The organism is Herbaspirillum sp. NPDC101396 (assembly GCF_044767365.1).
Taxonomy (GTDB): Bacteria; Pseudomonadota; Gammaproteobacteria; order Burkholderiales; family Burkholderiaceae_D; genus Herbaspirillum.
Map to the genome: position 1 here is coordinate 343,930 of NZ_JBIWNT010000005.1, position 57,671 is coordinate 401,600.

44 protein-coding genes and 1 other RNA gene (2 of these 45 only partly in view) are annotated in these 57,671 nt (G+C 60.7%); 20 read left to right on the plus strand and 25 right to left on the minus strand.

Annotation, left to right across the window (positions count from 1 at the left end; all coding sequences use genetic code 11):
* The 4 genes in view from ACIROY_RS18970 to mraZ are tightly spaced (at most 12 nt apart) and all read right to left on the minus strand, a layout consistent with a single transcriptional unit that may run on beyond the window.
* Window positions 1–352, minus strand: the beginning of a protein-coding gene (locus ACIROY_RS18970) for a peptidoglycan D,D-transpeptidase FtsI family protein (RefSeq protein WP_402275646.1). The gene continues 1,430 nt to the left of window position 1, outside the view; 352 of the gene's 1,782 nt are visible here — the first part of the coding sequence; it begins with the start codon at window positions 350–352; the stop codon falls past the left edge of the window.
* The gene (gene ftsL, locus ACIROY_RS18975) at window positions 349–621 is read right to left on the minus strand and encodes a cell division protein FtsL (protein WP_402343246.1); all 273 of its coding nucleotides are present in this window, start codon (window positions 619–621) and stop codon (window positions 349–351) included. The genes ACIROY_RS18970 and ftsL overlap by 4 nt, the downstream gene beginning before the upstream one ends.
* A complete protein-coding gene (gene rsmH / locus ACIROY_RS18980) occupies window positions 618–1,577 on the minus strand; it encodes a 16S rRNA (cytosine(1402)-N(4))-methyltransferase RsmH (RefSeq protein WP_402275652.1) in 960 nt (319 codons plus the stop codon). The genes ftsL and rsmH overlap by 4 nt, the downstream gene beginning before the upstream one ends.
* A gap of 12 nt (window positions 1,578–1,589) precedes the next feature.
* Window positions 1,590–2,018 carry a division/cell wall cluster transcriptional repressor MraZ gene (gene mraZ, locus ACIROY_RS18985; RefSeq protein ID WP_116435752.1) on the minus strand — a complete coding sequence of 143 codons (429 nt, stop codon included), beginning with the start codon at window positions 2,016–2,018 and terminating at the stop codon, window positions 1,590–1,592.
* Window positions 2,019–2,270: 252 nt separating this feature from the next.
* Between mraZ and ACIROY_RS18990 the strand changes: the two genes are divergently transcribed.
* The gene (locus tag ACIROY_RS18990) at window positions 2,271–2,570 is read left to right on the plus strand and encodes a hypothetical protein (RefSeq protein ID WP_402343249.1); all 300 of its coding nucleotides are present in this window, start codon (window positions 2,271–2,273) and stop codon (window positions 2,568–2,570) included.
* 101 nt (window positions 2,571–2,671) lie between these two features.
* A complete protein-coding gene (locus ACIROY_RS18995; protein WP_007880659.1) occupies window positions 2,672–2,956 on the plus strand; it encodes an HU family DNA-binding protein in 285 nt (94 codons plus the stop codon).
* Between the two features lie 182 nt (window positions 2,957–3,138).
* Here the strand turns inward: ACIROY_RS18995 and ACIROY_RS19000 are convergent, their stop codons facing one another.
* The 5 genes from ACIROY_RS19000 to ACIROY_RS19020 all read right to left on the minus strand — a co-directional run bounded on the left by ACIROY_RS19000 (window position 3,139) and on the right by ACIROY_RS19020 (window position 8,794).
* On the minus strand, window positions 3,139–3,918 hold the full coding sequence (locus ACIROY_RS19000; protein ID WP_402343252.1) for a 2-keto-4-pentenoate hydratase: 780 nt from the start codon (window positions 3,916–3,918) through the stop codon (window positions 3,139–3,141).
* Window positions 3,919–4,009: 91 nt separating this feature from the next.
* Window positions 4,010–5,923, minus strand: coding sequence for a TRAP transporter large permease subunit (locus ACIROY_RS19005; protein WP_402343254.1), 1,914 nt, complete (start codon window positions 5,921–5,923; stop codon window positions 4,010–4,012).
* A gap of 37 nt (window positions 5,924–5,960) precedes the next feature.
* Window positions 5,961–6,992: a TRAP transporter substrate-binding protein gene (locus ACIROY_RS19010; protein WP_402275664.1), complete on the minus strand. Its 1,032-nt coding sequence runs from the start codon at window positions 6,990–6,992 to the stop codon at window positions 5,961–5,963.
* 83 nt (window positions 6,993–7,075) lie between these two features.
* Complete coding sequence (locus tag ACIROY_RS19015) at window positions 7,076–7,954, minus strand: SMP-30/gluconolactonase/LRE family protein (protein ID WP_402343257.1); 879 nt, start codon at window positions 7,952–7,954, stop codon at window positions 7,076–7,078.
* A gap of 12 nt (window positions 7,955–7,966) precedes the next feature.
* Window positions 7,967–8,794, minus strand: a complete 828-nt coding sequence (locus ACIROY_RS19020) for an NAD-dependent epimerase/dehydratase family protein (protein ID WP_402343260.1) — start codon at window positions 8,792–8,794, stop codon at window positions 7,967–7,969.
* A gap of 580 nt (window positions 8,795–9,374) precedes the next feature.
* Here ACIROY_RS19020 and ACIROY_RS19025 point away from each other — a divergent pair.
* Both ACIROY_RS19025 and ACIROY_RS19030 read left to right on the plus strand, forming a co-directional pair.
* Window positions 9,375–9,848, plus strand: a complete 474-nt coding sequence (locus ACIROY_RS19025) for a DUF1348 family protein (RefSeq protein ID WP_402275671.1) — start codon at window positions 9,375–9,377, stop codon at window positions 9,846–9,848.
* Window positions 9,848–10,411 (plus strand): TetR/AcrR family transcriptional regulator, encoded by a 564-nt coding sequence (locus ACIROY_RS19030; RefSeq protein WP_402343263.1) that lies wholly within the window; start codon window positions 9,848–9,850, stop codon window positions 10,409–10,411. The genes ACIROY_RS19025 and ACIROY_RS19030 overlap by 1 nt, the downstream gene beginning before the upstream one ends.
* A gap of 11 nt (window positions 10,412–10,422) precedes the next feature.
* Here ACIROY_RS19030 and ACIROY_RS19035 read toward each other — a convergent pair whose 3' ends face one another.
* On the minus strand, window positions 10,423–11,565 hold the full coding sequence (locus tag ACIROY_RS19035) for an enoyl-CoA hydratase/isomerase family protein (RefSeq protein WP_402343266.1): 1,143 nt from the start codon (window positions 11,563–11,565) through the stop codon (window positions 10,423–10,425).
* A gap of 86 nt (window positions 11,566–11,651) precedes the next feature.
* Window positions 11,652–11,984, minus strand: an RNA gene (rnpB, locus tag ACIROY_RS19040) — RNase P RNA component class A.
* A gap of 181 nt (window positions 11,985–12,165) precedes the next feature.
* On the opposite strand from rnpB, the gene ACIROY_RS19045 reads away from it, so the two are divergent.
* The 4 genes from ACIROY_RS19045 (at window position 12,166) to ACIROY_RS19060 (ending at window position 16,622) form a co-directional block, all read left to right on the plus strand.
* Entirely contained in the window at window positions 12,166–13,350 is a 1,185-nt protein-coding gene (locus ACIROY_RS19045; RefSeq protein ID WP_402275680.1) for a branched-chain amino acid ABC transporter substrate-binding protein, read from the plus strand.
* Window positions 13,351–13,538: 188 nt separating this feature from the next.
* Complete coding sequence (locus tag ACIROY_RS19050; protein ID WP_402343271.1) at window positions 13,539–14,807, plus strand: D-amino acid dehydrogenase; 1,269 nt, start codon at window positions 13,539–13,541, stop codon at window positions 14,805–14,807.
* A gap of 98 nt (window positions 14,808–14,905) precedes the next feature.
* On the plus strand, window positions 14,906–15,661 hold the full coding sequence (locus ACIROY_RS19055) for an HpcH/HpaI aldolase/citrate lyase family protein (RefSeq protein WP_402275686.1): 756 nt from the start codon (window positions 14,906–14,908) through the stop codon (window positions 15,659–15,661).
* A gap of 283 nt (window positions 15,662–15,944) precedes the next feature.
* A complete protein-coding gene (locus tag ACIROY_RS19060; protein ID WP_402275688.1) occupies window positions 15,945–16,622 on the plus strand; it encodes a hypothetical protein in 678 nt (225 codons plus the stop codon).
* Window positions 16,623–16,647: 25 nt separating this feature from the next.
* Here ACIROY_RS19060 and ACIROY_RS19065 read toward each other — a convergent pair whose 3' ends face one another.
* From ACIROY_RS19065 to ACIROY_RS19075, 3 genes are all read right to left on the minus strand, one after another.
* Window positions 16,648–17,655, minus strand: coding sequence for an aldo/keto reductase (locus tag ACIROY_RS19065; protein WP_402275690.1), 1,008 nt, complete (start codon window positions 17,653–17,655; stop codon window positions 16,648–16,650).
* 86 nt (window positions 17,656–17,741) lie between these two features.
* Window positions 17,742–18,746 carry an AraC family transcriptional regulator N-terminal domain-containing protein gene (locus ACIROY_RS19070; protein WP_402275693.1) on the minus strand — a complete coding sequence of 335 codons (1,005 nt, stop codon included), beginning with the start codon at window positions 18,744–18,746 and terminating at the stop codon, window positions 17,742–17,744.
* A gap of 774 nt (window positions 18,747–19,520) precedes the next feature.
* Window positions 19,521–20,540 (minus strand): LysR family transcriptional regulator, encoded by a 1,020-nt coding sequence (locus ACIROY_RS19075; RefSeq protein ID WP_402343274.1) that lies wholly within the window; start codon window positions 20,538–20,540, stop codon window positions 19,521–19,523.
* Window positions 20,541–20,882: 342 nt separating this feature from the next.
* Here ACIROY_RS19075 and ACIROY_RS19080 point away from each other — a divergent pair, with 342 nt between their 5' ends.
* The 11 genes from ACIROY_RS19080 to ACIROY_RS19130 all read left to right on the plus strand — a co-directional run bounded on the left by ACIROY_RS19080 (window position 20,883) and on the right by ACIROY_RS19130 (window position 36,731).
* Window positions 20,883–21,725: an alpha/beta hydrolase gene (locus tag ACIROY_RS19080; RefSeq protein WP_402275698.1), complete on the plus strand. Its 843-nt coding sequence runs from the start codon at window positions 20,883–20,885 to the stop codon at window positions 21,723–21,725.
* An 11-nt stretch (window positions 21,726–21,736) separates the two neighbouring features.
* On the plus strand, window positions 21,737–22,951 hold the full coding sequence (locus tag ACIROY_RS19085) for an efflux RND transporter periplasmic adaptor subunit (RefSeq protein WP_402343277.1): 1,215 nt from the start codon (window positions 21,737–21,739) through the stop codon (window positions 22,949–22,951).
* Between the two features lie 63 nt (window positions 22,952–23,014).
* Window positions 23,015–26,239: an efflux RND transporter permease subunit gene (locus ACIROY_RS19090; RefSeq protein ID WP_402275703.1), complete on the plus strand. Its 3,225-nt coding sequence runs from the start codon at window positions 23,015–23,017 to the stop codon at window positions 26,237–26,239.
* A 29-nt stretch (window positions 26,240–26,268) separates the two neighbouring features.
* The gene (locus ACIROY_RS19095; RefSeq protein ID WP_402343280.1) at window positions 26,269–27,813 is read left to right on the plus strand and encodes an efflux transporter outer membrane subunit; all 1,545 of its coding nucleotides are present in this window, start codon (window positions 26,269–26,271) and stop codon (window positions 27,811–27,813) included.
* A 244-nt stretch (window positions 27,814–28,057) separates the two neighbouring features.
* Window positions 28,058–28,561, plus strand: a complete 504-nt coding sequence (locus ACIROY_RS19100; protein ID WP_402343283.1) for a DUF1993 family protein — start codon at window positions 28,058–28,060, stop codon at window positions 28,559–28,561.
* Window positions 28,562–28,685: 124 nt separating this feature from the next.
* Window positions 28,686–31,007, plus strand: coding sequence for a type VI secretion system Vgr family protein (locus tag ACIROY_RS19105; protein WP_402343286.1), 2,322 nt, complete (start codon window positions 28,686–28,688; stop codon window positions 31,005–31,007).
* Between the two features lie 17 nt (window positions 31,008–31,024).
* A complete protein-coding gene (locus tag ACIROY_RS19110) occupies window positions 31,025–33,271 on the plus strand; it encodes a hypothetical protein (protein ID WP_402343289.1) in 2,247 nt (748 codons plus the stop codon).
* 1 nt (window position 33,272) lies between these two features.
* A complete protein-coding gene (locus tag ACIROY_RS19115; protein WP_402275715.1) occupies window positions 33,273–33,884 on the plus strand; it encodes a hypothetical protein in 612 nt (203 codons plus the stop codon).
* A gap of 615 nt (window positions 33,885–34,499) precedes the next feature.
* On the plus strand, window positions 34,500–35,273 hold the full coding sequence (locus ACIROY_RS19120; protein WP_402343291.1) for a hypothetical protein: 774 nt from the start codon (window positions 34,500–34,502) through the stop codon (window positions 35,271–35,273).
* A 207-nt stretch (window positions 35,274–35,480) separates the two neighbouring features.
* Window positions 35,481–36,092 (plus strand): superoxide dismutase, encoded by a 612-nt coding sequence (locus tag ACIROY_RS19125; protein ID WP_402343294.1) that lies wholly within the window; start codon window positions 35,481–35,483, stop codon window positions 36,090–36,092.
* Between the two features lie 24 nt (window positions 36,093–36,116).
* On the plus strand, window positions 36,117–36,731 hold the full coding sequence (locus tag ACIROY_RS19130; RefSeq protein ID WP_402343297.1) for a DUF2325 domain-containing protein: 615 nt from the start codon (window positions 36,117–36,119) through the stop codon (window positions 36,729–36,731).
* Here the strand turns inward: ACIROY_RS19130 and ACIROY_RS19135 are convergent.
* The 6 genes from ACIROY_RS19135 to ACIROY_RS19160 form a co-directional block, all read right to left on the minus strand.
* Complete coding sequence (locus tag ACIROY_RS19135; protein WP_402343300.1) at window positions 36,728–38,236, minus strand: SulP family inorganic anion transporter; 1,509 nt, start codon at window positions 38,234–38,236, stop codon at window positions 36,728–36,730. The genes ACIROY_RS19130 and ACIROY_RS19135 overlap by 4 nt on opposite strands.
* A gap of 281 nt (window positions 38,237–38,517) precedes the next feature.
* Window positions 38,518–40,152: a methyl-accepting chemotaxis protein gene (locus ACIROY_RS19140; RefSeq protein WP_402343303.1), complete on the minus strand. Its 1,635-nt coding sequence runs from the start codon at window positions 40,150–40,152 to the stop codon at window positions 38,518–38,520.
* 28 nt (window positions 40,153–40,180) lie between these two features.
* A complete protein-coding gene (locus ACIROY_RS19145; protein WP_402343306.1) occupies window positions 40,181–41,185 on the minus strand; it encodes a M14 family metallopeptidase in 1,005 nt (334 codons plus the stop codon).
* Window positions 41,186–41,293: 108 nt separating this feature from the next.
* A complete protein-coding gene (locus ACIROY_RS19150) occupies window positions 41,294–42,640 on the minus strand; it encodes an MFS transporter (protein WP_402343309.1) in 1,347 nt (448 codons plus the stop codon).
* Between the two features lie 269 nt (window positions 42,641–42,909).
* Complete coding sequence (locus tag ACIROY_RS19155) at window positions 42,910–43,824, minus strand: LysR family transcriptional regulator (RefSeq protein WP_402343312.1); 915 nt, start codon at window positions 43,822–43,824, stop codon at window positions 42,910–42,912.
* Window positions 43,825–43,949: 125 nt separating this feature from the next.
* Entirely contained in the window at window positions 43,950–45,590 is a 1,641-nt protein-coding gene (locus ACIROY_RS19160; protein WP_402343315.1) for a GAF and HD-GYP domain-containing protein, read from the minus strand.
* A gap of 427 nt (window positions 45,591–46,017) precedes the next feature.
* Between ACIROY_RS19160 and ACIROY_RS19165 the strand changes: the two genes are divergently transcribed.
* Entirely contained in the window at window positions 46,018–46,791 is a 774-nt protein-coding gene (locus ACIROY_RS19165; RefSeq protein ID WP_402343318.1) for a 3',5'-cyclic-nucleotide phosphodiesterase, read from the plus strand.
* Between the two features lie 49 nt (window positions 46,792–46,840).
* Here the strand turns inward: ACIROY_RS19165 and ACIROY_RS19170 are convergent, their stop codons facing one another.
* The 5 genes from ACIROY_RS19170 to ACIROY_RS19190 all read right to left on the minus strand — a co-directional run.
* On the minus strand, window positions 46,841–47,593 hold the full coding sequence (locus tag ACIROY_RS19170) for a FecR domain-containing protein (protein ID WP_402343321.1): 753 nt from the start codon (window positions 47,591–47,593) through the stop codon (window positions 46,841–46,843).
* Window positions 47,594–47,613: 20 nt separating this feature from the next.
* Entirely contained in the window at window positions 47,614–52,152 is a 4,539-nt protein-coding gene (locus ACIROY_RS19175; RefSeq protein ID WP_402343324.1) for a beta strand repeat-containing protein, read from the minus strand.
* Window position 52,153: 1 nt separating this feature from the next.
* Window positions 52,154–53,761 carry a ShlB/FhaC/HecB family hemolysin secretion/activation protein gene (locus tag ACIROY_RS19180; protein WP_402343327.1) on the minus strand — a complete coding sequence of 536 codons (1,608 nt, stop codon included), beginning with the start codon at window positions 53,759–53,761 and terminating at the stop codon, window positions 52,154–52,156.
* 543 nt (window positions 53,762–54,304) lie between these two features.
* Window positions 54,305–56,488 (minus strand): CHASE2 domain-containing protein, encoded by a 2,184-nt coding sequence (locus tag ACIROY_RS19185; RefSeq protein ID WP_402343619.1) that lies wholly within the window; start codon window positions 56,486–56,488, stop codon window positions 54,305–54,307.
* Between the two features lie 310 nt (window positions 56,489–56,798).
* Window positions 56,799–57,671, minus strand: the 3' portion of a protein-coding gene (locus tag ACIROY_RS19190; RefSeq protein WP_402275750.1) for an Hsp70 family protein. 378 nt of this gene lie beyond the right edge of the window; only the last 873 of its 1,251 coding nucleotides appear in the window; the start codon falls outside the window, past its right edge — the gene reads right to left on this strand; its stop codon occupies window positions 56,799–56,801.

Below are 57,671 nucleotides of genomic sequence, written 5' to 3' on the forward strand. Positions count from 1 at the left end.
CCTTGGGCGCTTCCTGAACGTCGTCGGGAATCGCCCAGATCGCCTTGACCGGCACCGACGACGCCAGCACCTGGCCGTTGCGGTCAGTGATCTTGCCACGCGTGGCCGGCAATTCAAGCGTACGCGCGTAGCGCGACGCGCCCTGCTTCTGCAGGAAATCGGTGGACATGCCCTGCAGCCACAAGGCACGGCCGGCCAGGGTCAGGAACGCCATGAACAGCACGAACAGCACCACGCGCGAACGCCAGGCCGGCATCTTGACCTGCAAGACCGGGCTGGCAGAAAAGGCAACGCCGCGCGAGGCGGCGACGCGCCCTCCGGCGACGTTGGTGCGTGGCGGCATGCGGGTCATTTGTCCCTCACCGTCAGATACTGCGTTCGCTCGGGAGTGAGCGACACCATATTAAGATCGCGCCGCGCCAGCGCTTCGATGCGGGAATTCTTGCCCAGCGTGGATTGGTCGAGCTGCAGTTGCGCCCAATCGATGTCGAGCTGGCGCGCGGAAGATTGCGCGCGTTCCAGTTCGATGAACAGGCGGCGCGCCTGGTATTGGGCGTTGACCAGCGACAGCGCGCACAGCACCAGCATGGCGGTGACCACGAAACTCAGGCGGCCGGTCATGATCCTGCCTCGACAGTACGTTCGAGCGTACGCATCACGGCGGAGCGGGCGCGTGGGTTGCCGGCGACTTCGGCGTCGCTCGGCTTGATGCGCGGATGGAGTTTTGCCAGGGGTTGCGGCAGGTCGACCGCACGAATCGGCAGGCGGCGGTCAGGCTGCGGCACATGGGCTTTGGATGCCATGAACTGCTTGACGATGCGATCTTCCAACGAGTGAAAGCTGATCACAACCAATCTCCCATACTGCGCCATCTGCCGAAATGCTTTTTCCAGTCCTATCTCGAGTTCTTCAAGCTCTTGATTGACGAAAATCCGTATAGCCTGAAAGGTACGAGTGGCCGGGTCTTTGCCTTTCTCGCGGGTTTTGACGGCTTGTGCCACGAGCGCGGCAAGCTGTCGTGTGGTTGAAATTGGCTCGACTGCCCGGCGAGCAACAATCGTCTTTGCAATCTGAAGAGCAAACCGTTCTTCCCCATATTCTCGTATCACCTTTGCTATCGTCTGTTCGTCCGCCGTTGCCAGCCACTCCGCTGCAGACACGCCGCGCGTGGTATCCATGCGCATGTCCAGCGGGCCATCGAACCTGAAACTGAAACCCCGCGCCGCGTCGTCCACCTGCGGCGAAGAAATACCCAAATCCATCAGCACGCCGTCGACCTGCGTCACGCCGTGCTGCGCCAACGCCTCATCGAGCGTCGCAAAACTGTCGTGCACGATCGCGAAACGCGGATCGGCAATGGTCTGCGCCGTGGCGATCGCCATCGGATCCTTGTCGAACGCGATCAGTCGTCCGCGCGCACTCAGTCGCTCAAGGATCTTGCGGCTGTGGCCGCCGCGGCCGAAAGTGCCGTCCAGATAAACGCCGTCGGCGCGCACACCTTCGATCGCCAGGGCATCTACCGCTTCATCCAACAACACCGTACGGTGCTGCAAATCGGGCACCGATTGCAAAGTCATCGCGTCGTGCCGTCAGAAGGAAAAGTTGCTCAACACGTCCGGCATGCCCGCTGCAACAGCTTCCGATTCGTTCTCGGCCAGCTTGGCGGCATCCCAGATTTCAAAATGGCTACCCATACCCAGCAACATGACGTCGCGTTCGAGGCCCACCGCCGAGCGCAATTCCGGCGCGATCAGGATGCGGCCGGCCGAGTCGAGTTCAACGTCGAAGGCATTGCCGAGGAAAATCCGTTGCCAGGCGCGGGCCGACATCGGCCAGGCGGCGATCTGTTCACGGTGGCTTTCCCAGGTCGGACGCGGGAAAAACAGCAGGCAGCCGTGCGGATGGCGCGTCAGCGTGACCCGCCCTTCGCACTGAACCGCCAGGGCGTCACGGTGCCTGGCCGGAATAGACATCCGTCCTTTGGCATCGAGATTGATTGATGACGCGCCCTGAAACACTGTGTTTGACCCTCTTTGCTGTCGCTGTTGGCATGCTTGAAACCAGCGTTCCGATGCAAGGAATTCGAAAATACCCCACAAAAAAACACTTTTTCACACTGCCGCCCACTTTAGAGGATGCACTAATACAGGTCAAGCGATATTCAGGGGTGAAAACAGGGATTTTTTTAATAAAGTCAAAGACTTAGCGCACTTACTTAAAATGCATCTAAAAGCGCTTTTTCGTCCAAAATGAAGGACTTAGGAAATTAATTGAATGTTCCACTTGAGATATACACATGTGTTTATCTCAAATTCCGTATGGGTTCTGGAGGGGAGGCCGGTCTGAAAACAAGCGAACGGCTAAGGAAGGGATTTTGCAGGCAATCAAAAAACATCAACACAGGCGAGCACGAAAACCTGACCGGAACATCATCGGAATTTTCCGGCTGCCGCAGTATGCCTCAAAAAACCAGGCGAGAAAAAATTCGCGGCGACAAAAAACAGAAATGCAAACGCGAAAAAACATCCAGTGCGCATCGCGTTTCTTTCAATCCTGTGAAATTCACATGAAATAGATCATCACAATTCAATTAAACATCAGATGGGGCTTGCGGAGTAGGCGCATTCCAATGCTAAAATCTCGGCACCTTAACAGTGAAAGGAATTTTAAAGTGAACAAATCCGAATTGGTCGATGCAATCGCTGCTGATACTGAAATCTCGAAGGCTGCTGCACAACGTGCCCTGGACTCCGTCGTTGAAAACATCATCAAGGCAGTTACCAAGGGCGACACAGTGCAACTGGTCGGTTTCGGTTCTTTCTCCACAGGCAAGCGCGCTGCTCGTACCGGCCGTAACCCACAAACTGGCGAAGAGATCAAGATCGCTGCTGCAACTACAGTGAAGTTCTCCGCTGGTAAGTCGTTCAAAGAAGCAGTGAACAAGAAGAAGAAATAATTGTTCGATTTGAATGCTGTGAACCTGGAGTTCACGGCATTCAAATACATTGTTTTTCGCCGCGATCCTGCACGTCGGATCGCCGGTTTTCCCCTCCTGCAGTCCCCTCCCCCCATATATCAAGACCAAGCAGTCACGTTCAGCCAGCCAAGCCGACCTGCTGCCTGCGCTTTTGCCTACCCTTATGCCTGCGCGAATGAGATGTCGACCTTGCCGATGTTTTGCAGCAGGGCATTGACGCTGCTGCCCTTGTCGGCAAACAGCAAGCCCGTACATGACCCCGTGGTCACGAATTGACCCGCCCTGATCCCGCCGCAACGCTCGCACAGATGATTGACCAGCCACGTCACCAGCGGCCAGATATCGACCACCGGATTGCCGCCAACGGTTCTGGCGACCTCCAGGCCATTGAAATACAGTTCGGCATGCTGGATGCTCTGGTCAATCTGGCCGAGGTCGCTACGGCCCGGACCGTAAATGAACGCGCAATTACTGAGCGCGTCGGCCAGCCCCGCCAACGGGTTGGCGGCCGGATATTCGGTATAGCGCGACGACACCAGCTCAATCGCCGGATGCACCGTGGCCACCGCCGCCACCACTTCTTCTTCGCTGTACGGTGTGCTGCGCGGCGGCAGGTCCTGCTTCATGCGCAGCGCGATCTCAACTTCGATGCCGCGTGCGCCGGCGGTCAGCAGGTCAAAGAAATGATAGGGCGCAGCGAAGATGAACTGTGCCGGCATCGGTGCGCAGCTCGGTTGTGCGCCCGGCGCCTTGGCGCCGACCTTCCAGCCGCCGACCTCGCCCAGCGCTGCGGACACCTGGTCTTGGATGGCATAGGCTTCGGCGGCGTCGGCCGGAACGTACTCGTCGGGCAAGCGCGCCAGCGCCACTTCATGATTGCGCGCGGCCAGCAACAATGCGGCCGCGGCCTTGATTTTCTGCGAGTCTTTTTGCTTGTCCATAACGTACTTGATGATGAAAGCGCGTCCGCAAGCGGACGCCACTGGTTGAAAATCCTTGAAAATTTTTCAGGCGCGCATCTCCGTCAAGCCGTCAGGAGAACCCGAACCGGCGCGGCAGCCACAGACTCAGGTCCGGCCAGACGATGATCACCACCAGCGTGACCAGCAGGATCGCCAGATACTTCAGATAGGGTTTTACCACGTCCTGCAGGCGCACTTGCGCGATCGCGCACGTCGCATACATGCCCAGCCCGAACGGCGGCGAGAACAGACCGATACCCATCGAAATCACCAGGATGATGGCGAAGTGCAGCGGATTATAGCCAAGCTGCACCGCAATCGGCGTCAGCAGCGGCCCGAAGATGATCAGCGCCGGCGCACCTTCCAGCACGGCGCCGAACAGGATCAGCGCCAGCACTGAAATCAGGATGAACATCCAGCTGCCGTAGTCGTGCGCCAGGCTCACCATCAGCTCGGCCAGCGCATGCGGGATCTGCTCTACCGTCAAGGCATACGCCACGCTGCTGGCTGCGGCCACGATGAACAGCACCATGCCCGACATCGAGGCGGCGTCGACGAACAGCTTGACCAGCACCTTGCGGTTGAGTTCGCGGAACGCCAGCCAGCCGACCACGATGGCGTAAACCACGGCGAATGAAGAAATCTCGGTCGAGGTCGCGACCCCGGAGGCGACGCCCTTGCCGATCATCACGATCATGATCAGCCCGACCAGCGCACCACCGATCAGCTTGCCCAGCGGGCGCGGCTTGATGAACACCACGCTGACGTCGACCTTGCGGCCGGTGTAATACGCCATGATGCACAGCGCGATGGCCATCGCCAGCGCCGGCAGGATCCCGGCCAGGAACAGCCCGCCGATCGACAGGTTGGCGACGAAACCGAGGATGATCATGTTGATGCAGGGCGGGATGGTTTCCGCCATGATGGCCGAGGCCGCCAGCAAGCCGGCGGCTTCATTCGGATTCTGCTTGGTCTGGCGCACCGCCGGCATCAGGATGCCGCCCACCGCCGCGACATCGGCCAGCTTGGAACCCGACACGCCCGAGAAGAACGCCATCGCCGTCACCATGATCAGGTTCAGGCCGCCGCGCAGGCGGCCGAACATGCGCAGCAGCAGCTCGATCAGGCGCGACGACATGCCGTTGCATTCCATGACCATCCCGGCCAGGATGAAGAACGGTACCGCCAGCATGACGAAGTGATCGGTGCCGGCCGCAACCTGCTGGGCGAACACCATCACCGACAAGCTCGGCTCCAGCAGGAAGAACATGAGCGCGCCGAAGGTCAGTGCAAACGCGATCGGCACGCCCGCCACCAGACAGAAAAGGAAGCCGAACAACAAGACGTGCATCGGCCGCAGCGCGTGATCCGGCCAGAATGTCTGCAGCGCCAGCACGCCGCCGACCACGACCGCGCCGATCAGACCCGACACCAGCGCATGTCGACCAAATTTCTTCAGCGCGTGCGTCATGGCGAACACCGACAACAGCAGGCTCCCGACCAGCACCGGCAAGACGAAGATCGTCTGCGGCAGACCCGATGGCGTGGTCTGGTCGTTGGAGATTTCCAGCAGCAGCCAGGTCGTATAGGCCAGCGACATGGAGACGAAGGCGATCACCCAATCGCACAGCCTCAGCACATACGGCAGCCAGGTTTTCGGGAAAACCCCGCGCAGGCTGTCGATGCCGACGTGACGGCTACGGCCGAGCACGCTGGCGGCGCCGAAGAACACCAGTGTGATCATCAGCGCGCGCGCCACTTCTTCCGACCACTCCAGCGGATCGTGCAAGGCGTAGCGCCAGATCACAGAAAAGAACACCACCAGCACGTCGACCGCCAGCACCGCTGCCGAAGCCAGTTCCAGCGCGCGTTGCAGGCGCGGATAGTCGACTACATCGTTGGGCGAAGCATGCAGCGATTGAATCGCATTTTCGACTGCTGCAGCTTCTTCGGGTGACGCCGGCGGCGCGGTGATCGTTTTCATCATGGCTTCCTTGGGTTTCCTTCCGTTGCGCGCGGTATCAGCCGCGCGCCGCAACGATCTCGTCGACCACCGGCTTGACCGCCGGATATTGCGCGGTGAACTCGCCCCACAGCGGCGCGACGTCCTTGCGCAGCGCTTCGCGATCGACCGTAGAGACGGTCAGGCCCAGTCCCTTGAGTTTTTCGAAAGCATCGCGCTCCATGTCGGCGGCGCGCTGACGCTGATAGTTGGTCGCCTCGGTGGCGGCGTCCAGGAAAGCCTTTTGCAGATCTGCCGGAATCCGCGCGAACGAGCGCTTGCTGATCACCGGCGTCTGCGGGTTGTAGATGTGCTGGGTCAGCGCGCAATACTTGGCGACCTCGAAGAACTTGCCCGCCAGCGCAGTCGGCGCATCATGCTCGAACCCGTCGACCACGCCGGTCTGCAGCGACGTGTAGATTTCGCCGAACGGAATCGGCGTCGGCACCGCGCCCATGTAGCGCAAGGTGCTGATGAAATTCTTCACCGGCAGTACGCGCAGCTTGATGCCCTTCAACTCCGCCACGCTGCGCACCGGATTCTTGGTGAACACATTGCGCGCGCCCAGCGAGTAGGCCCAGCCCAGCACCTGCACGCCGACGCGGTCGTACATCATCTTGCTCAAAATGGCGCCGGCCTTGCCGTCCAGCGCGCGGCCGGAATGGTCGAGGTTGGCGAACAGGTAGCCCATGTCCAACACGCCGATCTCCGGCACCGTGGTGGACCAGATCGACGAGCCGGAGATCATCATGTCAACGCTGCCGATGCGCACCTGATTGACCACGTCGGACTCCTTGCCGAGCTGATCGCTGGGGAAATAATTGACCACGATCTTGTTGCCGACGGCGGTCTTCAGATTCTGCGCGAAGCGGCTGTACCAGACATAGTGGGCCGAGTTGGCGTCGAGCGGCAAGGTCGACGACATGCGCAGCGTGACCAGCGGTTTCTCTTGTGCGAAGGCGAGATTGCCGGACAGGCCGGCTGCTGCTGCACCGCCGATGGCCAAGCCGGTCTTGAGGAATTGTCGTTTGGATGCGTTGGTCGTGTTCATCATGTCTCCTGTAGTTTTATATGGGTCTACTTTTGGTGCGTCTGATGCCTGTCCTTTGCTGCCCGCTGCGATGTCTGGTGGCGCTATCCTTTCGCAAACGGTGTGTCGCGCATGCCGGCGACACCCGGATTCAGAGTCCAGATACGTCCGGCACCTTCGTCGCCTTGCGGCGCACCGAGGCTGATGCTGGTCACGATCATGGTCTTCATGTCGGCGCCGCCGAAGGCGCACATGGATGGCTTCTTGGCGGGCAGTTCGATCGTGCGATCCAGCCTGCCGTCCGGCGTGAAGCGCAACAGGCAGCCGGCATCGTTGGCGCAAGTCCAGTAACAGCCGTCGACATCCATCGCGGCCCCGTCCGGACGGCCTCGGTGTTGATTGAGGTCGGCGAATACGCGTCGGCGCGACGGCACGCCGCTGTCGAGGTCATAGTCGAACGCCCAGATCAGGCGGCTCGTCGGATGCGAATCGGACAGGTACATGGTCTTGCCGTCGGGCGACCAGGCCAGCCCGTTTTGCACAATCAGGCCGTCCACCACCGGCGCCGACAAACCCGCGCCGTCATAGCGATACAGCTTGCCGTCAGCACGCGCCAGCGACATGTCGAGACACATCACGCCGCTCCAGAAGCGGCCCTGGCGATCGCAACGACCGTCATTGAAGCGCTGGTCGGCTTGCAGTCCTGCCGGCTGCGCCAGCTTGCTCAGTCGCGTATGGCCGTCGTCCTGCAATTGCACGCTGAAAATACCGGTGTGCATGCCGGCGATCAGGCCGCCGTCGCCGTCCGGCGCGATGCACGCGACCATTTCCGGCAACTGCCATTCTTGGTAAGTACCGTCGGCGGTCTGACGGCTGATCAGCTTGCGCGGAATGTCGACCCAGTACCAGGCCGATTGGGCTGCGTACCAGAACGGGCTTTCGGCGACGTCGTAGCGCTGATCGTTGAGCGGGAAAACTTGCATGATGTATGTTTTCTATTCGTATTGCGGACCGGCCAGGATAAACGGCCCGCCCTGGAAATTGCCGGCGTCGTCGGCTGCCGGCCAGGTGCCGCTGAAAGGGAAGCGTCCGGCGAATGCATCGGCGCTGTCCTGCGCCACGAAACCGAGATGACCGGCCTTGCTGTTGTCCCACCAGTCGATGCGGTTGTCGGAGACGCCATAGACGATAGTGTGGCCGACGCGCGGCGAGAACAGCGCGCACCGCACCAGTTCGACGAAGTCCTCGTAGCTCAGGAAGGTCGCCAGCATGCGTGCGTTGCGCGGCTCCGGAAAGCAAGAGCCGATGCGCAGGCACACCGTCTCCACACCAAAGCGATCGAAGTAATAGCGCGACAGCGATTCGCCGAAACACTTGGTCAGTCCGTACAGACCATCGGGCCGCAGCGGACTGTCGGCGTCGATGCGCTCGGTGGTGGGGTAGTAACCGACCGCGTGGCTGGAGCTGGCGTAAATCACACGGCGGATGCCACGCTTGTGCACGCCTTCGTAGAGGTTGTAGGTGCCCTGGATATTGGCGTGCATCAGTTGTTCGAACGGCGCTTCCAGCGAACGTCCGCCGAAGTGCAGCACGGCGTCGACGCCCTCCAGCATGTCGTACACGGCGGCCTTGTCAGCCAGGTCGCAGGTTACGATTTCTTCGCCGGGCCCTGCGCCGCCGAGATCGCCGATGTCGGACAGCCGCGCCACATCGGTCCAGGGTTTCAGCCGCTCACGCAGCACCTGGCCGAGATTGCCGGCGGCGCCGGTCAGCAGCAGGCGCTTAAAGGGTCGTACCTGATCTTGCAAATTGCTCATGGTCATGAATCGTCGCTGGTTGAACTACCGACGCCAAGCAGACGACGCGACACCACCCGGATGGAATCCGCGCATGGCAAGTCGATGCCGGCTCAGCAAAGAAGGAACAACAACTTCAGCGCGCCGTCATCGCGGCGCGCGCAATATCAGGGTCAGGTACTGGGCAGCGCAAGCAAGTTGAAAGCAGTCATGGAGTGTCTCCGGCAGATCGTTATTTTTAATTGACAGTCATCGTACAACATGAAAATTTTGAACGCAAGGAGATTTATGACGCTATTTTTTTCATCATCGTCATAGTCGTTTTAACAGGATAGATCGCCTTGAAAGCCTTGCTGCGACTTCCCCTGAGAAAAAGAATGACTTGCCTTAATGTCATCTGATGACTGATAACAATTTTTGCTCATACGCCTTCCTGGGGGACAGTCAAAGTACACAGTTCATCGCTGCCGGATGAAGCACAGTTGGGGGTGGCTCCAATCGGGGTGATTCGACTTGCTTCCGTATTGAGGCCGCACTAGACTTTGTTTACCGATCGGTACAAATCCTTCATCCGCAGTTCAACTTCCCATCAGACACAGGTGCTCACATGACGACATCCCGCCCTCCGCTTCCACCTTTCACACGCGACACCGCGATCCAGAAAGTCCGCGCCGCCGAAGACGGCTGGAACACCCGCAACGCCGAAAAAGTCTCGCTGGCCTATACCGAAGACAGCCGCTGGCGCAACCGCGCCGACTTCGTCCAGGGCCGCGCCGCCATCGTCGCCTTCCTCAACAAAAAGTGGGTGCGCGAGCAGCAATACCGCCTGATCAAGGAATTGTGGGCGTTCGAGGGCAACCGCATCGCCGTGCGTTTCGCCTACGAATGGCACGACGATTCGGGCAACTGGTTCCGCTCTTACGGCAATGAAAACTGGGAGTTCGACGAACACGGCCTGATGCGCGCGCGCCATGCCTCGATCAACGACCTGCCGATCAAGGAAAGCGACCGCAAATTCCACTGGGATCAATCGGCGCCGCGCCCGGCCGATCATCCCAGCCTGAGCGACCTCGGCCTGTAATGGCGGCAGGTACGCAACGCGATGAACTGATTCCGGTGCTGGCGGAGATTTTCCGTGCCTATGGCTATGAAGGCGCCAGCCTGGCGCGCATCACCGAAGGCACCGGTCTCGGCAAGGGCAGCCTGTACAACCTGTTCCCGGGCGGCAAAGATGAGATGGTCAACGCGGTGCTGAGCCACATCGACGGCTGGTTCCAGCGCGAGGTATACGTCCCCTTGCGCGAGAACGCCGACGCCATGGCCGGCATCGATCGCATGTTCAATGAAGTGAAACGATATTTTCTGTCGGGCAGAAAGGTATGCCTGGTGGGCGTCTTTGCACTGGTCAACGTGCGTGACCGTTTCGCCGACAAGGTGAAGAGTTACTTTGTGGATTGGGCGGCGGCCCTGCATGTGGCCCTGCAACGCAGCGGCTATGAGCCCAATGAAGCCGCTGCCCTTACAGAGGAAATCCTGGCCGGAATTCAGGGCGCATTGGTGCTGGCGCGGGCGGTCGATGATCCGCAGATTTTCGTGCGCACGCTCGATCGCCTGCAGCAGCGGCTGCAGGCGTCTACGGTGTAATCAGAGATTGATCAGACCAGGTCGGCCAGCGGATGCTCGCTCGCCGGCCACGGATCGGCGAAGAAACCGTCCACCCATTGCGGCGTGGCGTCGGCCAGGCGGGCAGGATTCCACTTCGGCTTCTGGTCCTTTTCGATGATCAGCGCGCGGATGCCTTCGACAAAATCGGGGCGCGTCGCGCAATGCAGCGTCACCACGAATTCCAGGCGGAACACTTCGGCCAGCGACATGTGGCGCACGCGCCGTTGCAGCGCCAGCGCCAGCGCAGCCGAGCCGGGCGCGCCGGCCGTCAGCGTAGCGATGGCTTTTTGCAGCCACGGGTTGTCGCTCTTGTTCGCCAGGATGGCATCGACGATATCGGGCACGGTCTGGCCGCTGCACAGTGTATTAATCAGATCGAAATTGTCGCGCAAGGCCGAAGGTGCGAACGTCACATCGGCGGCGACGTCGCGCTCGGCTTGCTGCAGTACGCGACCGAGAACGGCGGCGTCATCGCCGTCGCCCCAGTTCTGCAGCAGCAGGGCGTCGATGACTTTTTGCTTGTCGGCGTGGGCGACGCGGTAATCGGCCAGCCCGGTGAATTTGGCGTCTTCCGCGTTCATCAGCGCGCCGGTCAGCGCCAGGAACGCGCCCAGCTTGCCCGGCGTGCGGCTCAGGAACCAGCTGCCGCCGACATCGGGATACAGGCCAATGGTGATTTCCGGCATGGCCAGGCGCGAGCGCTCGGTGACCACGCGGTGGCTGCAGCCGGCCATCAGGCCGATGCCGCCGCCCATGACGATGCCATGGCCCCAGCACAGGATCGGCTTGGGATAGGTATGGATTTCGTAGTCGAGACGATATTCGTGCTCGAAGAATTCTGCGGCGTACCGATTGCCGCGAATGTCGTCGCGCGCCGGCGAGGCATGATGCTCGCGCATGCTGGTGTAGATCTTCTGCAGGTCGCCGCCGGCGCAAAAAGCTTTTTCCCCCTGCGCCTGCAACAGCACCATCGCAATCTCGGGATCCCTGGCCCACTGGCGCAACTGCGGCGTCAGCAGATGCACCATGTCGAGCGACAGCGCATTCAAGGTTTTTTCGGAAGCCAGCGTGGCGACGCCGATACGGCGGCCATTCTGCGTGGCCAGTTCTTCAAACAAAACCGGTTGGCTCATGGGGATCCTGATGTCTCTGAAATCGTTTTGTGCGACCTCGCCCGCCTCGTGAGCCGGGAGATCGATCTTCTCTATTTCTATGAATTCAATGAAGCAAGCCGATAGGCCGGATTCTGTTACGACGGTTGCCCGTTATGACAGCCATTCCTCTAGGCCCCGGATTGCTCCGGCGCTCAAGCTCTCTACCCGCACGCTCCGCGAGCAACATCAACGCGTGCCTATTTGAGATTGCTCCGAGTGGAGGTTACCGCGTTTCACCGTAACTTAATACGCTCGTCTCTGTGGCCCTGTTCCTCGCCTTATACCGGCTTGCGCCGGCTTTCAGCGGACGGCCGTTAACCGTCACCCTGCTCTATGGAGTCCGGACCTTCCTCCCGCCATCGCATTACACGATGACCAGCGGCTGTCTGGCTTGCTTCGGGCGTCATTGTACCTCAGGCATCCATCCGGCTGCGCAGGCTTGCCCTGCGGCATCAAAGCACGTCCGCGGAAACAACAATTCGCAGAATTGTTGGTAAATATCCGGCACAAGCCTTCAATGCCGGTGGCTTGTTGCCGATAATCGATACTGGATCTCACGCTTCCGGGGGAGCATCGTATATGGCCAGTCCTTCATTCTTTCCCCTCACTTATTTTTTTCAGCGCCGGCGCTTCTTCGCGGCCCTGCTGATGGCCTGCGTTTGCTGCCTGCCCCCAGCCTCCTACGCCGCCGAAACGCCGCGACTGGTCCAGATCGGCTTTGCCGGACCGCTATCCGGCAGTTCCGCGTCGATGGGCCAGAGCCAGGCGCATGCCGTGGAGCTTGCACTGGCCGAAATCAATGCGCGCGGCATCGCCGTGGGCGGTCGACCGATCCTGCTCAAATTGCTCACGCAAGACGACCGGGGCGACATCCACACGGCGGCGCTGGTAGCCAATTACCTGGTCAGATCCGAGGTCGTCGCCGTCATCGGCCATTGGAATACCGGCGCCAGCATACCGGCCGCCAACATCTATCATGCGGCCGGCATTCCTCAGATCGCACCGGGTTCGACCGGCAGGCGTTATACGCAAAACGGCTACGCCGACAGCTTTCGCATCGTCGGCCATGACGACGACGGCGGCCGTTACGCCAGCGCCTTCGCCTTGCAGCAGCTCAGGGCCAGGCGCATCGCGGTAATTAACGACGACACCGGCTTCGGCACCATGCTGGCGAGCCAGTTCATGCAAGGCTTGCAAGACAAAGGCACGGCCGTCGTGGCGCAACAGAGCATCAGCAGCAAGACCTCCGACTTCAATGCTGCGCTGGCTGCAGCGCGCAACGCGGACGCCGACCTGATTTTCTTCGGCGGCCTCGGACCGCAAGCCGCGGCGCTCAAGCTGGCGATGCGGCGCGCCGGTGTCAACGCCACGCTGCTGGCCGCCGACGGCATCGTCAGTCCGACCTTCCTGAGGCTGGCGGGCGCCGACGGCGAGGGAACATTCGGCCTCGCACCCGGCCAGGCCCAGGAAAAAATGACAGGCTGGAAGAAATTCCAGGACAAATTCATCGCGGCCTACGGCGGCCCCATCGAACTGTTCGCACCATTCGCCTACGACGCTGCTTACGCCATTGTCGCCGCCATCCAGCAGGCCGACTCGCTGGAACCGGCGCGCATTGCCGCCACCCTGCACCAGCTGAAATACAAGGGCCTGACCGGTACGATTGCGTTCGACGCCGAAGGCAACCTGCTCAATCCGGCTTATACGATTTACCAGGTGCGCAGCGGCAAATGGATGCCCGTGCAGGCCTTCGGCGGCAAGTAACCTGCTGACGGGACAGCGCCGACAATGCCGATTCGGCATACGACAGGAAAACTGAAATTGCGTATAGTTGGCGCTATCCATCATCACCATCGGCGACCGCCATCCTGGCCGCATCTTTGCCCGCGCAAGCCGGAAAGTTGACAGCGGAAATTCCGCGCCAGGAATGTCCCGCCCAACAGGAACCAGCAATGCACATTTGCGTACTCGGCGCCGGCGTCATCGGCGTCACCTCAGCGTATCGTCTGCTCGAAGACGGCCACCAGGTCACCTTGCTGGATGGACGTGCGCAAGCCGGCGCCGGCACCAGCCTCGGCAACGGCGCCCAGCTGAGCTATTCCTATGTCGCGCCGCTGGCCGACCCGTCGGTGTGGACGCATTGGCCGCATTACCTGTTCAGCGCCGATTCGCCACTGACACTGAAACCGAAACTCGATCCTGCGCAATGGCGCTGGCTGATCAAATTCCTCGCCGCCAGCAATGCCGCACGGGTGCAGCGCACCACCATCGAACTGCTGCAACTGGCGTTCTACAGCCGCGACGAGATGACGCATATCCTGCAGGCGACGCCGGTCGAGTTCAGCCACCGCACCGCCGGCAAGCTGGTGATGTACACGGATCCGGCCGGACTGGCGTCGGCGCGCAAGCAGATCGCCTTCCAGGCGCAACACGGCTGCCAGCAGGAAGTGATCGACGCCGCACGCTGCCTTGAAATCGAACCTGCGCTGGGCAAGGCGCGCCGCAACTGGGCCGGCGGCGTCTATACGCCGAGCGAAGAAGCCGGCGACTGCGCGCAGTTTTGCCAGGCGCTGGTCGAGCGCATGCAGGCCAATCCGAACTTCCGCTTCCTGCCGTCCACCACGGTCACGGGCGTAACGATGCGCGACGGCGCCATGGCATCGGTGCGCACCGGTTCGAGTGCCATCGATGCCGACACATTCGTGCTGGCGCTGGGCGCCGACAGCGCCGACTTCGCGCGCCGGGCCGGCTTCAGCTTGCCGCTGTATCCGCTCAAGGGTTACAGCATCACCGTGCCGCTCGACGACGCGATGTCGCAAGCCGCCGCGCCGCAAGTGTCGATCACCGACATCTCGCGCAAGATCGTCTACGCGCGCCTGGGCAACCGCCTGCGCGTGGCCGGCCGCGTCGAACTGGTCGGCATGGACACCGGCATTCCGCAACGCGCCGTCGAGGAGCTGAGCAACGGCGCCGACGAACTGTTCCCGGGCAGCATCAACGCCGCCAACGCCGCACGCTTGTCGCCGTGGGCCGGCTTCCGTCCCGCCACGCCGAGCGGCGTGCCGGTCATCGGCGCATCCCCGGTCAGGAATCTCTATCTGAATATCGGCCAGGGTGCGCTCGGCTGGACGCTGGCATGCGGCAGCGCGGCCTTGCTGGCGGCGCAGATCGCTGGACGCAAGACGGCGATCGACGACGCGCCGTTCCGCTACACGAGATAAGCGTTAACGCCGCTGTCCGGCGATTTATGCAGAGCCCTGCGTGATCGGTGGAATCCGCATACCATATCCGAACCAACCAATAACATATGGAGACCGGAATGCGGCAAAACCCCCTGCGCACCTTGTTCGCGCAAAAGAAACTGGCCCTCAACGGCTGGGCGTCCATCGGCAATTCTTTCCTCGCCGAAGTGGTCGCCGATTGCGGTTATGACGCCGTCACCGTCGACTTGCAACACGGCCTGTTCTCGATCGAATCGGCGGTGCCGATGCTGCAGGCGATCTCCACCACCAACGCCGCGCCGCTGGTGCGCTGCTCCGAAAACGGCCTGGGTGAAATCAACAAGTTGCTCGACGCCGGCGCCTATGGCGTGATCTGCCCGCTGATCAACAGCAAGGAAGACGCCGAACGTTTCGTACGCGCCTGTCATTACTCGCCACGCGGCGGACGCAGCTATGGACCGGCGCGCGGTGTGCTGTACGGCGGCAAGGATTATTTCGAACACGCCAACCGCACCGTGCTCACGCTGGCCATGATAGAGACGCGCCAGGGCCTGGCGGCGGTGGAGGACATTCTCTCGGTGCCGGACCTCGACGGCATCTTCATCGGCCCCAGCGACCTTGCCATCGAACTCGGCCTGACGCCGGACTCATGGAGCGACGACAAGGTCGACCAGGCCATCAAGCACCTCATTGCAGTCTCGCACGCGCGTGGAAAATACGTCGGCATCTTCTGCGGCTCCGTGGAAATGGCGGAACGCATGAAGGCCTACGGTGTCGACATGCTGACACCAGGCACCGACGTGCAATTGCTGCGTGCTGAAACCAGCCGCCGCATCAATATTCTGCGCGGCTGACCCGACTTCTCCAAGGCCGCCGTCTCCTCACGACGACGGCCGTCGTGGTTCCCGCAAGAACCCAAAAACCACACCCATCTCCTCCTGATTCGACACATTCATCGTAAGACAAAGATCTTGCGATGGAAGTTATTTTGTTTTTCAAACGAAAAACAGATTTTTGAGAATTGTCCTATTTAAGCGTCCTGAACTAACTCGCATAATCGTGACCGCGACATCGATGAACGGCTCGCCCATCTTGGGCCAGGGCCGCGTCATTCAAGGGAAACGAAGGGGTAACATCATGACGCTATCAAGGAACAAGCTCATTATCGCCGCAGCCGCGGCGCTGTCGGCAGCAGTCGTTCTGACCACCTGCCACGACCATGAACGCGACAGTGCGCTCGCTCGGTCGACCGTGGCTGCGCCGGAAGAACCAGCGACGGCATGGGAGCGCATCAGCGACAGCACCGCCCAGCGCGAAGCCGAATTGGCTTACCGCGCCTGCGCGCGTGAAGCGGCGCTGCGCCGCATGCCGGTCAGGGAATTTCCCGAAACCAGCGAACGCGTGACCTATCTCAATGAACACGGCAAGCGCATCAAGCGCTCGGAACACGTCGGCGTCGCCATCGACAACATGCAGGTCGACAACGGCTGCGCCACGCAGATCGTGCGCAGCGTGAGCATTGATGTGTTGTCGGATCACGAATACGGCGGCCTGACGCCGGATGAAACCGGCCGCACCGTGGTCGACGATTCCAGTCGGCGCGCGCTGCCTGTCGGCGAGGCGCAGATACAACTGGCCATCAGCCGCAAGGCACTGCCGCCCGCCAGTTGCACGTTCACGCGCGACGTCGGCATGCAGAGCCACTTCATGATGCTCAATCTATGCTGGCATGAAGAAAAGCGCGCCGAAGCGGCGCGCCTGGAAGAACTTCCGCTGCAGCCGAAAAAAGCTGCGCGGCCCGCGACGGCCAGCTGATGCAGGCCGCGAGGCTGAGCCGGATTTATTTGAGCGCGACGCGTCCGAAAAACGGATAGCTCGGATCGTTGTAACCCGGTGTCGATGAATGACCCGGCGTCACCAGTCCGTCGATCAGCGCTTCTTCTTCCGCGCTGATCTTCAACTCCACCGCATCGTAATAGTCTTCCATCTGCGCCAGGGTGCGCGGGCCGGCAATCACGCTGCTGATCGCCGAATTGGCCAGCACCCACGCCGTCGCGAATTGCCCCAGCTTGACGCCGCGCGCAGCGCAATGCTGCTGCAATTTCTCGGCGATGACCAACGACTCTTCACGGAATTCGGTTTCCAGGATGCGCTTGTCGCCGCGACCGGCGCGCGTGTCTTGCGCCGGCTTCTGACCCGGTTTGTATTTGCCGGTCAGCACGCCGCGTGCGATCGGGCTGTAAGGCACCACGCCGAGGCCGTAGTTGGCGCAGGCCGGCAGGATTTCCACTTCGGGCATGCGGTTCAACAGGTTGTAATACGGTTGGCACACCAGCGGCAGCGGCACGTTGTTCTTCTCGCACAGGCGCGCGATCTCGGCAATGCGCCAGCCGCGGAAATTGGACACGCCGAAGCCCCGGATCTTGCCCGCACGGATCAAGTCGCCCAGCGCCTGGATCGCTTCTTCCAGGTTTTCTTCATGGTAATCGCGGTGCATGTACAGCACGTCGAGATAATCGGTATCGAGACGACGCAGGATGTTGTCGGTCTCCGTCACGATCCAGTGGCGCGAATAGTGCGACTGATTCGGCGCACTGGTCATGGCGTTGCCCAGCTTGCTCGCCAATACCCAATCGCTGCGCTGTCCTTGCAGCAGCTTGCCGACCATTTCTTCCGACTTGCCCTTGGAGTAGACGTCGGCGGTATCAATGAAATTGATGCCATGCTCGCGCGCCGAGGCGACGATGCTGCGCGCTTCGTCGATCGGCGTCTGATCGCCGAACATCATGGTGCCCAGGCACAGGGCCGAGACTTTCAGATTGCTTTTGCCGAGGCGTCGATATTGCATGGGAGTCTCCGTTGGGAAGGTGGGTCTGTAAAGGAAGATGATTCTAGCCGCTTGTGCGGAAACGCGCCGGAGCCCCGCCCTGTCTGCTATAACGCCGGGGCTTCCTCTTCCAGCCAGCGTCTTTTGTCGCGTAGCGGCGGAGCGCCGAACATGCGGCTGTACTCGCGGCTGAATTGCGATGGACTTTCGTAACCCACAGTCTGCGACGCCGTCGCCACGCTCACGTCGTCGGCCAGCATCAGCCGGCGCGCTTCCTGCAGGCGCAGGTTCTTTTGGTATTGCAGCGGACTCATCGCCGTCACTACCTTGAAATGATGATGCAGCGACGACACGCTCATGTGCACATCGCGCGCGATGTCGTCCACGCGCAGCGGCTGTGCGAAGCTTTCCTTCATCATGCGGATGGCCTTGGCGATGCGGTTCATCTGGCTGTCCTGCAACACGGTCTGGCGCAGCAAGGCGCCCTGGCCGTTCATCAACAGGCGATACAGGATTTCGCGCTTGACCATCGGCGCCAGGATCGGGATATCGCGCGGCGTCTCCAGCAGGCGCAACAGCCGCAGCACCGCGTCCAGCAGCGTGATGTCGAGACGATTGACGAACAGGCCGCGCGACGCGTCCGACGGAATGCCCTGCGGCAGATGCTCGTCGCCGATCAGCGAACCGATTTCGCGCGTGTCGAGATCGATGCGCAAACCGAGGTAAGGCGTTTCCGGACTGCTCATGGTCACCTTGCCCACCATCGGCAAATCCACCGACGACACCAGATAGTGCATCGGATCGTAATCATAGACGTCGTCGCCGACGTACAAACGCTTGGCGCCCTGCGCGATCACCGCGAACACCGGCTTTTGCACCGCATGCTTGGGTCCCTGCGGATTGGTGATGCGATGCAGGAAGAAGCCTTCGATGCCGGTTTCACGAGAGCCTTCGACGTCTTCGGTCAGGCGCGCAATCAGGGTGACCAGTTCGCGCTGCGCTGCGCGCAGCCGATCATCTGCTTCGAGATCCGGACTCACAGGCGCGGAAGGGACGGGCGCAGGCATGTCGGCGTGGAAGTCGTTATCGGTGGGAGCGTCGTTCAGATCCATGGCGGTTCCGGGTCGGGAGAGTGGAAGCAGCCAGCTTACTCCAGATTGCCGACTTGCCTGAATCTCCATCACATCCAACTGGAGAAATAGGCAAATAATCAGGAGAATTGGGTATCCGAGCCATGTCCGACTTCTGAATTTGGCCGGCACTGTTGGCCAAACCAGCCCCACCTTGCATTCCCACCCTTCGATGCGTCACCCGCCAGAAAGTCCTGCACCACCTGCTATCCAGCGGTTCTCTCTCGTTCAACTCGTATTTGCAAGATCACTCTGCTTTCCCGATTACTTGATCGAACCAAATCGGTAACGCGAGCGAAATCGAATCCGAAAATCAAAAAAACTGCCTGATTCGCCATCACACTGGAGAATCAGGCAAATATTCGACAGCTTTCAGCAAACAGAGATTGTTGCACTGCGCGCATAATCTGTTCACGCCCAAATACACGATTCCACACGATTCAAACTGTCCGTCGTCCCGCTTTCGGTACGGCCATGCAAGACAGCGCTTCACCGGACCGCCGACCACCGGCGCGCATATTCGCGCTGCCGCCCCGGCACTTCACCAACTTTCCAGACACCATCCGACGCTTTTCGCCCTGCCGGCGGAAGGACGCGTTGCTTTCCGCATCAGGAAGCACGCGGTCTCGTCGACGGTCTGGCCTGACGAGGATCATCAGCATGCCAGCAACGATCGCCCACGCAAAAACAGCGACGCGCCTGATATCGATATCAGGCGGGCCGCTGCATGGAAAAACGAATGAACTGAACTGCGCTCTAGAACACGCTTTCGGCGATGTTGTGCTGTTCGATGACGGCGCGGATGGTGTTGCTCTCCGGCTTGCTGGTGAAATGGGACTCCTTGGCATCGGCAGCAATGCCCATCTGGCAGCCCTTTTGCAGCGGACAGGTGGCGAACAGTTCGGCGACCCAGTCGACGAAGGCGCGCACCTTGGGCGACAAATGGCGGTTGTGCAGGTAGACCACCGAAATTGCCATCGGCACCGGCTTCCACTGCGACAGGATTTCCACCAGCCGGCCGTCTTCGAGGAACGGCTGGATCATGTACAGCGGCGCCTGGACCAGGCCGAAACCCTGCAGCGCGCAGGCGACATAAGCATCGCCGTCGTTGACCGACAGCTTGCCGGCCATCTTCACTTCCCGGGTGACGCCGTCGACCATGAAGTCCCAGTCGATGGTGCGGCCGGTGCGGCTGGAGAAGTAGTGCACCGACTTGTGGTTCTGCAAGTCCTCGATGGTGTGCGGCATGCCGTGACGTTCGAAGTACGTGGGCGAACCGCAGGTCACCGCCTGGAAGGTGCCGATGCGGCGCGCCACCATGCTCGAGTCCTGCAGGTCGCCGACGCGGATCACGCAGTCAACCGCCTCCTGCACCATGTCGACCGGACGGTCGCTCATGCCCATGACCAGTTCGATGTCGGGATACTTGCTATAGAAGTCGCACAGATTGGGCAGCAGCAGCAGGCGGCCGATCGAGGCCGGCACGTCGATGCGCAAACGCCCTTGCGGGCCGCGCGTGACGTTGCGGAACGAGGCCTCGGTCTCGTCGACTTCCGCCAGGATGCGCACGCAGCGCTCGTAATAAGCCGCGCCGTCGGGCGTCAGGCTGATGCGACGCGTGGTGCGGTTGAGCAGGCGCACCTGCAACAGGCTTTCCAGACCCTGAACAATCGTCGTCACTGTGGTGCGCGGCAAATTGAGATTGTCGGCGGCGCGCGTGAAGCTGTTGGCGTCGACCACGGCGCTGAAGACCTGCATTGCTTGAAATCTGTCCATTCGATTCTCCCAGGCAACGATTTTGTCGTCGCATTTGTACAAATCACGTCCCGCGATTGTTTTGCAACAGCGGTAAAAGCGTGTTTTTCACTGCCAATTTGCCATCTTTTGCTGCCATTGGCGGGCTTTTTGATGCTTATTGCCGCCTATCCGAAAACATTGGAAAACCGCATCTGCATTGGCCGCGCGCCAATTTACCTCAAACTAATTCGAGTATTTTACGCCGATTGTTCGAACTCGGCGAACAGTGTTGTTGGATTTGCCTGCTTTATCCGCCCGCATGCTGTGGCGCACAATCCGCTTCAACTTAGCGAATCCGGCGTTAACCGCCGCCCCAATATCATGGAAGTCGAACAAGCTTCAACCGTCACCAACTTCACCCTCCCCGGTCCGATCGGCGCGATTCCCGTGCGCCTGTATCAACCGCAAGGCCGAGTGAAAAGCGGCGACCTGCAAGCGCTGGTGCTGTACTTCCACGGCGGCGGTTTCGTCTCCGGCGGTTTGGATGATGCCGACCTGCAAGCCCGCTACATCGCAGAGCACAGCCGTGCCGTGGTGCTGTCGGTGGCCTACGCGCTGGCACCGGCCAAGCCGTTCCCGGCCGCACCGGAAGACGCTTACGCCGCCGCCTGCTGGGCCGTCAAGAACGCCGGCATGCTGCACATCGATCCGCACCAGATCGCCGTTGCGGGCGACGATGCCGGCGGCAACCTGGCGGCCAGCCTGACCATGATCACGCGTGACCGCTGCTCGGCGCCGTTTGCCGCACAAGTGCTGATCAGCCCGATGCTCGATCCCAGCATGACCTTGCTGGGCGACGCCAAACGCCTGAACTCGGACATGACCGCCGAAGCCTGCGCGCTGCGCTATCGCCAGTACCTTCCGCAGACCATGCAACGCCTGCACCCGTATGCCGCACCGCTGGAAGCCAGCCGCCTGGCGGGATTGCCGCCGGCTTACATCGCCACGGCCGGCTGCGACGTGCTGCACACCGAAGCGGAAAAATACGCCGCCTCGCTGATCCACGCCGGCGTGCATACGCAAGTCGCGCGCTTCGCCGGCATCACGCACGACGCGCTGCGCAGCCATATTCCTTTGCTTAAAGAAATCGTCGAATTCCTGCGTCGTCGCTTCAGTGCGATCGCAGGCCCAACAAACCCAGCTCTCCAATTCCAACCGTCTTAATGAGGTCCATCATGTCCAGCAAAATTACCTTGCGTCATCGCTACACCGTCACGGCCGCCGTGTTCGCCGTCATCGCCATCGCCGTCGCCGGCACCCTGTCCGCCATCGGCGTGGACTCCACCGCCAACGCGCAACAAGCGCCGCAAGCGGCCGGCGTCGATGTCGCCGAAGTCGTCAGCAAACAGATCACCGACTGGCAGCAATATTCCGGTCGCCTCGAAGCAGTCGACCGCGTCGAGATCCGTCCGCTGGTGTCCGGCACCCTGACCGCCGTCCACTTCAAGGATGGCGCCATGGTCAAGAAGGGTGACGTGCTGTTCACCATCGACCCGCGCCCTTACGCCGCTGAAGTGGCTCGCGCACAAGCGCAGCTGGCCGGCGCCGAAGCCCGTGCCGCCTACACCGCCTCCGATGTGGCGCGCGGCCAACGCCTGCTGGGCGACAACGCCATCGCCAAGCGCGACTACGAAGAAAAGCAGAACGCTTCCCGTGAAGCCGCCGCCAACGTGCAAGCTGCGCAAGCCGCCCTGCGTTCGGCCAAGCTGAACCTGGAATACACGCAAATCGTCGCACCGGTCTCCGGTCGCATGTCGCGTGCCGAAGTCACCGTCGGCAACATCGTTTCGGTCGGTTCGGCAACACCATCGCTGTCGACACTGGTGTCAATGTCGAAGATCTACGCATCGTTTGACGTCGATGAGCAAAGCTTCCTGAAGTACGTCAACCCGGCGCGCGCCAAGGGCACCTCGGTCCCGGTGTTCCTGGGTCTGGCCAACGAAGACGCTTACTCGCGTGAAGGCAAGGTCGGTTCGATCGACAACCGCATCGACACTTCGTCCGGCACGATCCGCGTGCGCGCCGTCTTCGACAATGCCGACGGCCAGTTGCTGCCGGGTCTGTATGCACGTATCCGCCTGGGCGGCGGCGCCCCGCGCGACGCTTTGCTGATCGATGAGAAAGCGCTCGGCACCGATCAGGACAAGCGCTTCGTGCTGGTGCTCGACAAGGATAACCACGCTACTTACCGTGAAGTCCGCGTCGGCGCCAACCAGGATGGCCTGCGTGTGATCGAAAGCGGCCTGAAGTCGGGTGAACGCATCGTCGTCAACGGCCTGCAACGCGTCCGTCCGGGCGACACCGTGGCGCCGAACCTGGTGCCGATGGTGAAGGTTGCCGGCGCTGCCGGTACTGCACCTGCAGCGGCCAAGACCGACAAGAAAGCTTAAACAAGATCGATCCAAAAGATCCGCATCAAAGTTTGCATCAAAAATTATCAACGGGGAATTCCCATGAATATTTCTAAATTCTTTATCGACCGCCCGATTTTTGCGGGTGTGCTGTCGATACTGCTGTTGCTGGCCGGGGTGTTGGCCATGTTCCAGCTGCCCATTTCCGAATATCCGGAAGTGGTGCCGCCATCGGTCGTGGTGCGCGCGTCGTATCCCGGCGCCAATCCGAAGGTCATCGCTGAAACCGTGGCCTCGCCGCTGGAAGAGCAGATCAACGGCGTGGAAAACATGCTGTACATGCAGTCGCAGGCAAACAGCGACGGCAACCTGACCATCACGGTCAACTTCCGTCTCGGCGTCGATCCCGACAAGGCACAGCAACTGGTGCAGAACCGCGTCTCGCAAGCCTTGCCGCGTCTGCCTGAAGACGTGCAACGTCTGGGCGTGACGACCATCAAGAGCTCGCCGACGCTGACCATGGTGGTCCACCTGATCTCGCCGGATGACCGCTACGACACCACCTACCTGCGCAACTACGCCGTGCTGAACGTGAAAGACCGCCTGGCCCGTATCCAGGGCGTGGGTGAAGTCGGCCTGTTCGGCTCGGGCAATTACTCGATGCGCGTCTGGCTGGATCCGAACAAGGTCTCGCAACGCGGCCTCACCGCCAGCGACGTGATCAAATCGATCCGCGAACAGAACGTGCAGGTTGCGGCCGGCGTGATCGGCGCTTCGCCGAACTCGCCTGACGTACCGGTGCAATTGTCCGTGAATGCCCAAGGTCGTCTGAAGACCGAAGAAGACTTCCGCGAAATCATCCTCAAGAGCGATGCCGGCGGCGCCATCACCAAGCTGGGCGATGTTGCCCGTATCGAGCTGGCCGCTTCCGAATATGGTCTGCGCGCGCTGCTGGACAACAAGCCTGCGGTGGCGATCCCGATCTTCCAGGCGCCTGGCGCCAACGCGCTGGACGTGTCGACGCAAGTGCGCGCCGCGATGAAGGACTTGTCGAAAGACTTCCCGTCGTCGGTCGAATACAAGATCGTGTATGACCCGACCCAATTCGTGCGTGCCAGTATCGAAGCGGTGGTGCATACCCTGCTCGAAGCGATTGCGCTGGTCGTGATCGTGGTGATCATCTTCCTGCAAACCTGGCGCGCCTCGATCATTCCGCTGCTGGCCGTGCCGGTGTCGATTGTCGGTACCTTCTCGCTGATGCTGGGCTTCGGTTATTCCATCAACGCGCTGTCGCTGTTCGGCATGGTGCTCGCTATCGGGATTGTGGTCGACGATGCCATTGTGGTGGTGGAGAACGTCGAGCGGAATATCGGCGCCGGCCTGACGCCGCGCGAGGCAACGTATCGCGCCATGCAGGAAGTGTCCGGTCCGATCATTGCGATTGCGCTGACACTGGTGGCGGTGTTCGTCCCGCTGGCCTTCATGACAGGCTTGACCGGTCAGTTCTACAAGCAGTTTGCAATGACGATTGCGATTTCGACCGTGATCTCGGCGTTCAACTCGCTGACACTGTCGCCGGCGCTGGCAGCGATGCTGCTCAAGGGTCACGATGCCAAGCCTGACTGGCTGACACGCCAGATGGATCGTTTCCTCGGTGGTTTCTTCGTCCGTTTCAATCGCTTCTTCAACCGCGCCTCCGACGGCTACGGCAAGGGCGTGACCGGTGTGATTTCCCGCAAGGGCGCAGTGATGGCCGTGTATGCCGTGCTGCTGGCAGCGACGGTCGGTATCGGCTATCTGGTGCCGGGCGGCTTCGTGCCAGGCCAGGACAAGCAATACCTGGTGAGCTTCGCCCAATTGCCGAACGGCGCCTCGATTGACCGTACTGAAGACGTGATCCGCAAGATGAGCGACATCATGTTGAAAGAACCCGGCGTGGAAAGCGCAGTCGCCTTCCCTGGCCTGTCGATCAACGGTTTCACCAACAGCTCGTCGGCCGGTATCGTGTTCGTCGCACTGAAGCCGTTCGAAGAACGCAAGAGCAAGGAATTGTCGGGTAACGCCATCGCCGCTTCGCTGGGCAAGAAATTCGGCGGCATCAAGGAAGCCTTCACGGCCGTGTTCCCACCGCCGCCGGTGATGGGTCTGGGCACGCTGGGCGGCTTCAAGATGCAGATCGAAGATCACGGTGCCGTCGGCTACGCTGAGCTCGACGCCGCAGCTCAAGCCTTCATGCAGGCGGCCAAGAAGGAACCTGCACTGGGCCCGATGTTCTCGAGCTACCAGATCAACGTACCGCAACTGGACGTCGACCTCGACCGCGTGAAAGCCAAGCAGCTCGGCATTCCCGTGACCGATGTGTTCAACACCATGCAGATCTACCTGGGTTCGCTGTACGTCAACGACTTCAACCGTTTCGGCCGTGTGTATCAGGTGCGTGCCCAGGCTGACGCGCAGTTCCGCGCCAAGGCCGACGACATCCTCGACCTGAAGACCCGCAACCTCGCCGGCGAGATGGTGCCGCTGTCGTCCGTGGTCAAGGTCAAGCAGACCTTCGGTCCTGAAATGGTGGTGCGTTACAACGGCTTCACCGCTGCCGACATTAACGGCGGCCCGGCTCCCGGCTACTCGTCGGATCAGGCCGAGAAAGCAGCTGAACGCGTTGCTGCAGCAACCCTGCCACGCGGCGTGCGCTTCGAATGGACTGACCTGACCTATCAGAAGATCCTCGCAGGCAATGCCGGCATCTGGGTGTTCCCGATCAGCGTGCTGCTGGTGTTCCTGGTGCTGGCTGCGCTGTATGAAAGCCTGACCCTGCCGCTGGCTGTGATCCTGATCGTGCCGATGAGCATCCTGGCGGCGCTGACCGGTGTCTGGCTGACCAAGGGCGACAACAACATCTTCACGCAAATCGGTCTGATGGTGCTGGTGGGTCTGTCGGCGAAGAACGCGATCCTGATCGTCGAATTCGCCCGTGAACTGGAACTGCAAGGCAGCACCGTGATCCGCGCCGCGATCGACGCCAGCCGTCTGCGTCTGCGTCCGATCCTGATGACCTCGATCGCTTTCATCATGGGCGTGGTGCCGCTGGTGACATCGTCGGGCGCCGGTTCGGAAATGCGCCATGCAATGGGCATTGCAGTGTTCTTCGGCATGCTGGGCGTGACGCTGTTCGGTCTGTTCCTGACACCGGTGTTCTATGTGCTGTTGCGCAGCATCGGCGGCAGCAAGAAACTGCACACTGCCCACAAGCATGAAGCACCGCTGACTGCAGGTTCACATGCCGACCAGCATGCTGCCCCAGCCGACTCGCACGATGGTCGTTAATCGCGGCCGATGAGCAAAGGAAAAATAACATGAACGCAATCTCAATCAACAAGCTCGGAGGCATGGGCGGCAAGCTGCTCAAGCCGCTTCGGATCAGTTCGGCCCTGCTGGCAGTAATGCTGGTGCTGGCAGGCTGCTCACTGGCGCCGACTTATGAACGCCCTGCGGTGAACACATCAGTCGCCTACAAGGAAGCCGCCGATGCGAAAGCCGCCTCCGACTGGAAGACCGCGCAACCTGCGGAAGACCTGGCCCGCGGCGAATGGTGGAAGATCTTCAACGATGAAGGCCTCAACGCACTGGAAGCCCAGGCGCTGGACGCCAATCAGAACCTGAAGGCTGCCGCCGCCCGCCTGAGCCAGTCGCGTGCACTGCGCCAGGACGCACGCTCCGGCCTGTTCCCGCAAGTCAACGCCGGCTTCGGCGCGACCCGTCAACGTCCATCGCCGGCCTCACAAGGTCTGGCGCCGGACGCCAACACCACGCCGAACACCCTCTGGCGTGCACAGTTGGGCGTGTCGTATGAAGCCGATCTGTTCGGTCGCGTCGCCTCCACCGTGGATGCCGCCACCGCCGATGCGCAACGCAGCGAAGCGTTGTTCCACTCGGTGCGCCTGGCACTGCAAGCCGACGTCGCCCAGCAATACTTCCTGCTGCGCGAACTCGATGCCGAGCAAGAGTTGTACAGCGGCACCGTCGACCTGCGCACGCAATCGCTGAAGCTGGTGCAACGCCGTTTCGATGAAGGCGACATCAGCGAAGTCGACGTCGCCCGCGCCAAGTCGGAGCTGGCTTCCGCACAATCGGAATCCTTCGGCATCGCCCGTCAGCGCGCCAATGCAGAACATGCATTGGCAATTCTGCTGGGCAAGACACCGGCGGAATTCAACTTCACGCCGCAACCGCTGCAGCGTTTGTCGATCACGATTCCCGCCGGCCTGCCGTCCGACCTGCTGGAGCGCCGTCCCGACATCGCCGCCGCTGAACGCGCCATGGCCGCCGCCAATGCGCGCGTCGGCGTGGCCCGTTCGGCCTGGTTCCCGCGTCTGGATCTGACCGGCGGTCTCGGTTATGAATCGGCCAAGCTGGGGGACCTGTTCAACTGGTCCAGCCGCACCTTCCTGCTGGGTCCATTGGTGGGTACGGCGCTGACCTTGCCGATCTTCGACGGCGGTCGCCGTGAAGCCGGCGTCAACCGCGCCCGCGCTGCTTACGAAGAAGATGTCGCCAACTATCGCCAGACCGTGCTGACGGCGTTCCAGGAAGTCGAAGACAATCTCGCCAGCCTGCGCATCCTGGGCGACCAGACGCGCGCGCAGGATGACGCGGTATCGGCGTCGAACCGCGCTGCCCGGCTGTCGCATGTGCAATACCGCGAAGGCTCGGTCAGCTACTTCAACGTGATCGACGCCGACCGTACCGTGCTGCAACAGCAACGCGCAGCGGTTCAGCTGGATGGCGAACGTGCACGCTCGACCGTCAATCTGATCCGCGCACTCGGCGGCGGCTGGCATGGTCCTTCGGCGCCTACCGACACACAAGCCAAGAACGACGCTGCCGGCAACAAGATGTAAGCAGGTAAGTATGTAAGGGCGGTCCACTGCCATAGATGCCGTGGACCGCCATGAGGTGTTTCGTCCCCTTGCCGACCGGAGCGGTTGCCCATGCCGAGCTGGTCGGCTTTTTTATTCCCTGCGGCGCTTTTACATTGTCTTTATGATGGACAAATCAAATAGCCGTTGTTGTTCCTTGTTGTCATTAAAAACAGGGCGGACGTCATGGACGTCGCCAGTTATTTCATTCATTCCAGGAGTCACCATGTCGCTCACCATGCATCAGATTTCCATTCCCGTCTTCATCCGCGCGCTGAACAATCTGTCGGGCTTGCTCAACAAGGCCGTCGCCCACGCCGAAGAGAACAAGCTCGATCCGGACACGCTCCTGACCGCGCGCCTGTTTGAGGATATGTACCCCCTGACCGGACAGATCCAGCGCGCCAGCGATGCCGCCAAGTTCGGCGCTTCGCGTTTGTCGGCGGTCCAGCCGCCCAGTTTCGCCGACGAAGAAACCACCTTCCCGCAATTGCAGGAGCGTATCGCCAAGACCATTGCCTTCCTCGACACCGTGACGCCGGAACAATTCGAAGGCAGTGCAGAACGCGAAATCATCATCAAGCTGCGCGGCAACGAAACCAAATTCACCGGCCAGGCCTACCTGCTGACCTTCGCGCTGCCGAACTTCCTGTTCCACGTCACCACCGCCTACGACATCCTGCGTCACAAGGGCGTGAAGATTGGCAAGATGGATTACCTCGGGTTTTAAATCGACGGATTTCTATTATTTATGATTTTCGTTAAATAGAATTCTTTTCGCAGGGGCTGCTTATTCATATTTGAAGCGAACCCCTCTAGCATGGCGAGCACACCTTTAACCAAGGACACTCGCCATGCAAGATCCATCCCATTCACACCTCCTTCCGACTCAGCTCGCCAAATCCGTCACTGGCGAACAGCACTATCAAGTCGTCGTGCCCGGCGCCGCGAACGCCGCTCTGTTGTCTGTCGTGTCCTTTGAGGCTGTCGAAGCCTTGGGCGAACCGTACTGCATAAAAATCCGACTTACCCATCCCCAAGAACTCAACCGCGCCGACTACCTCGGCAAGGAAGCCAGCTTCAGCATCGCCGCAGGATTGCATGATCCGCGTGTGTTCGCGGGCTGCATTACTCAATTCAATAAACTTAAACAGACTCACGATTTCCATAGCTACGAGTTTGTCATCGAGCCACTGGTCTCACGCCTGCGCCTGACCCACGCTAGCCGCGTATTCCAGAAACAAACCGCGCCACAGATCATCGAAGGGATTCTTCGTCGTCACGGCTTCAACGGAAACCAGTTCCAGTTCAAGACCCGTCGCACCTATCCTGAACACGCCTTTCACCTGCAATACCAATTGAGCGACTGGGACTACATTCACCTTCTCATGCGGCAGGAAGGTCTCTATAGCTACTTCATCCCCGGCAAATTCGGCGACATCATCGTCTTCGGCGACGACATTGACCATTACATCTATCAGCCAGAATTGAAGGTCCCGTATCGAGAGAACGCCGGACTGGAGTCTGGTCAGGAAACTGTCTCCAGTCTGCAAACGCAATCACAAACTGTGCCTGCCTCCTACCTTGTCGCCGACTATCATCCAGCCGACGCCTGGGAGCGTTTCAAGCAAGAAGCCAACATTGCCCGCGCCGACAAGACCACCTACGGTCAACCCTACGTCTACGGTAGTCACCATCTGGATCAAGCTGGCGCCAAATGGGAAGCGCAACTTCGTCATGAAGCCGCTATTACCAGTCAGATCGTCTACAGCGGCCAGAGCAACATCCTCGAACTGCATCCGGCGCGCATCCTGCGTACGGATCAATCCTTGCCGGATGCGCCCAACGGCCAAGTCATCATTCGCGTCACCCACAGCGGTGCACGCGACGCCGCTTATAAAAACAGCTTCACAGCCATTCCGAGCGATCGCCGTTACCGCATTCCTCTTAACGAAACCAATTGGCCGAAGATTTTCGGCACGCTCTCGGCAAGGGTCACCTCGCCCGGCAAATACCCGCATGCCTACCTCACCAAGCACGGCCACTACACAGTGCGTTTCGATCTTGATTTCGACGAATGGAATCCGGGTGGTGAAAGTGTCGCTCTCCGTTTGGCGAAACCCTTCGCCGGCGCCAACGAAACCGGCTTCCACTTCCCGATCATCGATGGCACTGAAGCGGCGATTGCCTTCATGGACGGCAATCCCAACAAGCCATACATCGCCCATCTGCACCACAACAGCCGCCACCCCGATCACATCACCACCGAGGACCGCTGGTTAAGCCGTAACGTCATTCGCACCCAAAGCAACAACAAGCTGCGCATGGAAGACTGGAAGGGGCAAGAGCATATCAAGCTCAGTACTGAGCATTCCGGCAAGAGTCAGCTGAACTTGGGTCATCTGGTCGACAGCCAGAAGCAAGCACGCGGCGCGGGAGCGGAACTACGCACCGACGGTCATGTGGCGATCCGGGGCGGCAAAGGCGTCTTCCTGAGCGCCGATACACAGCCGGGAGCCCAGGGCCATCAGCTCGACATGCAAACTGCTATTGCCAATCTGGAAACCTCCCTGGAGCAGACCTACGCCTTGACTCAGGCCACCAAATCTGCGCAAGCCATCGCCGCCGACTACGACCAACAGAAAGCACTTCTCAACGACACCTTGAAACAACTCCGGCAAGTCGGCATTGTCCTGAGCGCACCGGCCGGCATTGCGCTCGCATCAGGAGCTGATTTGCAAGTCAGCTCCCGCGGACATCTGATCGCCACGGCAGGCGGCAATGCCGACATCAGCGTGATGAAACGTTTTACGGTAGCCGCAGGTGGCCTCGTCTCGCTGATCGCACACAAGCTCGGCATGAAGCTGTTCGCCGCCAAAGGCAAGGTCGATATCCAGGCGCAAAGCGATGAGATACATCTGATCTCGGACAAGAACATGTTTGTCACCAGCGCCAACGGCAAAGTGGAAATCAACGCCAAGGAAGAAATCCTGCTCAAGTGCGGCGGATCCTATATCCGTATTACTGCCTCCGGCATCGAAGACGGCACGCCCGGTGCCAGTGTGGTCAAAGCAGGAAGCCATGGCCGGCCAGGGCCGACGTCGTTGCCGCAAACACTACCAGTGCTACCGCAGCCACATCTGCAAACAAACAGCAGCTTCAAAGCATCTCTTTAATCCAGGGACATTGACCCATGATCATCAGCCCGCCATTCCTCTTGCCCATTGTTGGGCAAGACAAAAAGAGTACCTCAAAAAAACAAGCAGACGACGAGCGCACAGAGGCCGCCATGCCACCCTCGGCCAGCCGCCTCGTCGGCGGCACCGGCGCGGAAGAAGGCGCGTTCCCGGTCAGTAACCATCTGATGTGGCACAACGGCGTGCATCTGCAAGCGCCAGACCTCGGCGACCGCATCCTGCCATTGCACGCCATCGCCGACGGCGAAATCCTGTTTTTGAACAGGCCCACGCCGCACTCGGCCGACCCGCTAGAAGGTTTGAACTACGATGAAGGCTGGACTGACAACGGCTGCATCATCCTCAAGCACATGACCGAAATCGGTGCTGCAGGCGACCGGCCGGTGAGCGTGACTTACTACAGCGTCTACATGCACATCGAAAAATTCATCGGTGGATTGGCCGAAGGTAAAAAGGTCTACCGCAAGGATGTGCTGGGTGGCGCCGGCCGGGTCTATGGTCACAGCAAGCAGGTGCACTTTGAAATCTGCTCCGATGCCGACAATCTGAAAAAAATCATCGGTCGACATCCGACCTGGCAAGACCCACAACACCCGCCCGCCAAGGACGGCCGCACCGACAGCGTCTTCGGCAATCTGTACGTGTACCTGCCTGCGGCCACCCCCACCAGCAACACCGCTCCCGCCGACCATTTGCGTCACGACACAGGCAGCACTCTGGGGGCAGCGCAATGGATCAAACTCGACTACGGGGATGGAGGCTCGACACCCGGCGCCTGTGTCTTGACCAGCTACAGCGCCACAGGACAGCCGGGCAACACCCGCACGGACAACGATGCCGAATACAACCTCTATAAGGACGCCACCGATCGTCACAGCACCGTCATCAAGGCACACCCCCATGCCCAGAGCAGCCCGTCCGGCTGGTATGAGTTATTGCGCTTTGGCAGAAACCTCGGCAGAAGCGATACCGACAAAGACCCCTTGCCGGATAACGCCGCCCATTGGCGCAAGATCAAGACGATTGCCGGCAACGAAGTCTGGGCTGATCTGAACGCTCCTGGCAGCTACAAATTCAGCGACGCTGACTTCTTGCCGCAGTTCGGTTGGAATTGCTATGACGACGACATCGCAGACAAAGATCAGCGTTGCGATTCGCTGAAACTGAAAGCGTTAATTCGCACCCAAGGCGACCAGCCCGACCCGGACCGCAACAAGGACGACGTCAAGCTCTCCAGGCGATTGGGAGATAAGGACGTGGCGCGCGCTTTGCGCAGAACCATCTGCAAATTTCCGAACGAATGGGACAGAAGCACGATCAGCCAACGCTATGGATGGCTCAATGAGATGGAATATGGCTTCAAAGACCGCCCGGACGACTGGAAGCGTTTTGAAAACCATCTCAAGGCCATCAGCTTCGACAAACTTCCCCAGGAATATCTGAACGCGCAGTGGCATTTCCATCCAACGGAGTTCATCAAACATTTCAGGAAGTGTCGGTGGTTAAATGAAGACGAACTGAAACAAATTTACCCCGGTGCATCTTCTGCCAATCGTACTAAATACCGGATCCCTGTAAGCAGATCCATTAGAAAGTATCTAATAACTACCCCTCTAAGAATGGCCCATTTTTTGGGGCAAGCAGCAGTTGAGACCAATCAATTCTTGTGGATGTCTGAACTATATAGCGGTAGCGCCTATGACTATTTCAGACATTACGCAAAAGCAAGCAATTTTAAAGGTTGGCTCGGAAATGTCGAATGGAACGATGGCGGCACATATAGGGGTAGAGGATTCAAGCAGTTGACAGGTCGAGCAAACTACGCTTTGTATTGGGTCTACAAAGGATGGTTACAAAGTAGTTCATTTTCGGATGATTGGTGGAAGAACACTGGCTGGTGGGGGCTGTCAGGAAACTCCATTCCACCTGCTATGTTGGCTACTCTTCCTATACAAAATGATCAAATCGTTGTGCAACTCAAGGAGCAGATGCGCCCTCCGATCATTGTTAATCCAGATAGGGTGAACACTGAATTGGAAGCCAGCATTGATACGGCAGGCTGGTTTTGGGCAAGAAATACCTTGCTCATTGCCGCTGATTCGGATGACGTTGCAGCTATGACGAGAAAAATTCGCGGTGATGCAGCTTCTGTGGGTGTGACTACCTCATGGCCAGTTTCGGCACACTTTACTGAACGAACAGAACAGACAAGCCGGATCAAAAAGTTGTTAGGAGAAATTTAAAATGAAGTTTTTCATCTTTCTTGCCGCACTATTTGTTACGAATATTTCTTTAGCCGAAAAAACTAATATTGAATGTCGCCCTGCAGCTTCGGGGGTGGAATTGATAGCTGAAGGAGGCATGCAACTTTCTATTCCTGGCAGGATTGACTGTCAGTTTAGCTACGAGTTAATTGAAGATGTTGACGGTTTAAAAAGTGAAGGCATCTTTATCGGACCAACTGAGAGCGAGTTAGGCCCCCGTGCAGCATACACAGTCTACGTAAGGCCGACAGGATCAAATGGCTTTGAACTAGCGGGTGATATTCCTGTGGCGGCTAACCAAATTACCAAAGGACGATATCAATACGTCGAACAAGAAGGCGGTGGGCTTTACCTTAGTTACTACGTGATCAAAGACAGGAAAATTACACTGTCCCCTCTGTCTAAAGCTTTGATGATTGAAGGACTTTATTGCATTAGTCAATCACGAGTAACCAATATGATATCTGTTGAAAAGAAAGCCTCCTGCATAAAAAAGCTACGCGCGACCTTTGAAAAGCCAATATGCGTACTCACAGCGGACAACGTTAGCCGAGTTGTAGCACGAAGCCAATGTTCGGATGTCAGACTGTAGAGCACCGGGGAACTCGTCGACGCGACTGTCTATATGAACCCGAACCGGCACATGTCGGATCTTTTTCTTTCCGGCAGCAGTTTCATAAAAACTATCAATCGACCACAAAGCGGCTGTGGCTGGCGCTTCCCGGGCAGTGCTTAAATCATTGGCAAATGCTTGTCTTTGATTTTTTCACGTGTTACGATCCGCCCCGTTACAAACTTCGGAGTTCCTCCTGTGGACAGTTCCAGTAGTCGATCTTTGATCGGCCGGCCACAGCCAAGGTAATCGCGCATCGTCTTTCGCCGCTACCTTGCCTGTCCGGCAAGTGGCGGCATCCGGCAATCGGTTCACGACTGCCCGGCTCCAGCCCCCTCTTTTTTATTGTTGCGTACTGCCTGCCGCCTGCTTGCGGCGGCGGCGTCGCGGTCCTGCGCCATACCGCAGCGGCCCTCTTTTTTGTCGTCGTTTTTTCAGGAGAAAAATATGGATCCAGACCCTGAGCCCGTCCGGCGCTTCGCCGACGTCAACACCGCTTTCACGTTTACTTTATTCCGGTCCCGCACCGGAGGCATGCCCGCGTCTCTGAGTTGAGACGCGGCTCCTCCGGCGCAGGCCGGTCAGGAGATACCCATGTTTCAATTCCTCGTTTTCATCCGTCCCTGCGCGCTGCAGGCACAACAATTCCTCGCTGCACGCGGCCCGCGCAAACTCAACACCGTTCTCGCCGCCGTCTTCTGCGCAGCGGCATCTTCGAGCGCACATGCCGGCCGTCCCATGGCGACCGACGATGCCGCCGTGCTCGACGAAGGAGCGTGCCAGCTTGAGACTTGGACCGAGCACTCGTCTGCCCTCAATACCAGCTGGCTCAACCCGTCCTGCAATCCCTTCGGCAGCACCGAGTTCGCGCTCGGCGCCGCACATCAGCAAGATCGTCGGGACAGCAGCGCCAACACCGCTCTGATGAGCTGGCAAGTCAAGCATCTGCTGCGCACCTACGATGATCAGCAGACCGGCTTCGCCATCGCCACCGGCGGGCAGCACGCGCGCGCCAGCGGCGACAATGAGACCTTCATCAAGGGGATCGCAACCCTGCCGCTGCAAGGCGAGAACTTGCTGGCGCATCTCAATGCGGGCGGCATCCGGCAACGTGATCAGCGCGGCGGCAACTATCGCGGCACCTGGGGCATGGCGTTGGATGCGGAAGTCTCGGCAGGCACGCGCGTGTCGATCGAGACTTTCGGTGTCACGAGCACCGGCACCAACTGGCAACTCGGCCTGCGCCGCGAACTGATTCCCGGCCGCCTGCAGCTCGACGCCAGTATCGGCAGTCCGTTCGGACGCTGGCCACAGGAGCGCATCGTGACACTGGGGCTGGTGTTCGTGACGCCTTCACTCAAGCGCTGACACGGCCGCAGGAAAATGAGCCTATGGTGCGTAGGGATATGGCTTTGCGGTTTTCAACTAGAATCGACATCCTTCGACTGCCTGCGCTATCCCCGGCGCAGGCCTTGCATTTTTTGCAAGCAATAGCGATAGCGCCACCCATACGGCAGCCTCCCCAGTCCATCCCGGCCCTTGCGCCGGCCATGTGACCCACAACCGGAGAGAACCATGCCATACAGCCTGCCTGCCCTGCCTTACGCCTACGATGCGCTGGAGCCGCACATCGATTCCCAGACCATGGAAATCCATCACACCAGGCATCACCAGACCTACATCAACAACCTCAACGCCGCCGTCGCCGGCACCGAATGGGAAAAACTGAGCGTCGAAGAACTGGTGGCGCGCGTAAAAGAAATCCCCGACAACCTCAAGGCCGCCGTGATCAACCAGGGCGGCGGCCACGCCAATCATTCACTGTTCTGGCTGGTCATGTCGCCGACCGGCGGCGGCGCGCCCGACGGCGCATTGGCCGTCGCGATCGATGCCCAGCTGGGCGGGTTCGATGCATTCAAAGAAGCGTTTACCAAAGCCGCAATTTCACGCTTCGGCAGCGGCTGGGCCTGGCTCAGCGTGACGCCGCAAAAGAAGCTGGTGGTGGAAAGCAGCGGCAACCAGGACAGTCCGCTGATGACCGGCAACACGCCCATCCTCGGCCTCGACGTCTGGGAACACGCCTACTACCTGCGCTACCAGAACCGCCGTCCGGAATACATCGGCGCCTTCTACAACGTCGTCAACTGGCCGGAAGTCGCGCGCCGTTATGCAGCAGCCTTGCAATAAGGCTGCTACGGGGAGGATCGCAACATGAACATGCACATTCAGGATGTGGCGCTGCTGGAGCAGGAGCAACGCGCCATGGTCTCGCATCTGGCGCGCGTGCAGCATCGCTGCAGCGCGGTGATCCAGGAGCAGGCCGCCGAAATCGCCGCGCTCAAGGCGCAGGCCATGCGCCTGCGGGCAGCGGTGATCGCACGCGATTCGGCGCTGGCCTGGGCGTATGAAGATCGCGCTGCGCTGGAGGCGGCGATTCCCGACCTGCCGCAACGCGCGACGCTGGCGCGACGCGTGAAAGAGTTGAGCAAACGCCTGCAGGAGTTGATGCGGGAAAAATTGCTGCCGGCGTATGCACCAGCGATTTCTTCCACGGTGACAAACGAGGAGGAGAAGACGGAGGCGGGTGAACTCTCAGGACTGGAAGCCAGCATCGTGGCCGCCGACCTGGTGATCTGCCAGACCGGTTGCCTCAGTCACGGCGCCTACTGGCGCGTGCAGGATCACTGCAAGCGCACCGGCAAGACCTGCATGCTGGTGGAACAACCGGCCAGCGTGCGCATCATGCGCATTCACCAGGACGGCGCCGGCGGACGCAGCAGCGCACTGGAGCAGCAGACGCCGACAGCCGTTTCCGGGAAAGACTAACGACGCGCGCCGGCCATTTCCGGCTCGCCGACATCCATGCCCACACGCTGCAGCAATTGATGGCTGCGGCGAGACAGATGCGCCAGCCGCAGATGCTTGCCGGCCCGGCTATAGCGCTCGGATAGCGCTTCCAACGCAGCGATCGCCGAATGATCGGCCAGATGCAGATGGCGGCAATCGACCACCACGCGCAGCGGATCCTGCGCCGGATCGAACAGCTCCTGAAAATGCGCGGTCGATGCGAAGAACAGCGTGCCATGCGGAACATAAGTTTTTTCGCCATCACCGGAATCCTGCACCTCGGCGCGAATCTCGCGCGCATGCTGCCAGGCGAAGTTGAGCGCCGCAATGACGATGCCGCACAGCACCGCCACCGCCAGATCCGTGAACACCGTGATCACCGTCACCGCGACGATCACCAGCGCATCGTTGCGCGGCACCTTGCCGAGCACGCGCAGCGAACCCCACGCGAAGGTCTGCTGCGCCACCACGAACATCACGCCCACCAGCGCCGCCAGCGGAATGCGCTCGATCAACGGCGACAGGAACAGGATGAACAGCAAAATCATCACGCCGCTGACCGCGCCCGACAGACGCGAGCGACCGCCTGAACTGAGGTTGATCATGGTCTGGCCGATCATGGCGCAACCGCCCATGCCGCCGAACAGACCCGACACCACGTTGGCCGCGCCCAGCGCCAGGCATTCGCGATTGGCCTGGCCGCGCGTCTCGGTGATTTCATCGGTGAGGTTGAGCGTCAGCAGCGTTTCCAGCAAACCGACGATGGCCATCAGCACCGCATACGGAGCGACGATGCGCAAGGTCTCCAGCGTCAGCGGCACCTCGGGGAAATGCCACATCGGCAAGCCGCCGGCAATGTGCGCCATGTCGCCCAGCGTACGCGTCGGCAAGCCGGTCGCCTGGCTCAGCACGGCCACGCCGACAATCGCCGCCAGCGCCGGCGGGATTGCGCGCGTCATGCGCGGCAGCAGGTAGACAATCAGCATCGTGACCGCCACCAGCGCCGCCATGACCAGCAGCGGCGTGCCGTGCAGCCAGTGCGTGCCGCTTGCGTCGGTTTGCTTGAAATGTTCGAACTGCGCCATCGCAATCACGATCGCCAGGCCGTTGACGAAACCCAGCATCACCGGATGCGGCACCATGCGGATCAGCTTGCCCAGCCGCAGCGCGCCGAACAGCAGCATCAGCACGCCGCTGAGCACCACCGTCAGCAGGAAGTATTGCGCACCGTGCTGCGCCACCAGCGCCACGATCACCACCGCCATTGAACCGGCCGCGCCGGAAATCATGCCGGGCCGGCCGCCGAACAACGCCGTGATGGTGCAGATGAAGAAGGCGCCGTACAGCCCCATGAGCGGATTGAGCTGGGCCACCAGCGCGAAGGCGATGCACTCGGGCACCAGCGCAAACGACGAAGTCAGGCCGGCCAGCACATTGGCTTTGCCGTGCGAGAACCATTCGTCGCGAAAGGAAGTTGTATTCATTGATCGTTGTCCATAATCCGATGCCGGTGCGCACGGCGGTGTTCACGCAAAGACATGAACCCGGACGCATGCAATATGCACACCAGCAACTGGAGAAACAGCGATGACGACCTGCAGGAAAGACAGCGCCCGCATGAAAAACAGGCAATGCTTCAGGGAAATGGAGATGTCAGATTGTTGCGCAGGAGGCAAGGTGCAAACCGGACCGGCGCCCGCGAGATGCGGCGCCGATCCCGACATTTTACCGCATCCCCCTCCTTGGCCCGCGCTCTTGCCTTGCCTCAGGCCGGCCGCGTCAATGCGGGAGGGGGCAACTGAGAAGGCAACAGTGAAGCCAACGACGCCGCCGGACGCGCCCCATGGTCAAGCGAAAACACGCTCACCAGCTGCGCCAGCGAGGCCGCCTGCGTCTGCATGGAAGATGCCGCTGCCGCCGCCTCCTCCACCAGCGCGGCATTCTGCTGGGTCATTTCATCCATCTGACTGATGGCGTGGTTGACCTGCTCGATGCCGGTGGATTGCTCGCGGCTGGCCAGGCTGATCTCGCCGACGATTTCCGCCACTTTGCGCACGCTGCCCACCACACGCTCCATGGTGGCGCCGGCCTGCTCCACCAGCACGCCGCCCTCGCCGACCGTCTTGACCGAGTCGTCGATCAGCAGCTTGATTTCTTTGGCGGCGGTGGCGCTGCGTTGCGCCAGGCTGCGCACTTCGCTGGCCACCACCGCAAAGCCGCGGCCCTGCTCACCCGCGCGGGCCGCCTCAACAGCGGCGTTCAACGCCAGGATATTGGTCTGGAAAGCGATGCCGTCGATCACGCTGATGATATCGACGATCTTGCGCGACGAGCCGTTGATGGCGCTCATGGTCGCCACCACGCGCCCGACCACTTCGCCGCCCTCGACCGCGATGCCGGAGGCCGCTGCCGCCAAGCGGCTGGCCGTGTCGGCGTTGTCGGCATTCCGGCGCACGGTGGAGATCAGTTCTTCCATCGCCGATGCGGTCTCTTCGAGCGCGCCGGCCTGTTGTTCGGTGCGCGCCGACAGGTCGTGGTTGCCGACGCTGATCTCGGCGGACGCCACCGCAATCGTAGTAGTGCCTTGCCGTACATTGCTGACGATGTTGCGCAGGCTGCCGTTCATATCGTTGAGGGAAGACAGCAACTGCCCGACTTCATCGCCGCTCTTTCCGTCTCCGCCGCTGACCTGGGTGCTCAGGTCGCCCGCGGCGACGCGGCGCGAAATGCCCAACGCGACATTGATCGGACGCGTGATGCCCACGGTCAGATACCACGCGCAGAAGCAACCCAGCAGCAGCGACAGACCTTCCAGGATCAGCAGCAGGCGACGGCTGCCGGCGGCGATGTCGTCGATCTGTTGCGTGGTCTTGTCGATGTCGCGCTGCTCCAGTTCCAGCAGCTTGAGCATGGAATCCTGATAGCTTTTGGCCAGCGGCACGAACTCCTGATCGAGCAGGCGATTACCTTCCTCGATGTTGCCGGCGGATTTCAGGTCGAGGATGCGATAGTGCGAGGCCAGATAGACCTTGCGCCGTTCGCCGATGTTCTGGAACAGGGATTTTTCTTCGTCGCTGCCCAGCAACTCGCCAATCTCTTTTTGCAGGCGCGTGGAATTGGCGGTCGAGGCCTTCGCCTCATCGATGAAGTACGTCTTCAACGTGGGATCGGCGCTGCGCGAGATCGCAATCGTGCGCACGATGCCGGCGCGCAGACTGCCGTACCAGCTGGAGATCAGGCGTTCCTTGCGCGCCGACTGCTCCACCATCGCGCGCGTGACGTCCGACACCACTTGCAAACGCCAGATGCCGATGGCCGTGATGACGATGGACAACAGCATGATCGCGGCAAAGCCCAGTGTGAGCCGCTTGCCGATTTTCATTCTTCCCGTGATGCGCATATTTCCCCCGGTGGATGTGGCAGCCGCGCTAGCGCGCGACGATGTGGCCCAGCCGCACCACGGTCACGCCGGGTCCAAGCTGGCGTAACGACGGCATGACGATGACGCAATTGTCGTAGGGTGTGACGAATTCGCGAGTGCCTTCGCGCGCGATGACGGTGCCGGCCTTCTCGATGATTTCCATGCCGCGATAGTCTTCGGCAAACTCAAAATCGTAGGAAGTCGCCACCACCGGTTCGGTCACGCGGATGAAGCGCTGCTTCGCCTGCGCCGGCGCTCCCGCCAGCATGAAGGTGCGCAAATCGAGCGCGGCCATCACGCCGGTGGCGATCAGGAAACGGCAGGCCGAATCCATCGCCACGTCCTTGCTGCGCGTGGAAAAATGCTGGCCGGTCTCGATCAGCAAGGCATTCTTGGCGCTGGCCGGATCGCCAAAGCCGGCATAGTCGCGCATGCGCTTGCCATTGGGATGGCCGACGTCAATGATCACGTGTTCCGGCGCGCCGACATCGGCGGCGAATTGAATGCCTTTCTCAAGCGGACCACAGACGATCAGCGGCGGCGCTTCTTCGTGCATGGAATGCAGATCGAGCATGTAGTCGATCGTATCGATGATGGGACGCAGCTGACGCGCGCGGCGCAGTTCGACGCTGTCCTCGGCGCCGTCGAGACGCGACGACGACCAGACGCGGTTCATGTCTTCGTCGACGTAGCGCGTCGCATCCGGATTGCGCGCATCGAAGCGGCGATAGGCTTCGACATTGGCGAAGCCCAGCGTGATGCGCCCCTTTAGCGGACGAAGACCGGCTTGTAGCAAACGGCCGACGGTAATCGCGCCGCTGACTTCATTACCGTGCATCAGCGCCAGGATCATCACGTGCGGACCGGCGACGCCGCTGTCGATGCTGTGCACGTAGTCGACGCCGGTATTGCCGTGCTGCCATTTGGCGATGTCGGGGAACTCCACCTCGACCGGATAGTGTTTCAGTTGTGCGCGTACTTGTTCCAGGGTTTTCTGTACCAGGTTTTTCATGCGATTGCTCCAGCGTCCAGGCTGACGAAGTAAGCGGATGCGCCGCTGCGCATCCGGCCTGAAGAATTAAGAAATGAATTTAGAAAATGAATGAAAAAGAACGTGTGCTTACAACGCCGGATGGCGTCCCATGCGGCGACCCAGCGCGATCACCGCAACCAGGCTGATCAACGCCGTCGCCATGACATAGAAGCTCGGCGCCATCTTGTTTGCGGTGGCGGCAATCATCCACGTCACGATCAACGGCGAGAAGCCGCCGAACAGGGTCACCGAGAAGTTGTAGCTCAGCGCCAGACCGGTGCCACGGGTCTGCGTCGGGAAGATATCCGACAGCATCGCCGGGATCGGTCCCAGACAAGCGGCGATCAACACGCCCACGATGCCTTGCACTGCAATCAGCGTGGTCACGGTCGGCCAGATGTTGAGCAGCATGAACAGCGGATACGAGGTCAGGCCGATCGACAGCATCGCAATCGTCAGCACGCGGAAGCGGCCGTAGCGATCCGACAAGGTGCCGAACACCGGCGCCGTCAGCATCAGCACCAGCCCGGTGATCAGCGCACCGATGAAGGACGAGGTGGCGGGGATGTGCAATTGCTTCAGTGCGTAAGTCGGCATGTACAACTTGTGCACGTAGTTGAAACCGGTGGCGCCGGCCACCACGCCGATGGCGAGCAACAGCTTGACGCGGTCGCGCACCAGCACCAGCATCAGCGGCGATTTCTCTGCCTTGGCGACAGCCGCGTCGGCGGCGATTTTCTTGAACTCCGGCGTCTCGTCGATCTGACTGCGAATATAGAGACCGACCGGGCCCACCAGCAAACCGAAGCAGAACGCCACGCGCCAGCCCCAGTCGTTGAGCTGCGCATCCGTCAGGTTATAGCTCAGCAAGGCGCTGACGCCGGCTGCCAGCACGGTGGCCAGACCCTGCGTCGACAATTGCCAGCTGGCGAAAAAGCCGCGCCGCTTGGCGTCGGCATGCTCCACCATGAAGGCGGTAGCGGCGCCGAATTCACCGCCTGTTGAAAAGCCCTGCAACAGGCGCGCCACGATGATGATCAGCGGCGAGGCGATGCCGATCTGCGCATAGGTCGGCGCAAACGCGATCATTGCCGTGCCGATCATCATGATCAGGATCGATGCGGTGAGCGAAGCCTTGCGGCCGGCGCGATCGGCGTAGGAGCCGAGCACGATGGCGCCGAGCGGACGAATCACGAAGGAGATGCCGAAGGTGCCAACGCTCAGCAGCAGCGAGGTGGTCTCATCCTGCGCCGGGAAGAACAGCTTGCCGATCACCACGGCGAAGTAGCCGTAAATCAGCAGATCGTAAAACTCCAGCGCGTTGCCGATGCTGGCGGCGCAGATTTCTTTCCATGGATTTTTGCGTTTGGCTGCCGGCGATGTGGTGGCTGCAGTGGCTGCGGATAGTGATGATGACTCGAATTCGGCTGACATGCGGTGACTCCCATTCTCTCTTTGTGCGACGCATTGTTGCTGCCGGGGCAGCCGTGTCTGCGTGCTTATTCTAGGTGGCTCGAACGCTGTAAGAGGCTTGGCACGATGCTCGGAAATAGTGCGCGTTACGCTCTATTTCGGAGCATGTTTCCAGACGTACCAACAAGCGTTGCGAGAACTTTGAGGGAGTATAGTGAGCGCGATTTTTTGCTTATTGCCGTTTCGGCACAGGCTTGTGCTTTTTGCTGCGAGACCCGTTCGCGGAGGGATCAGGAGCGGTCGATGGCGTCCGATGCGACGCCGTCCCAGATCGCGTTGACCAGTGCATCGTCGTTGCCGCGTACGCGGTACAGCGAGATGTCGAAGTTGACACGCATCTCCGGTTCGCCAATGACCAGCAGGCGGCGCTCGTTGACGTCTTCCTGCACCAGCCGCTGCGGCAGCCAGGCGACGCCGACACCACGGCGCGCCATTTCGTGGATGGATTCGTAGGAGTCGGCTTCATACACCATGCGCAGCGACACCTTCTTCGGCAAGCCGGCCAGGTGTTTGGCCAGTACGCCGCGCAAGGTCAGCGATTGCGAGAAACCCAGCCACGGCGTCGGCGTCGCGGCGTTGGCCGGCGCCAGCTTGAAGCGCGGCCGCCCCCTGGCGTCGGCGGCCACCACCGGCAGCAGGATTTCGCGCGCCAGCGTCAACGACTCATAGCGCATCGGATCGATCAGCAGGCGCGTGGTCGGGCTCGAATAAATCACCAGCAGATCGGCGTCGCCGGCGCCCAGGCGCAAGATCACTTCCTGCGCGCCGCCGGTGCTGACCGACACCGGGAACGGACCGAAGCGCTGGTTGATGTTCTCATACCAATCGGGGAAGAACGTCCGCGCCAGCGTGCGGCCGGTCGCCACGCGCAAAGTCTTCTCGGTCGGCCCGGAGCCGTCCTGCAGCTGCGCCCGGGCGGCGTACAGCACGTCGGTCGAATGCGTCGCGGCATCGAGGAACAGTTGCCCGGCCGCCGTCAGCGACACCGGATGCGTGCGCACCACCAGCTCGGCGCCGACCCATTGCTCCAGCGCCTTGATGCGGCGACCGAAAGCCGGATGCGTGACGAAGCGGTTCTCCGCCGCGCGCGAAAAACTGCGCGTGCGCGCCAGTTCGATGAAGTCTTCCAGCCAGATCAGGTGCACCGTCTCACTCCTTGTTTTTTGCTGATTCTATCCGAGCGCAGTGCGGACGGGCATCAGACATGCGTCTCCGTTCGAGGCAGGTTTCATGCCACGAACGGAGAAAGCAGTTTCAGACGCGAGGAGAATTAAGGAACGAAGCCAGGGATCTTGCTGTGGTCGACAACGTCGATCTGGCTGGCCGGCATGAACTTGTCGGCGTATTGCTGGTAGACCTTGCTGCGCACGAAGACGTCGAACAGGTCAGGGTCGATGTGGTCGCGCAGGCGGAAGCCACCGAGGATTTCGAGCGCCTCGCTGAGCGTGTTGCCCTTCTTGTAAGGACGATCGGCGGCAGTCAATGCTTCGAAGATGTCGGCGATCGCCATCATGCGCGCCTGCGGCGACATCTGGTCGCGCGTGAGTCCCTTCGGATAACCCTTGCCGTCCATGCGCTCGTGGTGGCCGCCGGCGTATTCGGTGACGTTGCGCAGCTGCTTCGGCCACGGCAGCGATTCCAGCATCTTGATGGTGACCACGATGTGGTTGTTGATGACCTGGCGTTCGGCGTCGTTGAGCGTGCCGGCGCGGATGCGCAGGTTCTCGGATTCGTCGGCGCTGAGCAGGTCCTGCATCTGGCCATCCGGTCCGCGCCACTGACGCTCGGCGATTTCCAGGACACGCTGCTGGTCGTCCGGCTTCATGCCTTCGCCGCCGACATTGCTCTTGCGCAGGAAATTGCGTTCGGCGTCGAGCGCCTCGCATTCCGCCGCCAGCGCCGCATCGAGTTCGGAGCTTTTCTCTGCGGTCAATGCGGCGCCGAGCGCGCATTTTTCCTTGAGCACGCGAATCTCGGCGTCGCGCTTGAGCACTTCGTAGCGCGTGTCAACCAGGTGGATGCGGTCGTAAATGGTTTGCAGCTTGGTCGACTTCTCGACGATATGGTCGGGCGTGGTGATCTTGCCGCAGTCGTGCAGCAGGCCGGCGACCCACAGCTCGCGGCGGTCGCGCTCGGTCATCTGGAAATCCGCCAGCGGACCTTGAGTGGTCTGGTGCGAGGCTTCCGCCAGCATCATCGCCAGCTCCGGCACGTGTTCGCAATGGCGACCGGTGTGCGGCGATTTTTCGTCAATGCCCATGTTGATGAGCTTGATGAAATGTTCGAACAGGTTTTCCAGGCGATAGATCAGTTGTTGATTGGTGATGGCGATGGCCGCCTGCGACGCCAGTGCTTCGATGAAGTATTGGTCGGTCTCGGAAAACGGATGCGGCTTGCCGGTGGCCGGATCGATGGCGTTGACCAGTTGCAGCACGCCGACCAGTTCGCCTTCGTGGTCCTGCATCGGCACGGTCAGGAAGGACTGCGAGTGGTAGCCGAACTTCTCGTCGAACATGCGCATGCCGGAGAAGTTGAAGCCTTCCGCCTGGTACACATCCGGGATGTTGACCGACTTGCGCGTGTTGGCGGCATAGGCAGCCACCGCGCTGAGGTTCTTGCTGCCATCGGGGCTGGTCAGCTGGATGTTGGGGATGCTGATCTTCTGTGCGCTGCTGCCGCCCTGGTGCATGCCCAGCGTGTCGTTGATCGAGATGTAGAACGCCAGGCTGTCTTCTTCTTCCACGGTGCGGTAAAGCGTGCCGCCATCGGCCAGCGTGATGCTGCGGGCAGTCTGCAGGATACGTTCGAGCAGCAGCGGGATATCGCGGTTGGTGCTCAGTTCGACGCTGAGCTCGGTCAGCTTTTCCAGGCGGTGGGAGATATCGAGATGCTGGTTTTTCATGTTGTTCATCGGCTCAAGGGGACAACTGGCCTGCATCGCATTGGTCGATGCAGTAAAAAGACGCACTGGGCGATTCTGGAAAGATACGCTTCAATACTGACAACAAAGTGTCAAGCAGAGCATCTTTTTCCCGCCTGTTACCGTCACGAGACAGTGCACATCCGCGTTGGCGATGACGTACGGAAACTCTGCTGCTCACACGCCTGATCTGCATCAGGTTTTCCTGTTGTTTCGCCGAAGCAGCCCGTGCTTTTTATTGATTTAGACTGACGGATAACTTACCATCCAAACTATTGCATAGATTGCTACACTTTTTGTTTCAGAAGGCAATCTCTCAAGACAAAAACAAGAGTGCAATCACGGGGGAGCGGAACATTTCCGCACGAACATATTCGTTCCGGGTCGCCACAGTCATCACTTCAATCTGGTCCATACGATGCGCGTAGAAATTCTCGGCTGCAGTGGCGGCATAGGCGGCAATACCCTTCGCACCACGTCGCTGCTGGCGGACCGCGACATCCTCATCGACGCCGGCACCGGCGTCAACGATCTGCCGCTGGACGCGCTGGCCGCCATCGACCACGTCTTCATCACGCATTCGCACCTGGACCACATCGCCTGCCTGCCCTTCATCCTCGACAGCGTCGGCGACCAGCGCAACACGCCGCTGACCATGCACGCCACACAGGCGACGCAAGACATCATCCGCAAGCACATCTTCAACTGGCAGATCTGGCCCGACTTCAGCGAAATCCCCTCGCCCGAAAACCCCTTCCTGCGCTTCAACACCATCGAAGTCGGCAAGTCGCTGGTGATCGGCGAACGCAGCATCACCGCGCTGCCGGCCAACCATACCGTGCCGGCGGTCGGCTATCAGTTGCAGGACTTGAGCAGCGGCGCGAGCATGGTGTTCAGCGGCGACACCACCAGCTGCGACGCGCTGTGGAAAGCGGTCAACACGATCGACAAGCTGCGCTACCTGATCGTCGAAGCCGCCTTCCCCGACAGCGAGCGCGAACTGGCGAAGCTGTCCAAGCACTTCTGCCCCAGCTTGCTGCTTGAGGATCTTGCCAAGCTCGAGAGCGATCCGGAAATTCTCATCACCCACGCCAAGCCTGGTCTGTTCAACCAGATCGAGAAAGAACTGCTGCGCGGCGCCGGACGCCGCCGGATCAACATGCTGATGGCGGAGTCGGTGTTCGAGTTCTGAGCCACTGCCGCCATCGGGGCGCTGCCTGAGCGGCGCCCTTCCCACCTTCTTATTGCACCATGCAGGAAACCGACTTGGATGCGTCAATCGATTTCGAGCCGGGAGCATTCTTGCTGATCGACTGCGGCATCTTGACCTGCAAGCCCTGCGTCGCTGGAACCGGCATCGGCGGCGTATTGAAGTTGGCCACGTAGCCAAACTGACCTGCCTGGAACACTTGAGAGCCGCCCGGGTTCGACAACACGATCGCGCCTTGCGCTACATCGACGTGCAAGCCGTTGGCCGGCGTTGAACCGTTCGGTGTCGGAACGCCGCCGCAATCGTTCTGGCAGAACAGCGCGCCGAAGTGGGTGCCGCGTATGCCGATGGTGGCCGTCGGCGTGTCGAAGCTGACCGCATCGTGGTTGCGCTTGCCGATCAGTCCCGTTACCGCACGCAGGCCACCCTTGACCAGGCCGATGGCGACGTTGTTGCGCTCCGGCTTTTCGGCGTCGTACAGGAAGCTTTTGACGACCATCTCGGAGGCCGGACGCAGCACGATCTCCGAGTTGTCCATGAACTTCACGCGCGCATACGTGTTCGATTGCGTGATCAGGGTGTCGCCCTGCAGCACTTCCGATTTCGAGCTCATGATGCGCGTGCTGCCATCCGGATGGCGTGCGGTCAGCACACCTGACAGATTGGTCACGGTGCCGACCATCTGCGCATACGCCTGGCTGCCCCAGCCCAGCAACAACATCAGCGCCAGCAGGCGCCAGAATTTACCCATGGTGCGATATCCCGTGTGGATGGCGTGTTTCATTGTCTTGGTTCCTTGAGACATCAGGTGCACACCGGCAACGGCTTCTTCGCCGTGTTGGCAGTGCCGCCGCCCGCAGGCGTGCCGCTGCCACTACCGCTGTCATCGCCGCCGAAACTGCCTTGCGTGCCGCCGGTGGTTTGCGTGTTGGCCGGTGTCGAGACAGGCGAGCTGGCCGGAGTGAATGTGGTCAGTGGCAAATTGACTTTCGTCACTTGCGGTGTAGCAACATTTTTAGCTGTTTCATCGACCCCGGATTTAACTTTTTCGGCGATCTGCGTCTTCACCTCGGCAGAGGAGGAGGCAATAACCTGATTGACCACCGCTGCGACCGGCACGACCGTACCGCTTGCGTCCGTGACGCTGACGCCAGGCGCGTAAGTCAGCACGCCATTGGTCACCGTGAACAGCGCAGTACCCGGCGCCGAAGTGGAAACATTGGCGTTGATCGACATGTTGTTGCCGGCGACCAACGAGATGCTGCCGCCCGCAGAAGCGATCACGCCGTTGACGATCAGGTTATCGGTCGGCGATCCACTGTTGCCGGCAGTCAGGTTGATGTTGCCGGTGGCACTCACGCCGCCTGCGCCGATGGTCAGCGGGCTATGCGTTTCCAGGTTCACGCTGCTGCCGGTGCCGGCCACGCTCATGGCTCCATTGGTGTTGATGCCAAGCGTGGCGAGGTGCGCCGCGGCGGAGATCGGCGTGCCGCTCTCGGTCGGCATCGATCCCAGGAAGTCGGCGTTGCTGCCGATGGCGGTGGTCGCTGCCCCGCCGGTATTGACGATGTTGATATTGCCGTTGGCGTTGCTGACGCCATTGATCTGAACCACCGCGGTATCGGCGACTTCCAGGTTGTTGACCAGCATGATGTCGCCCGAGCCGCGGTTGTTGCCGGCGAACGCGGCGATGCGGTTGTTGCTGGACGTCAGCGTGGTGCCGGTAGCGGACGATGTCAGCAACTGCTTGGTCACGTGCAGCGACGTGTCCTGCTGCCCGATGCCGCCGATCTGCGATTCCAACACCAGGTTGCGCGCGGTGATGGAGCCCACCAACAGGTCGCCGTCGGCCTGACTCAACGCCACGTCGCCGGCGCTGTTGATGCTGCCGCCGGATTGCTGGAAGCTGTCGGTGACGTTCAGGATGGAATTGCTGCCGCCGTTGAGGGTGCCGCTCAGGTGCAGCGAGAACAGGCGGCCGGTGCCGTTGAGCGTAAACACACCATTGTTGATGTTGAAACCGCCCGCCGAACTGACGTCATTGACGGTCAGATTGCCGCCGAACATGGTGAAGTAGGCGCCCGAAGCGACGGTTATTTTTTCCAGCGTCTCAGGTCTGCCGCCGCCCTGGTACATGGCGCTGATGCCTGTCGGGAAAATCACGCTGTCGATGGCAGTCGGAATGTAGTTGGACGACCAGTTGTTGATGTCGCCCCACTGGCTTTCGACGCCGCCGGTATAGGTGATTTCTTCCGGAGCCATCATGGTCAGGCGCACCGGCACGGTCGGCTCGCCGATGTTGTAACGGGCCTTGATCATGTTCTTCACGCCGCCGGACGTGACGATGTCACCCTCGACGTAGCGGAATCCACCGGTGCTTTCGCTTGCGCCCAGGAACGGCGTGAACGAGGTGCCGACGGCAGGCCGGTAAGTGTCGAGCAATTTGGTGATCAGGGTGCCGTCCAGACCGAGCGTTTGTCCGATGACAGTGATGGTGTCATAGTTCGTGGCGCTGGCGAAGTCGAGCTTGAGGATGCCCTTGGCGCCCTGGGAGTAGCTGCCCACGATCGACAGCGAACCGACGGCGTTATCGCCGCCCGGCGACAGGATGCCGTTGTTGTAGAACTGACCCGAGCCGCCTCCGAGCGTGAACGATCCGGTGCCGCTGACAATGCCGCCGTCTTCGTTCGTGAAGCCGTTCGCCGCCAGATTGGCGCCGTTCAGCAGCAAGGTGCCGCTGTTGCTGACCGAGCTCCCGACGGTCGCCGAAGCTCCCGCCCCGATTGTGAAGGCGCCGCTGTTGGAGAACTGCCCCATGTTGAAACTGGTGCCGGTCCCCAGCATCAATACGGTACCGGTCTGGTTGTTCATGAAGGTGCCGCCGAGCGTGACCATGTTGCCCGAATTGATGATGTTGAGCGTACCGTCATTGCCCCACATGCCGCTGCCGTTGATGGTGGTCTCCGTGCTGGCGGCGCCGAGGTTGAGCGTGCCGCCCTGCGAGTTGGTCGCCGACGAATTGGCCATGATCGAACCCTTGAGGTTCATCAGGCCGGAGTTGGTAAAGCCGTTTTCAAACGTGACGTAACCGGCCGAACCGTAGGCGTTCACGATGCCTTGATTGTTGAAACTGCCGGTGTTGATCTTGGACAGATAATTCATAGTCATCACGCCGCTGACCATGTTGGTGAAACCGTTGACCGTATTAATCGTGCTGTTGGTCGTGACGAACTGGCCGGCGTTGTGGATGATGTCGGCCGAGCTCAGGCTGCTGTCGGTCAATGTGACGGAAGCGCCAACCGCGTTGGTCAGCGCGTTGGCGTTAAGCGTGGAGGCATTCACCGTAGTCGAGCCGGTATTGGTCAGCGTCCCGGCGTTCAGCGTCGAACCGTTGGACAGCGTCAGCGTTCCCGAATTGGTGATGTCGCCGGCGGCGACGCCGAGGAACACGCTATTGAGGGTGAGCGCGGCGGCATTCGTAACGGTGCCGAGCGAGCCCGTCACGTTGCTCAATTTCACCAGACCACCAACCAGATTATCTATTGCTCCGGTCGTGATGGCTGAATTCGAAATGTTCACTTCACCGGCATTCTTGAGGCTGGTGAGATGGACGCTAGCGCCGAAGTTGCTCCTGATCGTACCGCCTGACGATATATTCAGGCTCGCGGCATTGAGGGTGCTGCCGATATTGAGGTCAATGGTGGCGCCGGAATTGAGCGCAATTTTGCCGTTGCCATTGCCCCCTACGCCTTCATTGACGTTGATGATGCCGGTGTTGGGGGTGATGGTCGCGCCGGTGACCTGCACCGTATGGTCGCCCGTGGTGGCGCCCTGGTAATTACTGTTCAGGTTCAGGCTCAAGCCGTAGGTGCCGGTACTGGTGATGTCGGCATTGATGATAATGTTGTTGTCGGCGTTGAGCGTCAGGGCCGATGCCGAACCGGTGGTCTTGTTGATCGCGGCGTTGACAGTGATGTTGCCACCGTTGGCCGCGCCGCCCGCGCCGGTCGTCAGGCTCACGCTGTTGCCCTGATTGAGCTGGGTGACAATGGTGCCGGCTTCGATCGTGGAACCGCCGGCCGTAGACGTGATCACGTTGCCGCTGTTGCTGACGCCGTATTCGCCGCTGGCCACGACCGTGAGGTCATAGGGATCGATCAGCCATTCGCCGCCGGTGCCGACGTCGGGCGCCTTGACCACATCCAGCGTTTTCTTGCCGGAGGTTTCAACAAAGCCGCCCAGGCCCGGCGCGCCGCGCGCCGACACGTCGCCGTCGATATACGCCGCGCCATCCGAATACAACACCACGCTGCCGCCCTTGGTGGCGCCATCTGCGGTGATCTTCGAACTCGCGGTGGTCGTCAGTTTTTGCGAGGCACGCAGGAAGATTCGGCCGCCTTCGCTGACCACGCTGCTGGCGTTAATGTTGCCGCTATTGGTGACCAGGCCGGCAGCGATGCCGATGCGGCCGGCTTCGGCGGTAATGGTGCCGAGGTTGGTGACGCTGCCGGCGGCGCCGGTGATGCATACTGTCACGCCCGGCGTGTTGGTGTCGACCAGTTGCACGGTCTGGCCTGCAGCGAGCAGGACTTCACCGTTGGGGCTGTGGATGATGCCGTTGTTGGTGACGTTGGCGCCGATCAGGTAGACGCTGCCGCCGTTGGCGCTCTTGATGGTGCCCTCGTTGACGATGTTGCCGGCATGACCGCCATCGGTAAAGGTCAGACGTCCCGCCAGGAAGTCGCTGTCGCGGATATTCAGCGTGCTGCCGATGAAACGCGCGACGTCGATCACGCCGCCCGGGCCCACCATCAGGCCGTTCTGATTGACCAGCATGACGGTGCCGTTGGACTTCAGCAAGCCGTAGATCTGCGACGGATCGGAGCCGGTCACGCGCGCCAGGAAGGCGTTGCTGGCATTGGTCTGACGGATGTCGACGACGGCGTTGGCGCCGATGCTGAAACTGGTGAAGTTGCCGATGGCTGCGGCGGAGCTCTGGTTGATGTTGAGCGTGTTGCCGTTCTGAGCAATGGTGGCGGTGCCGGCGGTAATGACGCCGCCGGTCGGCAGCGTATTGACGCCGGGCGCCGCCGCCATGGCGGGCACGTTCCAGGCGGCGCAGATGGCCGCCGCCGTCACCGACATGCGCAGAGAACTGCCGAACATGGCACGCCATGAGCGACGCAACAGGCCGGTCAGTAAGTGCGGCACCGGTTTGCGCGGACGCCAGCTCATGGTCAGGCGGCGATTGCCGACCCGCATCGTGAAGGAAGCCGGCATCAGTTCGATGCGGTTGAAATCTTGGGCCGGATTCACCTGGCGCGTTTGGCTTTGTTCATTCATTTCAGAACCCCAGTGTCGCACTAACGTGCGCGTTCAAATCACCACGTTTTTCGGTGCTCGACGTTCCCGGCACGCTCACGCGCGCCACGTCCAGTTTCACGTTGAAGTCGCGGCTGAAGGTATACCGTGCCCCGAAGCCGATGCTCGATACCGTTACGCTGTTGACCAAGCTGCCGCCGCCCACGTCATTGTTGAAACCGCGGCCGAGATCGTAGAAGGCCAGCAGACGCAGGCTGCCTTTGGAAAGCAGTTCCGGCGTATAGACTTCGGCGTTGATGAGGACGCCGCTGTCGGACGCCACCGCACGTTCGGTGAAACCGCGCACGGCGGTGGAACCGGCCAGGCCGAATTGTTCTGCCGATACCAGCGCGTCCCGGGCGTATTGCGCAGTGCCGGCCAGGCGCATCTGCCAGTCGTTGGCGAAGGCCTTGAAGTACGACGCAGCGCCGCGCAGGATGACGAAGTTATCGACGGTATCGCGGCCGGTAATGTACGAGTAGCGATCGGTGCGACCGTTATTCGTATAGCTGGGTCCGATCGGGATATTGCGTGAAATGCCGATGTTGTAATCCACGTTCTGCGTGGCCGAACGCGTTTGTCCGCTGTAGGTCAGACTCAACGGCATGGTCTTGTAAGCCAGGCAGGAACCGATTGTGTCAATCTGGACGCCCCCAAGATCGCAGCGCGAATCGATCTTCTTGTAGTCGAGCCCGGCCACCAGCTTGCTGGTGAATTCGCCTTCGCGCGCGAAGAAGTGATTCCAGCGCAGACCGACTACGTCGCCCTTGCCGGTGAAACCGATCGCGCCGGTCGGACCGCCGACGCTGCCCGGCGTATTGACGCTGGACTTGCCGTAGATGACTTCAATGCTGTCGCCCAGCGTGTACAACGGGATGCGATAACCCAGAGAATACAGATTGACCTTGACGCCGCTCGGGCTGTCTGGCGACGTAGTGTAGGCCAGTGTGCCGACCTGGTCGCGGTCGAACAGATTCGCGTGCTGGATCGCGATGCCGGTACGCCAGTTGCCGGTGGCCGGCGCGCCGGTGTTGTCGAGGGTCATGAACACGCGCAGCGGATTGTAGTCGGTCACCTTGACGTCGGCATCGACTTTGCCTTCTTCGTCGCTGACGCTGAGCGCGACATTGACTTGCTTGGCCGGATTGTCATTGCTCAGTTGCACGGCCTGCGAAATGGCGGTGAGGTTGGGCGATTTGCCAACCTGCAGTTGCGGCAAGCTGTTGCGGATATTCTGTTCGCTGAAGTACTTGTTGTCGCTGACGGTGATCTGGCCGATGACCGATTCGCTGATGTTGATGATCACCACGCCGCTGGTCAGCTCCTGTTCGGGAACGTTGACCTGCACCGCGCTGTAGCCGGCTTTGCGATAGGCTGCTTCCAGCGCTTCGAGTGCCTGTTGCACGTCGCCATAGACACGGCCGGGGCCGGTCAGCGGCGCGACGGCGCGTTGCAGCTCCGCCTCGGACAGCAGCGTATTGCCCTCGATCTGGAAACGCGTGATGTTGAAGCGCTCGTCCTCGGCCAGCGCGCTCGCCGCGACGACGGTCAACGTCATCCCCAATAGACATTGCATCAAACGATGTTTCATTTTTTTATGCTTGGTTCAGGACCACGCCGGCCTGCACTCTGCAGACCGGCGTCGCCTCGATTTATCGTGAACTTCCCTGCCCTCTTGCGTTGGTGCGCATTCTTCATGCGGCCCGACGCCCCTGCATTTCTCCGGTCCGGATCGTCTTCGTCGTACATATGCCATGCACACGCCAAACCGCCGGGTGCTTGCGCACGCAGCGGGATATTCAGCGACAGAGATGATCCAGTGGAAAGAAATGTGATGCGACGGCGATCGTCATCGCCGCATCCGTAGCGCCTGCGCGTTTATTCTTCTTGTTGCGCGCGCTGCCCGATCCTGCGACGAAAACCGCCATCTGAGCGCCACCCACCCCGACGACGCTACATACCGGCAAGTATAAGATTGAGCGTATTGCCTGTCGACAAAAATCGCTGATATTCGCTATGGGTTTTCGCTTAACTTACAACGGCCTGTCACTTAAATTTCCGCATGGAAATTTAATCCGCGACTTTGCCCCGAAACGACCGTCCCGGGCGGGATTGGCGCCGCCCGGTGCCGTTGTTATTTTGTCTCGAAAGTAGTGACGCCGTCCCAATCCGCCGGCAAGGGATGCGCGCGGAAATAGGCGATGCGCTGCAGGTAGAGATCATACAAACCGTGCGGACTTTCTTGCCGCAAGGCAAGGATCGCCTGCTCGGCCTCATCCCATTGCTGCCGGCGCACCAGCGCCAGGGCCGCCGTCCATTGGTCGAGCGAAGCCTGTTGCGCCGGAGTCAGTTCCGACGCCAGCCCGAGCGGTTCGAAAATCGGCACCGGCTCGTTCTTGCCCTTGACGCGCACGCTGTCGAGCTCGCGGTAGGCGAACTCCGGCGCGGCGTCGCGCGTGGCTACGCCAACCAGCACGCCGACGCCGTAGACCTTGGTGATCGATTCCAGGCGCGACGACAGATTGACCGCGTCGCCCATCACCGTGTACGCCTTGCGGATCTTCGAGCCCATGTCGCCCACGCGCATGTTGCCGGTGTTAAGGCCGATGCCGATCTTCAGCGGCGGCCAGTTGCGCTTGGCGAATTCTTCATTGAGCACGAGGCAGCTCTGCTGCATTTTCAATGCCGTCGTCACCGCGCGCGCGGCGTGGTCGGGCAACGCGATCGGCGCGCCCCAGAATGCCATCACGGCGTCGCCGATGTACTTGTCGAGCGTGCCGCGATTGCCGCGGATGTCTTCCGACATGGCGGTCAGGTAGGCGTTGATGTACTCGCGCAATTCATTGGGCTGCAAGCCTTCCGAAATCGTGGTGAAGCCGCGCACGTCGGAGAACATCACGGTCAGTTCGCGGCTTTCGCCTTCCATGTTGTAGCTGGCAGGGTTCGCGGCCATTTCGGCGACCAGCTCCGGCGCCACGTATTCGCCGAACAGGTTGACGATGGCGCGGCGGTTGCGGTATTCGAACAGGTAGCCCCAGCCCAGATTGCAGATGAACAGCGCGGCAATCAGCAGCAAGGCGGTGGCCATGGGCAGCACCAGTCCGGCGCTGTCATACAGCCAGAAGTTGAGCGCACCGATACCGAACGCCGTGCCCGACGCCAGCAGGATAGCCCACAGCGGTCCCAGCAACGGCAGCAGCAAACCCAGCACCAGGCCGATCACGAGGATCTGCACCAGGTCGAAGCCGATGGCGAATTCCGGCCGTTGCTTGAAGTCGCCGTCGAGGATGGAGGCGATGATGTTGGCGTGGATTTCCACACCGGGATAATTCGGACTGACCGGCGTGGCCCGCAAGTCGTACAGCCCCGGCACGGTGGTGCCGACCAGCAGGACGCGGCCGGCCAGGTCGTTCTTGGGAATGCGGCCCTTGAGGATGTCGACCGCCGGTACATAACGGAACGCACCGCCGTGCACGCCGCCGCGGCCGCGATAGGTCACCAGCGTGGTCAGGTGGCGCTCGACCGGGATGAAGGTCGGACGCGGCTTGGTGTCGAGCGCAATCGATTCAAGCGCACCGTAGTCGCGCAGCTGCTGGTCCGACATCACCGCATCCTGCTGCAGGAAGATCGGCTTCATGCGCGTGGCGCCGAGCGCCGAACGGGCGCTGGCCAGCGCCAGCGATTCGTAGAAATTGTCGCCCACTTGCGCAATCAGCGGCACGCGGCGGATCAGGCCGTCGTTGTCGAGCAAGGGATTGAAGAAGCCGCCGGCTTCGGCCGCCTCTTGCAGCTGCGGCAGGTTGGCGCCGTAGGCTTTCCAGTTGGTGACGTCGAGACGGCGACCGCCGAGGCTCGCCAGCGTAAACACCGGTTTCGGCAACTGGCCTTTGGCGATGGCGTCGGGTTCATTGGACAGGTTGTAGCCCATCACCACCGGGCGGCCCTGGATGGCGGCGGCCATGCGCGCGTCGAAATCGAGTTTGGATTTGAGCGTCAGCAGTTGCTGGCCGAACTGCGGCAGGCCCTTGAGCTCGCTGTGCGCGAGGCTTTCCAAGGTGGCGTAGCCGGAGCTGTTGTCGGGTTCGGCGAACACCACGTCGAAGGCGACGGTCTGCGCTTCGTAGCTGTCGGTCATCTTGCTGATGAGGGCGGCGACGACGTCGCGGCTCCACGGCCAGCGACCGACTTCGGCGATGCTCTTCTCGTCGATGTCGACGATGATGATGCGCGGATCGGTTTCCACTTTGGCGATGCGCATGCGCATGTCGTAGAAGAAGAGGTCGATGCGCTCGGTCAGGAACGCCGGCAGCATGCCCATCACCTGCCCGCCCGCCAGCAGCGTCAGCACCAGCGCCAACGACCAGCGCGCACCATGTTTTGCGAAGAGACGACGCACGACTTCCCCCTGAGAATATTTTGTTGCGATGATGCCAGCAGTTATGGCGAATCACAACGTGAATTCAGCTGAAGAGGTCCAACACCCTTCTAAACCTGTTCAGGATCCGTAGCGAGAGGCCGTCAGCTGGTGGCGGCCGGAGCGGAGCAACCGGAGTGTACTTGAGTACACGAGGATTGCGAGCACCGCCCGACGCCAGATCACGGCCTCGCAGTAGGATCATGAACAGGTTTCAAGAGAATTTCCGCACGGCATCTAATGCCAGTCCGGCGCCGATGCTGCCGAACAAATCGCCTTCGACTTGTTTGGCATTCGGCACCAGTGCGGCGATGCGCTTGCGCAGCAGGTGCACGCCGCTGGAGCCGCCGGTGAAGAACACCGAATCGATGGCGTCGGCCTTCACGCCGGCGTCGGCCAGCAGCTTGCCGACGGTCTGCTCGACCGACTCCACCAGATGGTCGATGCTGGCGTCGAAACCGGCGCGGCTCAGTTGCAGCGTCTCGGGCGGACGCAGGCGGTCGAGTTCGAGCGTGAAGGATTCATCGGCCGACAGGCCGATCTTGGCCGCTTCCACCTGCAGCGCCAGCCAGTGGCCTGCGCGCTGTTCGACCAGGTCGAGCAGGCGCGCGAACTTGTCGCGCTCGGCGACTTCGCGGTAGACGTCCTGCAATTGCTGCCAGGCCTTGCGCGTGTAGATCAGGTTGATGGTGTGCCAGGTCGCCAGGTTGAAGTAATAACCCGACGGCACTTCGCTGTTGCTGGTCAGCTTGCTGCCGAGGCCGAGCAGCGGCATGACGCTGGACAGGCTGAGGTATTTGTCGAAGTCGGTGCCGCCGACGTGCACGCCGCCGGTGGCAAGGATGTCGTCGAGGCGGTCGGTTTGCTTCGCGCGCTCGGGCGACAGGCGCACCAGCGAAAAGTCCGAGGTGCCGCCGCCGATGTCGGCGATCAGCACCAGTTCTTCACGGGCGATGGTGGATTCGTAGTCGAAGGCAGCGGCGATCGGTTCGTACTGGAAGGCGATGTGCTTGAAGCCGACCGCACGTGCGATTTCTTCGAGCGTGTCTTGCGCCAACTGGTCGGCCTCGGCGTTGTCGTCGACGAA

What these genes read in the sequence shown, in the direction of transcription:
- ftsL (WP_402343246.1), bottom strand. Translation starts at nt 621, where the DNA reads ATGACCGGCCGCCTGAGTTTCGTGGTCACCGCCATGCTGGTGCTGTGC.
- rsmH (WP_402275652.1), bottom strand. Translation starts at nt 1,577, where the DNA reads ATGACTTTGCAATCGGTGCCCGATTTGCAGCACCGTACGGTGTTGTTG.
- ACIROY_RS19000 (WP_402343252.1), bottom strand. Translation starts at nt 3,918, where the DNA reads ATGGACAAGCAAAAAGACTCGCAGAAAATCAAGGCCGCGGCCGCATTG.
- ACIROY_RS19005 (WP_402343254.1), bottom strand. Translation starts at nt 5,923, where the DNA reads ATGAAAACGATCACCGCGCCGCCGGCGTCACCCGAAGAAGCTGCAGCA.
- ACIROY_RS19010 (WP_402275664.1), bottom strand. Translation starts at nt 6,992, where the DNA reads ATGAACACGACCAACGCATCCAAACGACAATTCCTCAAGACCGGCTTG.
- ACIROY_RS19015 (WP_402343257.1), bottom strand. Translation starts at nt 7,954, where the DNA reads ATGCAAGTTTTCCCGCTCAACGATCAGCGCTACGACGTCGCCGAAAGC.
- ACIROY_RS19020 (WP_402343260.1), bottom strand. Translation starts at nt 8,794, where the DNA reads ATGACCATGAGCAATTTGCAAGATCAGGTACGACCCTTTAAGCGCCTG.
- ACIROY_RS19025 (WP_402275671.1), top strand. Translation starts at nt 9,375, where the DNA reads ATGACGACATCCCGCCCTCCGCTTCCACCTTTCACACGCGACACCGCG.
- ACIROY_RS19030 (WP_402343263.1), top strand. Translation starts at nt 9,848, where the DNA reads ATGGCGGCAGGTACGCAACGCGATGAACTGATTCCGGTGCTGGCGGAG.
- ACIROY_RS19035 (WP_402343266.1), bottom strand. Translation starts at nt 11,565, where the DNA reads ATGAGCCAACCGGTTTTGTTTGAAGAACTGGCCACGCAGAATGGCCGC.
- ACIROY_RS19045 (WP_402275680.1), top strand. Translation starts at nt 12,166, where the DNA reads ATGGCCAGTCCTTCATTCTTTCCCCTCACTTATTTTTTTCAGCGCCGG.
- ACIROY_RS19050 (WP_402343271.1), top strand. Translation starts at nt 13,539, where the DNA reads ATGCACATTTGCGTACTCGGCGCCGGCGTCATCGGCGTCACCTCAGCG.
- ACIROY_RS19055 (WP_402275686.1), top strand. Translation starts at nt 14,906, where the DNA reads ATGCGGCAAAACCCCCTGCGCACCTTGTTCGCGCAAAAGAAACTGGCC.
- ACIROY_RS19060 (WP_402275688.1), top strand. Translation starts at nt 15,945, where the DNA reads ATGACGCTATCAAGGAACAAGCTCATTATCGCCGCAGCCGCGGCGCTG.
- ACIROY_RS19065 (WP_402275690.1), bottom strand. Translation starts at nt 17,655, where the DNA reads ATGCAATATCGACGCCTCGGCAAAAGCAATCTGAAAGTCTCGGCCCTG.
- ACIROY_RS19070 (WP_402275693.1), bottom strand. Translation starts at nt 18,746, where the DNA reads ATGGATCTGAACGACGCTCCCACCGATAACGACTTCCACGCCGACATG.
- ACIROY_RS19075 (WP_402343274.1), bottom strand. Translation starts at nt 20,540, where the DNA reads ATGGACAGATTTCAAGCAATGCAGGTCTTCAGCGCCGTGGTCGACGCC.
- ACIROY_RS19080 (WP_402275698.1), top strand. Translation starts at nt 20,883, where the DNA reads ATGGAAGTCGAACAAGCTTCAACCGTCACCAACTTCACCCTCCCCGGT.
- ACIROY_RS19085 (WP_402343277.1), top strand. Translation starts at nt 21,737, where the DNA reads ATGTCCAGCAAAATTACCTTGCGTCATCGCTACACCGTCACGGCCGCC.
- ACIROY_RS19090 (WP_402275703.1), top strand. Translation starts at nt 23,015, where the DNA reads ATGAATATTTCTAAATTCTTTATCGACCGCCCGATTTTTGCGGGTGTG.
- ACIROY_RS19095 (WP_402343280.1), top strand. Translation starts at nt 26,269, where the DNA reads ATGAACGCAATCTCAATCAACAAGCTCGGAGGCATGGGCGGCAAGCTG.
- ACIROY_RS19100 (WP_402343283.1), top strand. Translation starts at nt 28,058, where the DNA reads ATGTCGCTCACCATGCATCAGATTTCCATTCCCGTCTTCATCCGCGCG.
- ACIROY_RS19105 (WP_402343286.1), top strand. Translation starts at nt 28,686, where the DNA reads ATGCAAGATCCATCCCATTCACACCTCCTTCCGACTCAGCTCGCCAAA.
- ACIROY_RS19110 (WP_402343289.1), top strand. Translation starts at nt 31,025, where the DNA reads ATGATCATCAGCCCGCCATTCCTCTTGCCCATTGTTGGGCAAGACAAA.
- ACIROY_RS19115 (WP_402275715.1), top strand. Translation starts at nt 33,273, where the DNA reads ATGAAGTTTTTCATCTTTCTTGCCGCACTATTTGTTACGAATATTTCT.
- ACIROY_RS19120 (WP_402343291.1), top strand. Translation starts at nt 34,500, where the DNA reads ATGTTTCAATTCCTCGTTTTCATCCGTCCCTGCGCGCTGCAGGCACAA.
- ACIROY_RS19125 (WP_402343294.1), top strand. Translation starts at nt 35,481, where the DNA reads ATGCCATACAGCCTGCCTGCCCTGCCTTACGCCTACGATGCGCTGGAG.
- ACIROY_RS19130 (WP_402343297.1), top strand. Translation starts at nt 36,117, where the DNA reads ATGAACATGCACATTCAGGATGTGGCGCTGCTGGAGCAGGAGCAACGC.
- ACIROY_RS19135 (WP_402343300.1), bottom strand. Translation starts at nt 38,236, where the DNA reads ATGAATACAACTTCCTTTCGCGACGAATGGTTCTCGCACGGCAAAGCC.
- ACIROY_RS19140 (WP_402343303.1), bottom strand. Translation starts at nt 40,152, where the DNA reads ATGCGCATCACGGGAAGAATGAAAATCGGCAAGCGGCTCACACTGGGC.
- ACIROY_RS19145 (WP_402343306.1), bottom strand. Translation starts at nt 41,185, where the DNA reads ATGAAAAACCTGGTACAGAAAACCCTGGAACAAGTACGCGCACAACTG.
- ACIROY_RS19150 (WP_402343309.1), bottom strand. Translation starts at nt 42,640, where the DNA reads ATGTCAGCCGAATTCGAGTCATCATCACTATCCGCAGCCACTGCAGCC.
- ACIROY_RS19160 (WP_402343315.1), bottom strand. Translation starts at nt 45,590, where the DNA reads ATGAACAACATGAAAAACCAGCATCTCGATATCTCCCACCGCCTGGAA.
- ACIROY_RS19165 (WP_402343318.1), top strand. Translation starts at nt 46,018, where the DNA reads ATGCGCGTAGAAATTCTCGGCTGCAGTGGCGGCATAGGCGGCAATACC.
- ACIROY_RS19170 (WP_402343321.1), bottom strand. Translation starts at nt 47,593, where the DNA reads ATGAAACACGCCATCCACACGGGATATCGCACCATGGGTAAATTCTGG.
- ACIROY_RS19175 (WP_402343324.1), bottom strand. Translation starts at nt 52,152, where the DNA reads ATGAATGAACAAAGCCAAACGCGCCAGGTGAATCCGGCCCAAGATTTC.
- ACIROY_RS19180 (WP_402343327.1), bottom strand. Translation starts at nt 53,761, where the DNA reads ATGAAACATCGTTTGATGCAATGTCTATTGGGGATGACGTTGACCGTC.
- ACIROY_RS19185 (WP_402343619.1), bottom strand. Translation starts at nt 56,488, where the DNA reads ATGGGCATGCTGCCGGCGTTCCTGACCGAGCGCATCGACCTCTTCTTC.